Here is a 57,671-nt window from a genome sequence, read left to right as displayed (position 1 = left end):
GCCTGTGCATGGTGATCATGACCATGGCGCTGTTCCTGCGCCGCCTCGCGCCCACGGTGATCGCGGGTCTCGCGGTACCGCTATCGCTCGCGGGCGGCTTCGTGGTGATGTACGCGTTCGGCTATACGTTGAACAACCTCACCTTGCTGGCATTGGTGATCGCGATTGGCTTCGTGGTCGATGACGCGATCGTGGTGATCGAGAATGTGATCCGCCACATGGATGAAGGCATACCCCGGTTCGAGGCGGCCTTGTTGGGCGCGCGCGAGATCGGCTTCACGATTGTCTCGATCACCGGTTCGCTCATCGCGGTATTCATCCCGTTGCTGCTGGCGCCCGGCATCATCGGCATGTTCTTCAAGGAATTCACGGTTACGCTGATCGCCGCGATCGTCGTCTCGATGCTCGTGTCGCTCACGCTGACCCCCTCGCTCTGCGCGCATTTCCTCACCGCACATAAGTCGGATAAGCCCGAGTCGCGGCTGGGCCGCGCACTGGAGCGCGCCCAGGATCGCCTGCTCGCTTTCTACCGCGTGTGCCTGGACTGGACGCTGCGCCACGCGCTGCTGATGGCGTTGACGCCACTGGCCCTGATCGCCCTGACGATCATGCTGTTCGGCATGGTGAAGGGCGGATTCTTCCCGCCGCAGGACACGGGCCTGGTCGCTGCTCGCGCCACGGCCAGTTCCACCGTGTCGTTCGGTGAGATGAAGGTGCGCCAGGCGCGCCTCACGGAAATGCTTCTGGCGGACCCGGATGTGAAATCGGTGGGCTCGCGCCTCGGTACGAGCCGTACCGGTTCGACGGGCTCGTTCAATATCGAGCTGAAGACGGTCGCCGAGGGGCGGCAGGATACGACCTTCGATGCGGTCGATCGTCTTTCGGCCAAGGCCAACAAATACCCCGACCTCAACCTGCGCCTGCGCCCCATCCAGGATCTGCCTACGGGTGGCGGCGGTGGTTCGTCGCAAGGTGGTCAGTATTCGGTATCGCTGAAGGGCAACGATCTTGGCGAGCTGGAAGTATGGTTGCCCAAGCTGGTGGAGGCGCTGAAGAAGAGCCCGATCCTGAAGGATGTCGGCAGCGATATTGACGCCCAGGGCCTGCGCCAGAACATGGTAATCGACCGCGACACGGCAGCGCGCCTTGGCGTATCCATCGGTAATATCGACGGCGCCTTGTACAACGCCTTCGGCCAGCGCGCGGTGTCCACGATCTATTCGGATATCAATCAGTACCGCGTGATCGTCAACGCGATCCCGACCCTCGCGGCGACACCCGAAGCGCTGAACCAGATCTACGTGCGCGCGAACAGCGGCGCGATGGTGCCCATTTCGGCCGTGACGAAACAGGAGCCGGGCCTGGCGCCCAGCCAGATCGTGCACGAAGACCAGTACACGAGCATGGGCGTGAGCTTCAATCTCGCCCCGGGCGCGAGCATGGGTGAAGCCATGGTGGTCATCCAGAAGACCATCGATGGCATGCGCATGCCGGGCGATATCCGCCTGGATGAAGGCAGCGATTTCCGCCGATTCCAGCAGTCGCAGAGCGATATGCCGTTGCTGATCCTGGCGGCCATCATCGTGGTGTACCTGCTGATGGGCATGCTCTACGAGAGCCTGATCCACCCGGTGACGATTCTCTCCACGCTGCCTGCGGCAGGCGTGGGCGCGCTCGCGGCGCTCGTGATTACCGACACCGAACTCTCGGTGGTGGCGATGATCGCGCTGGTGCTGCTCATTGGTATCGTGAAGAAGAACGCGATCATGATGATCGACTTCGCGCTCGTGGCGCAGCGTGACCACGCGTCGAATCCGAAGGACGCGATCCGCGAGGCCTGCCTCGTGCGCTTCCGCCCGATCATGATGACCACCATGGTGGCGATCCTCGCCGCGTTGCCGCTGGCCATCGGCCTGGGCGAGGGCTCGGAGCTGCGCCGCCCGCTGGGTATCGCCATGATCGGCGGCCTGCTGATCTCGCAGAGCCTGACGTTGCTCTCCACCCCGGCGCTGTACGTGATCTTCGCGTGCCTCTCCGACCGCTGGAAGGCGCGCAAAGCCCGCCGCAAGGAGCGCAAGGCCCTCCGCGCCGCGCGCGCCTGACCCGGGCGGTGTTGCATCTGCAGCAAAGGTGTCATGCGGTGGGGTCGCTTGGCCCCGCCGCCTGATCCGGGCCACAATGGAAGGGTTTCCCGGTCGATACCGGACCCCCTCCAGGCAAAAGGCTCGCCCCATGTCCAACTCGCCCAAGATCATCTACACGCTTACCGACGAAGCGCCGTTCCTGGCCACCGCGTCGTTCCTCCCGATCGTCGAAGCTTTCGCCGGCGCCGCTGGCGTGGCTGTCGAGACCCGCGACATCTCGCTCGCCGGCCGCATCCTGGCCCAGTTCCCGGATCGCCTGACCGACGCCCAGCGCGTAGGCGACCACCTGACTGAACTCGGCGAGCTGGCTACCACGCCGGAAGCCAACATCATCAAGCTGCCGAACATCAGCGCCTCCGTGCCGCAGATGAAGGCCGCGATCAAGGAATTGCAGGCCCAGGGCTACGACCTGCCGGATTACGTCGATGCTCCGTCGACCGACGCCGACAAGGACACCAACGCTCGCTACGGCAAGGCCATGGGTAGCGCCGTGAATCCGGTGCTGCGCGAAGGCAACTCCGACCGCCGCGCTCCGCTCTCGGTGAAGAACTACGCCCGCAAGCACCCGCACCGCATGGGCAAGTGGTCGCCCGAATCGAAGTCGCATGTGTCGCACATGGATGGCGGCGATTTCTACGGCAGCGAGAAGTCGGCCACGATCGAAAAGGCCGGCAGCCTGCGCATCGAGTTCACCGGCAAGGATGGTGCGACGAAGGTGCTGAAGGAAAAGGTCGCCGTGAAGGCCGGCGAGATCGTCGATGCCGCCGTGATGAGCAAGAACAAGCTCGCCGCGTTCATTACCGCGCAGATTGAAGATGCGAAGGCAAAGGGCGTGCTGTTCTCGCTGCACCTCAAGGCCACCATGATGAAGGTCTCCGACCCCATCATGTTCGGTATCGCCGTGCGTGAGTTCTATAAGGACGTGTTGGCCAAGCACGCCGACGCGCTGAAGCAGGTGGGTTTCGATGCCAACAACGGCATCGGCGACCTGTATGCCCGCCTCGACAAGCTCGACGCCGCCACGCGTGCAGCGATCGAAGCCGACCTGAAGGCCGAGTACGGCCATCGCCCGGCGCTGGCCATGGTGAATTCCGACAAGGGCATCACCAACCTGCACGTGCCCAGCGACGTCATCATCGACGCGTCGATGCCGGCGATGATCCGCGACAGCGGCGGCATGTGGAACGCCGAAGGCAAGCTGCAGGATGCCAAGGCCGTGATCCCGGATCGCAGCTACGCTGGCGTCTACGCCGTGGTGATCGAGGATTGCATCGCGAACGGTGCGTTCGATCCGGCGACCATGGGCAGCGTGCCGAACGTGGGCCTCATGGCGCAGAAGGCCGAAGAGTACGGTTCGCACGACAAGACCTTCCAGATCCCGGCCGATGGCAGCGTGCGCGTCGTGGCCGAGGACGGCAGCGTCGTGTTCGAGCACGCGGTGGAGCAGGGCGATATCTGGCGCATGTGCCAGACCAAGGACGCGCCGATCCAGGATTGGGTGAAGTTGGCCGTGCAGCGTGCGCGCCTGTCGAACACGCCGGCGGTGTTCTGGCTCGACAAGCACCGTGCGCACGATGCGCAGGTGATTGCCAAGGTCGAGCGCTATCTCAAGGATCACGATACCTCGGGCCTCGACCTGCGCATCCTCGCACCGGAAGAAGCGACGAAGTTCTCGCTGGAGCGTATCCGCAAGGGCCAGGACACCATTTCGGTGACGGGCAACGTGCTGCGTGACTACCTCACCGACCTGTTCCCGATCATGGAGCTCGGCACCTCGGCCAAGATGCTTTCGATCGTGCCGCTCATGGCTGGCGGCGGCCTGTTCGAGACCGGCGCTGGCGGTTCGGCACCGAAGCACGTGCAGCAGTTCGTGGAAGAGGATTACCTGCGCTGGGATTCGCTGGGTGAATTCCTGGCCCTGGCGGCCTCGCTGGAGCACCTGGCCGAGCGCTACGACAACAAGCACGCTCGCGTGCTGGCGAAGACGCTGGATCAGGCCAACGGCCGCTTCCTCGACAGCAACAAGTCGCCTGCCCGCAAGGTCGGTGAGATCGACAACCGCGGCAGCCACTTCTACCTGGCGATGTACTGGGCCGAAGCCCTCGCCGCGCAGGATGACGATGCCGACCTGAAGGCGAAGTTTGCCCCGGTGGCGAAGGCGCTTTCGGAAGGCGAGGCGAAGATCGTGGGCGAGCTCAATGGCGCCCAGGGCAAGCACGTCGAGATCAAGGGCTACTACCACCCGGACATGTTGCTGGTCAGCGCGGCCATGCGCCCGAGCGCGTCGTTCAACGCCGTGATCGACGGCCTGCGTCGCTAACGCAGGCCGCGCCCATCGCGCGCAAGCGCGCTCCTACAAGAGCCAAAGCCCCTTGTAGGAGCGTGCTTGCACGCGATCCCCTCATCGCCCGATAGTCCGCACCCCCCAAGCCTCAGGCAGCTGCTCGAGTACGAAGCGGCCGACGATCTCATGGACCCGCGTCGTGGGATGCACAAGATCCCAGAACACGTTCCGGTGCTGGTCGCAGTCCTCGCGCATGGCGGGGAACGTGGCGTACGTCGAGAACGGGTTCGATCCAGGGATGAGCGCAAGGCAGCTGCGCGCCGCATCGATCATGCCATGTCGCTTCGGATCGTCCACGACTTCGTCGAAAAGCGAAGCTACATCCACCAGCGTGATATCCATGCTGGTCTCCTTCCTGGCGCGCTCGGCGAACGTGGGTAGCGCCTCGTTATAGAGTCGCGCTCTATCGCGCAGCAATACGGCCTTGTCGCCGGCATGATGGAAGTTCGGTGCCTTCGAGAGGTCCGGCATGTTGAGCATTACCAGCTTCTTCGCCCCGAACTCGCTCAGCTTCCTGAGCGCACGCCATTGCGTTTCCAGGGTCTCAAGAACGAAATCGGGATCGGTGCGTTCCGTTTCCATGAAGTCGTTCGCCCCGATCCACACCGTGAAAAGCGTGCGCGACGGGTCATAGTCGATGCCATCCATGTAGCGGATGAACGAGTCCACCTGATCGGAGAGCCCCTTCACGATTACGTTGGAGTGCTCGGTCTGGGCACCACCATTCGCCCATGTGGTGAGGTTCAGGCCAGTCGCGCTGGCGAGGTACTCGGTCCACACGCGGCCATTGCTGAAGCGGCCAAGAAGCCAGCCCCCATGGTTGGGGAACGTCCAGAGCGATTCGTTGTACGCGTTACCCGTGTCGCTCAGGCTGTCGCCAAAGGCAACGATGCGCTCGACGGCCTGGCCCCGCCGGCTGGCGATCTCGCCGCGATGCCAGAAGGCGTGGTTGTAGCTGTTGCCATCGTTCGCGGTCCAGCCAAGGACCTCGCCCACGTCGTCGAGCGTCGCCAACGTCTTCTCGCAGGCCTCCTGCAGTTCCTCGGGTTCAAGGCCGGTGTAGAAGAGGTTCTGGGTGGTTACGATGCCATTGTTGGCCCATGTGCCTTGTACGCCGAAGTCCTCGGCGTAAACGTGGCGGGTGGTCAGGTTCGGCACGTTCTCGCCCGCCACGCGATACCAGCAGCGGAGGTCCGCTTTGCGTAGGGGCGCATCGGCCAGTGCGGCCTGCTCCTGTGCGGGGGTATCCACTGACATGGGGAGCGTCAGCGCCACTACGCCGGCGAGGATCGTGCGGCGCAAGTATTCCTTGATCGTCATGTGATGTCCTTATCTTGCGTCATGTCATCGTGCTGGCTGGCAGGTGCCGTTGGATTCGTTCGGGCAACGGATCCCCCATGCCCGCGACGTGGCCTCCAGTGCCCAGCCGGCCATCAGCGCATGCATGCGCGTGGTCGGGTGTAGCGTGTCCCAGAACAGGTTGGTACTTGGATCGCAGGCGCTGCGAAGCGGATGCGCGGTCATGTAGTTTGTCGCGGTTTCGGCATCGATCTTCAGGCAGCTGTCGGTGACGTTGGTAAAGCCGAATTTGCGCGGCGTGGCGAGCACCTCGTTGAAACGCGCCGCGCCATCGAGCAGCTCGATCCTGGCCGGGGTTCCGCTGGCCAGGCGTTTCGCCATGCGGCCAAGTTCGTGGTTATAGATCGCGACACGCTTGAACACATCGCCCGCATCTTTACGGCCCATGCGGAAGGTGGGTGCGCTCGACAGGTCGGGTAGTGTCACAAGCAGGATGTGGCGCGCGCCCGCGTCGATCAGGCGGCGGATGGCAGCTTCTTCGGATCTGGCCACTTCTTCGCCGGTCTTGCCGTCGTTGACGAAATCGTTGCCGCCGATGAGGAAGGTGAACATCGTCTTCGACGGGTCGTAGTCACGGGCGTGCTTTGCATAGTCCAGGAAGGACTCCACCTGGCTGCCAATGCCGCGTAGCGCACCCAGATACACGTCCGTGGCCTGGGCACCGCCGACGGCCCAGGTGTTCAGCGGCAGGCCGGTGCGTGCGGCGAGGTATTCGACCCAGGTGGAACCGTTGGTGAAGTGGCCCGTGTGCCATGAACTGCCGGGCAGCTTCCACTGCGATTCATTGAACATGTTGCCGGTGTCGGTCAGGCTGTCGCCAAACGCCACGATGCGCTCGAGGGGCTGGCCGGAACGCGGCGGCTCGTTGAACCATATCTCGTGGTTGTAGCTGCGCTTACCGTCAGCCACGCGGATCATGGCCGGGCCGGCGGCGTCGGGTGCCTTTGCCACGGCGGCGGCGCATGCCGCCCGTACGTCGTTGGGCGACGCGTCGGTGTAGAACATGCTGCGCGAGGGCATGACGCTGCCACCGCCCCAGTAGCCCGGCAACTTATCGTCGGGCTGTACGTGGTTTGTTGCCGTCCCGGCGGGATCACTGGCCAGGCGGTAATAGCAGCGAAGCTGCGTGGTGGTTTCGGCAGCGAGCGAGGTGCCAGCTGCGGCCATGGCGGCCAGTGCCAAAGCGGTGCGGAGAAAGCGTTGCTTGTGCTTCACGAGAACAATCCATGTCGTGCCGGACATTCCGGCACGACATGATCGGGGGCACGCGCGGTGTGCTCTGTCGGCGTTAGCCGAGGCGTGATGTCGGCCAATGCCGACGGCGACCCAGGCATTGGCCGGGTGCACCGTCGGCACGTCACTGAGGCCTAGTCCGCGCTGGCCTGTGACAGGGAAGCAAGTTCCGCCGGTGTAAGCGCCAGGGCCGTGGACGCGGCGATATCGTTCAGCTGTTCAACCGTGGTCGCACTCGCAATGGCGGCGGCGATCGACGGCTGCGCCATGACCCACGCCAGCGACACCTGCGCCGGCGTGACGCCGTGCGCTTCGGCGACCTGATCGAGTGCCGCGAGCACGCGCATGCCGCGCTCATTGAGGTACGCCTTCACCTTCGGCGCCCGCGCCTTGCTCTTGGCCAGGTCGGCCTCGCTGCGGTACTTGCCGCTGAGGAAGCCGCTCGCGAGCGAGTAGTAGCTGATGACGCCGACGTTCTGTTCCACGCAGAGCGGCTGCAGGCCTTCTTCGAAGGCCTTGCGATCCATCAGGTTGTATTCCGGCTGCATGGATTCATAGCGGGCGAGGCCTTTGGCTTCGCTCGTCTTCAGCGCATCGGCGAAACGCGCAGCGCTGTAGTTCGACGCGCCAATGACACGTACCTTGCCGGCCTTCACCAGATCATCGAGCGCGCGCAGCGTCTCTTCCAGCGGAACCTTGGGGTCGTCCGCATGCGCCTGGTAGAGGTCGATGTAGTCCGTCTGCAGGCGGCGCAGCGAATCTTCCACGGCTTCGCGGATGTTGGTCGGCGAGAGGCCTGGGTAGCGCGGCCACTTGGCGACCTTGGTAGCGATCACTACCTTGTCGCGCTTGCCACTCTGTTGGAGCCAGCGGCCGATGATGGCCTCGGATTCGCCGCCTTCGTTGCCTTCGACCCACGCGGAGTACACGTCGGCCGTGTCGATCAGGTTGAAGCCGTGATCGACGAACGCGTCCAGCAACTCGAAGGAGCGCGCCTCGTCGGCGCTCCAGCCGAATACGTTGCCACCAAAGGCCAGGGGTGCGACCTGCAACGACGAGCGGCCGAGGTTACGTAGCTTCATGCGTGGGTCTCCAGAGGGCGAAAGTCCCATGATGACCCACGCAAGGTGGCAGGCACGTCAACCGCGACGATGAGCCTCAGCAGCAGGCAGCGTCAGGGTTGCAGCAGCCCACGGGGACCTTGAGGGATGAGGCCTCTGCCTGACGCTTCCGTGGCTTGGAGGTATCGCTCGCAAGCGCGCTCCTGGCAGGGCTTGCTACCCCGCGGTCGGCGTCGGGGCCGCCGAGTGCCAGGATCAGTTCCTTGTTCACGATGTGGCCGTGCATGAAAGCCAGGCCGGTAAAGATTGAAGCCATGACACCCCTCCTCGTCGGACCGCCCAGCCGCAGGTTGCTGCGACTTGTAGATGGCTAAAGGTTGGACTTCCCGCGCCCCGTGAAAAAGCGATATGTTTGCAACCCGGACTTGAGGGAAATTCACGTGTCCCGTCTTCCGCTCGGGCTTTTGCAGGGGTTCGTGCTCGTCGCCAGGACGGGCAAGCTGGCGCGCGCCGCCGAGCAGTTGAACCTGACCGTCAGCGCGCTCAGCCACCAGATCCGCAACCTGGAGGAGCGCCTCGGCCGCTCCCTGTTCGATCGCGGCCCGCGCGGCGTGACCCTGACCGCCGATGGCGCCAACCTGCTCGAGGCCATTGGCCACCACTTCGAGGGGATCGAGCATGCGCTCGGCCGTTTCCAGGGCCGGCATCAGGATTCGGTGACGCTCAGTACCTTGCCTTCGGTAGCGTCCAGCTGGCTGGTCCCGCGCCTGCCCAAGCTGGTGGCCGCCCATCCCGAGATCGAGCTGAGCCTGCATTCCCAGGTGGGCCTGGTCGATTTCGACCGCGAGCCGGCGATCGATGCCGCGTTCCGCTATGGCCTGGGTGCCTGGCCGCGCACGAAGGCCGAGCGCCTGTTCGGCGAATTCATCGTCCCCATCGCCAGCCCCTCGCTGGTCCGCAAGATGGGTGGCCTGCCCGATACCTCGTTGAAGGGCTGGCCGCTGCTGGGTGACCCCTCGGGCCGGTGGAACGACTGGGCCGAGCAATTTGGCATGCCGCTGCCCTCCCGCTATGTGGCTCGGTTCGATAACACCGAGCATCTCCAGCGCGCCGTGCTCGAGGGCCTGGGCGTGGCGCTGGGCCGCCTCGTCATGGCCCGCTCGTTGATCGAATGCGGCGCGCTGACGGTGTTGTGCAAGGAGCGGATGCGCGTGACCGAGGCCTATTACCTCGTCTATCCCAAGCGCTCCGAGTCGCATGGGGGCTTTGCCCGCCTGCGTGAATGGCTGCTGGCCGAGGCTTCCGAATACGAGGCCGGCATTGCCGAAAACTGGCCACTCCCGGCTTGACCCTTTTGCGCTGCGGCGCGACAATTAACCGGCTCCCCGGGCTGGTCTCGCCGGGCAGCACCCTCCTTAGCTTATCCAGGCATATGGACGTTTACCCTAGTACACGCGCCGGCTCCCGCACGCTTCGGGTTCCGGCGTTCGAAAACCACATCGCCCGCGGCGACCGTACCCGGTCGGCCGGCGCTTTCTCCTACTAGGGAAAGTCCGGCTCTCCTCGTCGGTAGCCGTGAGCTACCGTTATTCGAGGATTGAGCCATGAATCTCCAGCTCGACAAGACCACCCCGCGCATGTTCGGGCGCCGTCTCGCATTCGCACTCGCCCGCCGCCGCAACGCCGCTCAGCCGGCCAAGCGCACGATCACCGTGCCGCGTTCGCTCGACGTGGTTGAAAGCGTTCTGAAACCGCTGGACGGCAAACTGCCGCAATCATGAACAGCGACATAGACACTACGACGCCGCTCTCGCGGTCCATCGTCACATCCAACCAGAATCCCGTACGTCGGCCCCGAGCCGGCGCGCCTGCTTTCGGCTAACCGCGGCCGCAAGCCGCTCGCGCCCATCGGTCCCCTCTGCGGACAGGTAGCGAGCCATGAAGATCCACACCTCGCCGGCGAGTGTCGCCGCAAAAACCTTTACCAACGCGACTGCCGACGCTTTCCGTCCGGCGGATGAGCTGCTGCGCGCGCTGGATTCCCGCATCGATGGCCTCGACGAAGAAGCCATCGCCGAGCGCCTCGATCGCGATGGCGTGAACGAGGTAGGGCACGAGAAGCCGCCGCACTGGTCGATCCAGCTGCTGCATGCCTTCAAAAACCCGTTCATCATCGTGTTGCTGGTGCTCGCGGTGGTGCAGCTGTTCACCGACGATGATTTCACTGGCCCGACCATCATCGCAGTGATGGTCGGCATCAGCGTGCTGCTGTCGTTCACCCAGGAGTACCGTTCCTCGCAGGCGGCCGAAAAGCTGAAGGCGATGGTGCGCAATACCGCGTCCGTCACGCGGCGCGCCGAAGATGGCCACGCCGAGCGTATCGAAGTGCCGGTCGAAGAACTCGTGGTGGGCGACATCGTCCATCTCGGCGCCGGCGACATGATCCCGGCCGACCTTCGCCTGATCACGGCGAAGGATCTCTTCATCTCGCAGGCCATCCTCACCGGTGAATCCATCCCGGTGGAAAAGGCCGCGCCTCATGGGGCCTCCGCCAGCGAAAGCGGTGGTCCCCTCGACCTGCCCACCGTTTGCTACATGGGCACCAACGTGGTTTCGGGCACCGCCACCGCGGTGGTGCTTGCCACGGGCGCGCGTACCTACCTGGGTTCGCTGGCGCGCACGCTGTCCGGCGAGCGCGTGCAGACGAGCTTCGACAAGGGCATTTCCTCGGTTAGCTGGCTGCTGATCCGCTTCATGGCGGTGATGGTGCCGATCGTTTTCGTCATCAACGGCTTCGATAAGCACGATTGGCTCGAAGCCTTCATGTTCGGCCTCTCGGTCGCCGTGGGCCTCACGCCGGAGATGTTGCCGCTGATCGTTACCGCCAACCTGGGCAAGGGCGCCATCGCCATGTCCAAGCGCAAGGTGGTGGTGAAGCGCCTCAACGCCATCCAGAACTTCGGTGCTATGGACGTGCTGTGCACGGACAAGACCGGCACGCTCACCCTCGACAAGATCGTGCTCGAGCGCCACGTCGATCTCGACGGCGATGATTCCGACGAGGCCCTGGAATGGGGTTACCTCAACAGCCGCTTCCAGACGGGTCTGCGCAACCTCATGGACAAGGCGGTGCTCACCCACCGCGATCTGGAAACCATCGCGCACCGTTTCCGCATCGTCGATGAGATCCCGTTCGACTTCCAGCGCCGCCGCATGTCGGTGGTGGTCACCGATGGCGAGTACGAGCAGCTGGTGATCTGCAAGGGCGCCGTGGAAGAAATGCTCGCCATCTGCACCGAGGCGCGCATTGGCGGCGTTGTCGAGCCGATGACCGAAGAGAAGCGTGCCGAGATCCGCGCGATGACCCGCCGCCTCAACGAGGATGGCCTGCGCGTGTTGGTCGTGGCCGTGCGCCGCGACCCGATCGCCGAGCGCGCCTATGGCGTGGCCGACGAATCGGGCCTCACCGCCGTGGGCTGCCTGGCCTTCCTCGACCCGCCGAAGGATTCAGCCGCCACCGCCATCCGCGCGCTGAACCATCACGGTGTCGCGGTGAAGGTGATCACGGGCGATAACGAGGCCGTGACCAAGAAGATCTGCGCGGAAGTGGGCCTGGATATCGCGGGCACCGCGCTAGGCCGCGATATCGAACTGCTGGACGATGACGCGCTGGATGCCATGGTGGACACCACCACCATCTTCGCGAAGATGTCGCCGGTGCAGAAGGCGCGCGTGGTCAAGGCGTTGCAGCGCAAGGGCCATACCGTGGGCTTCCTCGGCGATGGCATCAACGACGCACCGGCACTCCGCGATGCGGACGTGGGCATCTCGGTGGATACCGCCACCGATATCGCCAAGGAATCGGCGGACATCATCCTGCTCGAAAAGAACCTCATGGTGCTGGAGGAGGGCGTCCTTGAAGGCCGCGTCACCTTCGGCAACATCATGAAGTACATCAAGATGACCGCCAGCTCGAACTTCGGCAACGTGTTCAGCGTGCTGGTGGCGAGTGCTTTCCTGCCGTTCCTGCCCATGCTGCCGCTGCAGATCCTGGTGCAGAACCTGCTGTACGACCTGTCGCAGCTGTCCATCCCGTTCGATCGCATGGACGAGGAATACCTGCGCACGCCGCGCAAGTGGGATGCCGGTGACATTGGCCGCTTCATGGTCTGGATCGGCCCGGTCAGCTCGGTGTTCGACATCACGACGTTCTGGCTGATGTGGCATGTGTTCGGTGCCCACGACGTGGCCCACCAGTCGCTGTTCCAGTCGGGCTGGTTCATCGAAGGCCTGCTCTCGCAGACCCTGGTGGTTCACATGATCCGTACCCGTCGCATCCCGTTCCTGCGCAGCGTGGCTTCCGCGCCGGTGCTGGCACTGACGGGCGTGATCATGGTCATCGGCATCCTCATCCCGTTCTCCGGGCTGGGCGCGCGCATCGGCATGGTGCCCCTGCCGGGTGCGTACTTCGGCTGGCTGGCGCTCACGCTGGTGTCGTACTGCGTACTCACCCAGCTGGTGAAGACGCTCTACATCCGCCGCTACAACCGCTGGCTCTAAGCCAGCGGGCCAGTTCCCAGCTCTTGTAGGAGCGCGCTTGCGCGCGATCGGTGCTCGCGGCAGCCCCCATCGCGGGCAAGCTCGCTCCTACAGAGAATCGCTCCAGATGGCTACGCGGATGTAGGCCTGGGCGGACATACGTATCGAAGCGAAATCGTTGAAATGGACCCTCCTCAACCAAGGAGCCACAACGATGCTTCGTACCACTCTCGCTGCACTGTTCCTCACCGCCTCGGCATCCGCTTTCGCCCAGGTCCCCTCCGTCGATCGCTTTGTCGACGCCACCGACTGGCCCGTTTCCGAAGCGGGCATGGATCGGTTCTTCGAAGCCGAGGCAAGGCTCAATGCCGGCTTCGATAATATTTGCGGCGATACCTTCTGCGAAGGTGACTTCGCCAACCTGCGCCCGATGCAGCTGCGCTGCTCGGTCGAAGCAGCCAAGGGCACGCTCAAGCAGTGCCTGTGGTCCTTCGCCGGCAGCCATGCCACGGTGAACCACCGCACGGGCGCTGTCCAGATCACCGCCAAGACGTTCAAGTGCAAGATCCTCCTGGCGAAGGACACCCCGGTGGAGTCGTTCTACGAACTCATCAAGGGTGAGGATCCGCTGCACGCCAATCTGCCGATGACCAACGTCTCCATCTACGACGGCCTCCCGGGCTGCCTCATCTAAACATGCATCCATCCCCGTGAAAGGTGGGGTGGATGTGTGGGGGCCCGGCCCGTTGGGAAACGCCCCGGCGCCTGGATCAAACGGCTCGCCGCCAGACCTCTGGCGGCGATGTCGCGTGAGTGGTCTTCTCGCTCCACCCCAAACGGAGCGACCCCATGAAATCCTTTCCCTTGATGGCCGCGCTGGCCCTTGTCTCTTCGCCGGCATTTGCCGCCGATGGTGCGAAGGCTGATATCGAGAAGGTGGTCAGCCAGTTCCAGGGTGCGTTGAAGACGCATGATGGCAAGGCGCTGGCTTCGCTGTTCACGCCCGAATGCTCGTGGGTCGAAGCGCTGGGCGCGGAAAGCCTGGTCAAGGTGAAGGCCAAGAAGCCCGACGCAGGCCCCTATCACACCAGCACCCCGGCCAAGTTCGTCGACTTCGTGGCCAACAGCAAGGATCCGCTCGAGGAGCGCTTCCATGATGTGCGCATCGAGACCGATGGCACCGTCGGTATCGTGTACTTCGATTTCGACTTCCTTTTGAATGGCAAGATCCAGAACCACGGTGCCGAAACCTGGCAGATGGTGCGCACCGATGATGGCTGGAAGATCGCCGCCATGCTTTACTCGTCGAACTTCTGACGAGCTGGCGGGGGAGCCATGCGTATCGACCGCAGCGTCACGCTATCGCCGGCCATGGCCTGGGTGGCGGGGCTCCCCATCCTTGGCTGCATGATGATCATGAGCCTGCCCGCGCTCTCGAATGAGCGCGTGCTGGTTTTCCGGCTCTTCTACGCGCTGGCCTATCTGTTCTGGATCGTGCCGCTGGGCTGGCTGCAACGCCGGCTCTGGCGGCGTGGCGCGGGCTGGTGGGCCATGGCGGGCGTGCTGTTGCCCGTGTCCTACGCCATGTCCGTCGCGAACGCGCTGTTCGCCCTGTATTTCCTCGCCAGCGAAACCATGCGCGCCCAGGCGGGCATGGCCTGGGTATTTGGCGGACTCGACGGATGCTGGCTGGCACTGATCGCCTTCTGCGGGTTCCAGGCGATCGTGCTGCACCGCGCCGCGCTCGAGCGCGAAGGCCAGCGTTTGCGCGAAGCCGCGCAGGCGGCGCGCGATGCTGAATTGCGCGCCTTGCGCTACCAGCTGCAGCCGCATTTCCTGTTCAATACGCTCAACGCCATCTCCGCGCTGGTGCAGGATGACCGCCGCCGCGATGCGACGCGGATGATCGCCCGTCTCGGCGACTTCCTGCGCACCACGCTCGAGGATGCCCCGGAGCATGAACACACGGTGGCAGACGAGATCGCCCTGACCGCGGCCTATCTCGATATCGAGAAGGCGCGGCTCGGCGAACGGCTGCGCGTAGAGACGTATACGGCGCCCGGCACGCTGGAGGCCCGGGTGCCCTACCTGCTGCTGCAACCGCTGGTGGAGAACGCCGTACGTCACGGCATCGCGCCGCGTTCCGCTCCTGGCACCATCGCCATGCGCTTCGAACGGGATGCGCGTGACCTCCGTGTCACCGTCGAGAATGATGTGCTCGGGCTGGCGGAGGGCGCGGGCAGGGTGGGCCTGGCGAATGTACGTGCGAGGCTGGAGGCTCTGTATCCGGATAACCACCAGCTCATCACGGGGCTGGAACAAGGCCGCTGGGTGGTACGGATCAGCGTGCCGTGGGTCGCCGCGGTGCCGGCGATGGAAGCCGTCGCATGATTCGCGTGGCGGTCATCGACGACGAGCCGCTGGCACGGAGTGGCGTGATCGCGCGCTTGCGTGGCGAAGCCGATATGCGTGTCGTCGAGGAGTGCGCGGATGGACACGGGCTGGCAGCGCTGCGTCGCGAGCATGTGGACGTGGCCATCCTCGACGTGCAGATGCCGGGACTCGGTGGGCTGGAGGGGCTGGCGGCGATTCCTCGTGACGAACGCCCGCTCGCGGTACTACTGACCGCGCACGACAGCTTCGCCGTGCGCGCGTTCGAACTCGAGGCGGTCGATTACCTCCTGAAGCCGCTCGACGATGAACGTTTCGGCGAAGCGATGGACCGTGTGCGGCGAAAGCTGGGTGGCGAGCAGCGCCAAGCCATGGCGGAGCGCTTCGCGATCCGCGTGGGCACGCGTCTCTCGTTCGTGGACGTGAACGCCGTGACCTGGATCGAAGCCGATGGCGACTACGCGGCGTTGCACGCGGAGGGCCAGCGCCACCTGCTGCGTGAATCCCTGCACGAACTCTCGCGGAAACTCGACCCGCAACGATTCCTGCGCGTGCATCGCTCGGCCATCGTCCGCGTCGACCAGGTCGTGGAGATGCAGCCACGGCCCAACCGCGACGCGGTCCTTCGCCTGCGCGACGGCACGACGCTGCGTGCCAGCCGCACCTACATCGACGCGCTCATGGCTGCGCTGCACCGCGTGGCGTAGCCTCGGCCATCGGCAGGTCGGTATCCGACCAGCCGCCGCCCACGGCGCGGATGAGGCTCGCACTTGCGAGCAGGCGGTCGCGGCGGACCTGTAGGGCCGATTGCGCGTTCGAAAGCGCCGTCGCCTGGGCGGTCACTACCGTCGTGTAATCCACCGTGCCGGCCTGGTACTCGTTGCGGGCCACCGTTTCGGCCTGGCGGGCGAGGCGCAGCGCCTCGTCCTGGGCCACGGCCTGGTCGCCGAGCACGCGTAACGTGGAGAGTTCATCCTCGACATCCTGAAATGCCGCCAGCACGGTCTGCCGGTAGTTCGCCACGCTCTGGTCATAACCTGCACGCGCCGCCGCGACATCTGCCGAGCGTGCGCCGCCATCGATGAGCGTCTCACTGGCCGACGCGGCCAGAGACCAGATCGCATTGCTGGCGCTGAACAGCTTGCCCAGCCCGGAGTAACCGGCTTCGCCCGTCAGGGTGAGGCTTGGATACCACGCCGCCTGGGCCACGCCGATCAGGGCGTTTTGCTGCTGCATCGTGCGCTCGGCTTCGGCGATATCCGGACGCCGCTGCAACAACGTCGACGGCAGTACGCCAGGCACCTCAGGCAGCGAGATATCCAGCGGCTGCACCGCGATCGTGAGTTCCGACGGGGGCTTGCCGATGAGCAGCGCGATGGCGTGCTCGTACTGCGCACGCAACTGGCCCGTGGCGATGGCAGAGGCACGGGCGGTGGCCAGCTGGGTCTGCGCGGTGATCACGTCCGCGCGCGACACGGTGCCAGCCGTGTACTGGTTCTGGGTAATCGTGAGGCTACGCTCGTACGCCTTGGTCGTTTCATCGAGTAGCTGGGCGAGCGAATCCTGGTAGCGCAGGTCCAGGTAATCCGTCACCAGCTCAGCCTGCGCAGAGAGCGTCAGGTCGGCCAGTTCGGCGGCGCTCGCTTGCGCCGCGGCCTTGTCGCTCTCGACCTGGCGGCGCACCTTGCCCCACAGATCCGGCTCCCACGTGCCGCTGAGTTCCACGGCACGGGTCGAACGTGTCGTTGTGGCGCCGGTCGTGCTGCTTCCCGTGCGCTGGCGTGTCGCCGACGGCGCGAGCGATACCGTGGGCGAATAGCCCGAACGGGCCTCGGCGACCACGGCCGTCGCCTGCCGATACGCGGCCTCGTAGGCCTTCAGGTTCTGGTTGTTCACGGCCACCTGGGCCACGAGATCATCGAGCGTCTTGTCGCCGTAGACCTCCCACCAGGCGCCACGTGGCACGCCATCGCCCGGCTGGGCCGCCTGCCAGCCCTGCGGCGCCTCCTTGAACGAAGCGGCCACGGGCGCGGAAGGGCGCACGTAATCGGGGCCAGCGGCGCAGGCGGTGAGGGCGGCGGCGAGCGCGCCGAGTGAGAGGGAGCGGATCAGCGTGTTCATGCGGTGGTTTCCGGTAGGGCGGTGCCGGGGAACACCCGGTGCCAGAAGCCCTTCGAGCGGTGGCGGGCGCGGTCGATGTACAGGTAGACGACAGGCGTGGTGTAAAGCGTCAGCAGCTGGCTGAGCACCAGGCCGCCGATGATGGAAATGCCCAGTGGCCGGCGCAGCTCCGCCCCCATGCCATGGTCGAGCACGAGCGGGAGTGCGCCCAGCAGCGCCGCGCAGGTGGTCATGAGGATCGGGCGGAAGCGCAGAAGGCACGCGCGCTCAATGGCTTCGAAGGGTGAAAGCCCGTCGCGGCGCTCGGCCTCCAGCGCGAAATCCACCATCATGATCGCGTTCTTCTTCACGATACCGATCAGCAGGAACACGCCAATAAGGGCGATGACGCTGAACTCCGTGTTTGTCAGCAGGAGGGCGAGCACGGCACCCACGCCGGCCGATGGCAGGGTGGAGAGAATCGTGAGCGGATGCACGTAGCTCTCGTACAGCACGCCGAGCACGGCATACACCGCGAGGAGCGCCGCGCAGATCAGCAACGGCATGGTGGCGATGATCGATTGCGAGCGGCCCGCCGTACCGCTGAACGAACCGCGGATCGACACCGGCATATGGATCGCCTGCGTGGCCTGGTCGATCGCCGCCGTTGCGTCTTCGAGCTTCGCGCCAGGGGCGAGGTTGAACGAGATCGTGGTGGCCACGGCCTGGCCCTGATGGGCGACCTGCACCGGCGTGTGTGCCGACGTGAGCTTGGCGAAGGCGGTGAGCGGCACCATGGTGCTCGCATCCGTGCTCACGGCGGCGCCGCTCGACGTCCCGCCGCTGGTGGAAATGCTGTTGGTGGCAGCGTTGGTCACCGAGGCGCTGGTGGTCGACGACGTGGCGGACGAAACGGTATTCGACGTGGCGTTGGTCGATGCCGTGCCATTGGCCTTCTCGCCCGAGGCACTCACGTAGATACCCCGCACGGACGAAGGGTCTTGCAGGTACTGCGGAGCCAGCTCCATCACCACGTGGTACTGGTTCTGCGCCTTGTAGATCGTCGACACGGTGCGTTCGCCGAAGGCATCGTAGAGCGTGGCATCGATGATGTCCGGGCTGAGCCCAAGCCGCGCGATGGTCGGGCGGTCGAGTTCGAGTTTGGTCTCCAGGCCACCGGTCTGCTGGTCTGAGTTCACATCAGCCAGCACCTTGCTCTTCTTCAGCTCATCCAGCAGCTTCGCGGACCAGCTGCGTAGCAGCGTGCTGTCGTCCGATTGCAGGGTGTACTGGAACTGCGCGAAGCTCTGCCGGCCACCGATGGACAGATCCTGCATCGGGAACATCATCAGCTGCGCGCCGGGGATCTTCGCCAGCTTCGGACGCAGCCGTGCCATCACGTCGAAGGCAGAGACGTTGCGCTCATCGAGCGGCTTCAGCGTGACATGGACCATTGCCGTGTTGGTGCCACGGCCACCGGTGAAGCCGAGCACGCTTTCCACCGCAGGGTCGGCTTGCACGATGGACTGTGCCTGGGTCAGCTTCTTCTTCATGGCCTGGAACGAGGTGCTCTCGTCCGCGTTGATGCCCCCCATCATCACGCCCGTATCCTGCTGCGGGAACAGGGTCTTCGGCACCACGATGAAGAGCGCCACGGTGGCGGCGATGGTGAGCAGGAACGTCATCAGGACCGGGAAGGGGTTCGCAAGCGCGCGGTGAAGGGTGCGTGCGTAGAGGTTGTACACGCCATCGATGGCGCCGCCCACGAAGCGCGACACGCGGCCGGGTTCCTTGTGTGGCCGGTCGCGCAAAAGCAACGAGCAAAGCATCGGGGTTGTGGTCAAGGCCAGCACCAGCGACAGCCCGATCGATACGGTAAGCACCATGGCGAATTCGCGAAACAGCCGGCCCACGACGTCACCCAGCATGACGATGGGCAGGAACACGGCCACCAGCGACAGGCTCATCGAGAGCACGGTGAAACCGACCTCGCTGGCGCCCTGCAGGGCGGCCTTCACGCGGGGCACCCCGGCCTCGCGGTGCCGGGTGATGTTTTCCAGCACTACGATCGCGTCGTCGACCACAAATCCCGTGGCGATCGTCAGCGCCATCAGCGAGAGGTTATCCAGCGTGTACCCGCACAGGCGCATGATCCCGAACGTGCCGAGGATCGACACGGGCACGGCGACCGCGGGGATGAGCGTGGAGCGCCAGTCGCGCAGGAAGGCGAGTACCACGAGCACCACGAGCACGACCGCGACGATCAGGGTCAGCTCGGTATGGCCAAGCGACGCGCGAATGGTGCTGCTGCGGTCGGTGGAGATCGCGAGCTTCGTGCCTTGCGGCAGTGCGGCTTCAAGCTGCGGCAGCACGGCGCGGATGTGGTCCACGGTATCGACGATGTTGCCGCCCGGCTGCTTGTAGATGAAGACCAGGATGCCGTGCTGGCCGTTGACCAGGCCCTCGTTGCGCAGGCTTTCCACCGAGTCGTCCACCTCGGCGACATCGGACAGGTGCACGGGCCGGCCGTTACGCCAGGCCACTACGAGGTCGCGGTAGTCGCTGGCTTCCGTCGCCTGGTCGTTGGCATAGAGCTGGTAGCGGACGCTGCCGTCGTTGACGACGCCCTTGGCGCTGTCCGCGTTGGCGGCGGAAAGTGCGGCGCGCACGTCTTCCAGGCCGAGCCCGTACTTGAAGACCTTGCCGGGGTTCAGCTCCACGCGCACCGCGGGCAACGAGCCGCCGTTGAGGTCCACGTTGCCGACGCCCTGCACCTGCAACAGGCGCTGCTCCAGGATGTTCGACGCCTTGTCGTAGAGCTGCCCCGGCGTGAGCTGGCTCGAGGTCATCGACAGGATCATGATCGGCGCATCGGCCGGGTTGAACTTGCGGTAGGTGGGATTCGAACGCAGGGAGGCTGGCAGGTCGGCGCGCGCGCCATTGATCGCGGCCTCGACGTCGCGCGCCGCGCCTTCGATATCGCGATCGAGCCCGAACTGCATGATGATGCTGGAGGTGCCCGTGCTGCTCGTCGAGGTCATCTCCGTGACGTCGGCGATCTGGCCCAGGCGGCGCTCCAGCGGCGCGGCGACGGTCGCGGCCATGGTTTCCGCGCTCGCACCGGCCATCTGCGCCTGCACGCGGATGGTCGGGAAATCCACGTTGGGCAGCGGCGCCACGGGCAGGAAACGGAATGCGATGGCACCCGCCACGGCGATGGCCGCGGTGAGCAGCAGCGTACCGACCGGGCGGCGGATGAAGAGCGCGCTCAGGTTCATGCGCCGCCCTCAGCCGGATCGAGCACGTACCCGCGCTCGCGCAGCTTGCGCGCGCCCATGTCGAGCACCAGGTACACCGCCGGCGTCGTGAACAGCGTCAGCAGCTGGCTGACCAACAGGCCGCCGATCATCGCGACGCCCAGCGGGTGACGCAGTTCCGAGCCGCTGCCGTGGCCGAGGGCGAGCGGCACGGCGGAGATCAGTGCCGCCATGGTGGTCATGAGGATCGGCCGCAGGCGCAACAGGCACGCCTTGTGGATCGCCTCGCGCGGGCTCAGTCCTTCTTCGCGCTCGGCACCCAGGGCAAAATCGATCATCATGATCGCGTTCTTCTTCACGATGCCGATCAGCAGCACCAGGCCGATGATGCCGATGATGTCGAGCCCGGACCCCGTGATTTCCATGGCCAGCAGGGCGCCGATACCCGCGGAAGGCAACGTGGAAAGGATGGTGAGCGGGTGGATGAAGCTCTCATAGAGCACGCCGAGCACCACGTACATCACCAGCACCGCGGCCAGCACCAGCCACAGCTCGTTCGACAGCGAGGACTGGAACGCATCCAGTTCGCCCTGGAAATTCACGCCGAAGCTCTCGGGCAGCGCGATCGCCTTCTGCGCGGCGTGCACGGCATCGACCGCACTGCCGAGCGAGGCGCCCGGCGCGAGGTTGAACGAGATCGTCGTGGCCGGGAACTGGGCGAGGTGACCGATCTGGATGGGCTTATGGTCCACCACCACTTTCGCGATTGCGGACAAGGGCACCTGGCCACTATCGGCGGTCGAAGACGGCAGATAGATCGAATCCAGCGTACTCAGGCCGCGGTTGCCCGCCGGGTCCATCTCCAGGATCACCCGCATCTGGCTCGACTGGGTAAACACGGTGCTGACGATGCGCTGGCCGAAGTTGTCGTACAGCGCGTTATCGATCGTTGCGAGCGTGATGCCGAAGCGCGCGGCACTGGCACGGTCGACCTGGATGGTGGCGGCGAGGCCGTTATCCTTCAGATCGCTGGTGACGTCCGTCAGCACATCGGACTTACGCAGCTCGGTCAGCAGCTTCGGCGTCCATGTGGAAAGCTCCGACTGGGTCGGGTTGGACAGGATGAACTGGTACTGCGTGGCACTCACCTGGGTATCCACGGTGAGATCCTGCACCGGCTGCATGTACAGCGTGATGCCGGTGACGTCGTGCGTCTCGTCCTGCAGGCGGCGGATCACGTCGGCGATCGGCGTGCTGCGCTCGCCCTTCGGCTTCAGGTTGATCTGGAAACGGCCGGAGTTCAGCGTGGCGTTGGTGCCATCCACGCCGATGAACGACGACAGGCTCACCACGTCCGGATCCTTGAGCACGGCCTCGGCCAGCGCCACCTGGCGCTTGCGCATGTCGGCGTACGAGATCGACTGGCTGGCCTGGGTGATGCCCTGGATCACCGCCGTATCCTGGCTGGGGAAGAAGCCCTTCGGCACCACGACGTAAAGCAGGGCGGTGAACAGGATCGAACCCAGTGCCACGCCCAGGGTGATCCACTTGTGATCGAGCGCGACCGTTAGCAGGCGGTCGTAGACGCCGGTGATGCGATCGAACCAGCTGGCCTTGCGCGGCGGAGCCTCGATGGCGGCCTGCGGTACCGGATGGTGGCGCAGCAGGCGGGCGCACAGCATGGGCACGAGGGTGAGCGAGACCACCGCGGAAATCACGATGGTGACGGCCAAGGTCACGGCGAACTCGAAGAACAGGCGGCCGATCACGTCGCTCATGAAGAACAGCGGGATGAGCACGGCCAGCAGCGACACGGTCAGCGAGATGATGGTGAAACCGATCTCGCCCGAGCCCTTCAGCGCGGCGTCCAGGGGCCGCATGCCCTGTTCGATGTAGCGGCTGATGTTTTCAATGACCACGATCGCGTCGTCGACCACGAAGCCGGTGGCGATGGTCAGCGCCATCAGCGAGAGGTTATCGAGGCTGAAACCCCACAGGTACATCGCGGCGAACGTGCCCACGAGCGAGAGCGGCACGGAAAGGCTCGGGATGATCGTGGCGCGCACATTGCGCAGGAACAGGAAGATCACCAGCACGACCAGGCCCACGGCCAGGGCCAGCTCGAACTCCACGTCCTCCACCGAGGCGCGGATGGTATTGGTGCGGTCGGTCAGCACCGCGACGTGCACCGACGACGGCAGGTTCGCTTCCCACTGTGGTAGCGACGCCTTGATCGCATCGACCACCTTGATCACGTTGGCGCCCGACTGGCGCTGCACGTTCAGGATGATCGCGGGCGTGGTGTTCATCCAGGCGCCGAGTTCTTCGTTCTCCGCACCCTGGACCACCGTAGCGACGTCGCGCAGGTGCACGGGGCGGCCGTTCTTGTACGCGATGACGGTGTCGAGGTAGTCGGTCGGGTCCTGGATCTGGTCGTTCGCATCGATCGTATAGGCGCGCGCGGGCCCATCCACCGTGCCCTTGGGCGTATTGACGTTGATATTGTCCAGCGTCGTACGAAGGTCATCGATGTTCAGCCCATACGCGGACATCGCACGGATGTTCGCGCGGACGCGGATCGCCGGCTTGTTGCCGCCGCTCAGCGTCACCAGGCCCACGCCTGCCATCTGCGAGATCTTCTGCGCGATGCGCTGGTCGGCCAGCGTTTGGACCTGGGTGAGGGGCAGGGTGGGCGAGGTGATCGCCAGGGTCATGATCGGCGCGTCGGCCGGATTGACCTTGGCATAAACCGGTGGCGCGGGCAGGTCGGACGGGAGCAGGTTGCTCGCGGCATTGATCGCCGCTTGCACTTCCTGTTCCGCGAGATCCAGCGACACATCCATGTCGAACTGCAGCGTGACCACCGAGGCGCCGGACGATGAGTTCGACGACATCTGTTTCAGGCCGGCCATGGTGCCGAGCTGTTCTTCGAGCGGCGCGGTGACGGCGGAGGTCATCACATCCGGGCTCGCACCCGGGTAGAACGTCTGCACCTGGATGGTGGCGTATTCCACCGACGGCAGCGCGGAAAGCGGCAGGAAGCGCCATGCGACGATGCCGACGACCAGCAGGGCCGCCATCAGCAGCGTGGTCGCTACCGGGCGGAGGATGAAGAGGCGCGACGGATTCATGGGGCCGCCGATGCCGTGGCCTTCGCGTGGCCCCGGTGCTTACCGGCGGCATGGTCTGCTCCGCCCGCGTCGGTTGCGGTGGCGGCACCCGGCACGGTCACCTTGGCGCCATCACTGAGATGGTCGGCACCGTCCACCACCACCACATCCCCAGCGGCCAGCCCGGCCGTTACAGCCACACGGCCACCGGCAGAAGGACCGAGCGTGACCTTGCGCAGCGCGACGGTGTGGTCGCTGTTGAGCTGGTACACGAAGGTACCCGGCGAACCGGTCTGCACGGCGGTGCTCGGGATGGTGACCGCGCCATGCAGCGTGCGCACGAGCAGCGTGGCGTTGACGAACTGGTTCGGGAACAGCGTGCCCTTGGGGTTATCGAACAGCGCACGCAGCTTCACGGTACCGGTGGAGGTATCCACCTGGTTGTCGATGGTGTCGAGCGTGCCGCTGGAGAGCTGCGTGGTGAACGTGCGATCCCATGCGCCGACGCTGCGTGGCTTTCCGTCGTCGCTGGGTACGAGCACCTGTTCGAGGTCGTCTTCGGGGAGGGTGAAGACCACGGAGATCGGGTCGGTCTGGGTCACCACCGCGACGCCGTCGGTATCGGAGGCCGTGACGTAGTTGCCCACGTCGACCTGGCGCAGGCCGACGCGGCCATCGATCGGCGAGACGATGCGCGCATAGGTGAGGTTGAGCTTTTCGCTATCGACCTGGGCCTGGTCGGTGCGCACCGTGCCTTCGTACTGGTGGACGGTGGCCAGCGCGGTATCGACCGTCTGCTTCGAGGTGGAATCCTGTGCGGCCAGCTGCTGGTAGCGCTTGTAGTCGAGCCGCGCGTTCTCGAGCAGGGCCTGGTCGCGCTGCAACTGGCCCTGGTACTGCGCCAACGCCACTTCGTACGGGCGCGGATCGACCTGGGCGAGCACGTCACCCTTCTTCACCACCTGGCCTTCCTTGAAAGGGATGGCGGTGAGGTAGCCACTGATCTGTGACTTCACCGTGGCGGTGGCGAGGGAGGTCACCGTGCCCAGCGCGTTGAGCGTGACCGGGATATCGCCCGTGGTCGCGGTGGCCACGCCGACCGACGTGCTGGCCTGTCGGCCGCCGTTCTTCTGAGCCGTGTTGCTCCAGGGGGCGCGCCAGATGAGCAGGGCGCCAAGGGCGGCGACCACCAGCAACAGCCAGGGCCAGATGCGGCGTGGGTGGCGGGCAGGTGCGGGGGAGGGGGAGGCTTGCGTGGGCATGGGGGGCGACATAACCGGGGACGATGTCGGCAAGGTGCGCCACGCGTGCGGGAGCGTCAATGTAAGTTGTTGATATTGATGCTAAAGGACACACTGTGTCAGTTTCGACACGAAGCTCCGTAGCGGTGGCCCAATGCACCGTGATATCGCAGAATGACGCGAACCTTCGTTGGAAACCCCGTGAATTCCGCCCACCTTCTCCTCGTGGAAGACGACCCCGAGATCCGCGACACGCTTGCCACGTTCCTGCGCGGCAAGGGTTACAGCGTGGATGAGGCGGCGAGCGGCGAGGCGGCGATGGCGCTGCTCGATAACCCGGCGCTCGAACTCGTGCTGCTCGACGTGATGCTGCCGGGGATCGATGGGCTGGAAGTGTGCCGGCGTATCCGCGCACGCGGTGGCCCGCGGATCATCATGCTCACCGCGCTGGGTGAAGCCACCGACAAGGTGGTGGGCCTGGAAATGGGCGCGGACGATTACATCACCAAGCCGTTCGACCTGCGTGAGTTGCTGGCGCGCGTACGCGCGATGCTTCGCCGCACGGCGACGGATGGGCCAGGCGCCGTCGTTGCGCCGGCCGCGGATGCGGGCGACATTGTGCTTCGCTTCGCCGGGTTCTCGTTTCTTCCCTATAAGCGCTTCGTGCGTTCCGCCTCGGGCGTACGCATCCTGCTGACCGGTACCGAGACGGACCTGCTGCTCGCGTTGTGCAAGCACCCGCGCCAGGTGTTGTCGCGCGACGAGTTGATCGCGTTGACACGAGGCGAGGCGTTTCCGATTTCCGCGCGCTCGGTCGATCTGCTGGTGAGTCGCCTGCGCCGCAAGCTCGCGACCGACGATCCGCTGGATAACCCGATCCGCACCGTGCGCGCCGATGGCTACGTGCTGCACGCCGACGTGGCCCGCGCCTGATGCGCCGCTTCTTCTCCACCACCATCGGCCAGATCCTCGCGATCGTCGCCAGCGCATCGGCGGCGACGTTCTGCCTGTTCCTGCTGCTGCTCATGCTGCTTTACCCGCATGTGCCGCCGGCGCCGCCGTGGCCCTGGCAAGCGGCATACCGGGTGGAGGCGCTGGTCGATACCTTGCGCGACGTGCCCGAGCGCGACCACGCGGCATTGCTGGCCGCACCGCATGAACCGATCACGGATGCACGCCTACTGGCGGCGCCGCCGGTGTGCGATGAACTTACCGGGGAAACCCGTGAACTCGAGTCGGTGCTCAACCAGGGCTTGCCTGCGGGTACAGGGCCGGCCACCGTGCGCGTCTGTAGTGACGCTCCGACGCAAACGGCGACGCAGGTACTGGTTCGCATGGGGGCGCAAACACTGGCATTGCGCACCCATCGTGTGCAACGGCCGCCGCCGCATCTCACGTTCCCCTTCGTCGGCGCGATGCTGTTCCTGTGCGTCGGCGTGGCAGCGATGTCCACCTGGGCGATCTGGCGCGTGATCCGTCCGCTGCGCCGGCTTTCCGATAGCGCGGATGCATTCGGACGCGACATGGCGGTCGAGCCGCTGGCGGAAGAGGGGCCGCTGGAGATCCAGCGAGCGGCTTCTGCCTTCAACCGCATGCAGCGCCGTGTGACGCGCGTGCTCAACGACCGCACGCGCATGCTGGCCGCGGTGAGCCATGATCTGCGCACGCCGTTGACGCGCATGCAGCTTGCTTTGCAGACGGCCGAGCCGGATGGGATGAGCCAGCGGCTGCTTCGTGATGTCGGCCACATGCGTGTGATGGTTGATTCCGCGCTGGCGTATCTCAGCGAGGCTCATGAGGTCGAGCCGCGGGAAGCCGTGGATGTGGCCGCCCTGTTGCAATCCCTGTGCGACGACTACGCCGATGGCGGTGCGGACGTTGCCTATGAAGGCGAGGATGAAGCGGTCGCGACCTGCCGGCCGAACGCGTTGCAGCGTGCGATGGCTAACCTGCTCGATAACGCCGTGCAGTACGGCACGGCAGTGCGAGCGTCCGCCGCAACGCAGGGTGCGTTCGTACGTATCGCCATCAGCAACGAAGGCCCTTCGATTCCGCCCGACCGGCTGGATGACATCACCGAACCCTTCGTACGCCTGGATCCCGCCCGCAACGACCGCCCCGGCAGCGTCGGCCTGGGTCTCTCCATCGTCCGCGACATCGTCGCCGACCACGGCGGCACCCTCGAAATCGCCAACCGCCCCGACCACCAGGGCGTCACCGTGACGGTGCACCTACCGTTGTAGGAGCCCACCCTGTGGGCGACATCTTTCGCCATACCGCCGCAGGCCCTGTGGCTTTTCGCCCCCAGAAGAGCGGCCGTCAGCGCGCCTGCACCACCCGGTCACGCCCCCCGGCCTTAGCGGCGTACATCGCTTCATCCGCTTTCATCAGCAGCCGATCAAGGTCGTAGCCGAAGAGCGTAGTCGAAGCGACACCGAAGCTGGCCGTCGCACGAGCGATCGTGCGGTGTTCCTCGGATGGGGCGCCGATGGCGGCGCGCATACGCTCGGCGCATTCCATGGCCTGGGTGGCCGTGGTAGCGCGTAGCAACACCGCGAACTCTTCACCGCCCAGGCGACCGAAGACATCGGTGTCGCGTAGATGGTCGCGACATTCCGCGGCCACGCGTAGCAGCACCCAATCGCCTTCGGCATGGCCGTGGGTATCGTTGATCTGCTTGAAATGATCGAGGTCGAAAAGCACCAGCGCGATGGGCTCGGCGCTGCGGGATCCCTCGACAAGGGCCGCCGTGCACTGGTCGACGAAGTGCTGGCGGTTGCTGATGCCGGTAAGGCTATCGTGCCGCGCCATGCGCATGAAGCGTTGCTGCGAGCGCCGCGTGCGGATGAGCCACAGCACGATCGCTGCGGTCACTGTGAGCGACAGCAGCAGGTACAGGCGGTTGGTCTGCGCCTCGTGCTGGTCAGCTTCGCGCTGGAGGTGCAGGATCTGGTTCTGCTTATCCAGCGTATCGGTTTCATTGCGGCTGGCGGCTAGCTGTTGTTTCACGATCTGGTAGGCAAGCGCCCGTGCGCTCACGTCGTCCAGGTGGCCTTTGTCGGCCTCTGCGTGGCGTTCGAGCCAGCCCGTCGCGGCTCGCCAGTCGCCGCGTTTCCGCGCGACGAGATAGGCCGTCTCCGTCGCCGATACCAGCGGCTCGGAGAATTCCCCGGCGACCGAGGTACGGATCGCGGCCAGCGCGTAGCGTTCCGCAAGCACCACGTCACCGGCCTCCCAGTGGGCGCGCGCGAGCAATGCATCGTACTGTGCGGTCTGCATGGGCTGAGCATCGCGCAGGACGGAGCCGTAGTAGTGCTCCAGCAAGGAAATGGCGTCGAGAGCGTGGCCGTTGCGAATCGCAAAGTCCGCGATATCCGCACGCAATTCATTGGCCGCGAGCACTTCGCCGGCTTTCTGGCATTCCGCCACCCACTGCACGACGCGCTCGTCGTTCGGATCGAGCTTGCCGGCCTTATAGAGCGCATGCAGGCCGACGACGTGGCTTTTGCAGGTGGTGGTGGGCGTATCGGCTACCGCCACGGCGCGGTCGGCGTAATCCGCGGCAAGGTCGTACTGCCCCGCGGCCGTCATCAGTTGCGAGGCTTCGGCGAGCGCCTGGAACCGCGCACGCGGATCTTCGACCGCAGGCAGCGCGGCGATCAGGTCATCGAGCCGGACAAAGGCTTCTTCATAGTGACGCCCTGCGCCCAGCAGGTTCACCAGGGTGGCGGTGGCGCGAAGGCGGAGTACGCGGTCGGTCGACTGGTCGATGATCTGCCGGAGCATCGGCGTGGCTTTCGCATGGTCCCCGGAGTAGGCGGTTTGCCAGGCATCGAGGTAGTCGAGGTGCAGGCGCGCCGCGGGTGACATCTGTTCGCGGGCCCGGTCGAGGCGAGCCAGCATGGTGACGAAAGCCGGGTGGTCTGAGGTCCGTATGGCATCGGTGGTCGCAAGGACCGCCTCGGCGTCCTCCCCGGGACGAAGCTGTGCGCGCCCGTCGCCGGCATGCAAGGCCAGCGTTAAAAAGGCGAGCGCCGAAAGAAAACGGCGCGAAAGACGCAGCAACACGTCCGTGCCTTGCCGCGCGCGCTTAAGGGCGCGCGCCGGCGGGCACGGACGGCATGAACCTGATTGGCATGACATCCCCACTTGAGTGCCGGCAAGCCCCCCGGTCTGCCTGACACTCCCCATCATAGCGGCATGCGACCGGCCCGGCGTGATGATCTACCGGACTGGCGCGCCGCCTCCAAAACGCCATGAACCCGCCCGAAGGCAGCCGCATGCGTTCCCCACGCTTGCACGACCACGCCATGGATAAGCCCCGATGACTCGCCTGCCCGGACTGGACACCTTGCGCGCCATCGCCATCGCGTGGGTCATGCTGTTTCACAGTTATCTTATCGGCGGCCTGGGCGAAAACTTTGGTGTGTTCGAGCACGCCGGGTGGATGGGCGTGGATCTGTTCTTCGTGTTGAGTGGCTTCCTGATCGGCTCGCAGGTATTCGCATCGCTACGCGACGCGGGAAAACTGGACTTTGCCGCGTTCTACACGCGCCGCGCATTCCGCATTCTTCCCGCGTATTTTGTGGTGTTGGGGCTTTATGTGGCGTGGCCCGCGTGGCGCGAGACGCCGTTGATGCAGCCGCTGTGGCAGTTCCTCACCTTTACCTTCAACCTGCTCTACACCGATGGCGACCGCTACGCGTTCTCGCACGTGTGGTCGCTATGCGTGGAGGAACACTTCTACCTGGTGTTCCCGTTGCTCGCCGTGCTGCTGGTGCGCAGGTCCACGCCGGGACGCTTCGTCGGCTGGTGCGCGGTCGTGGTGTTCGGTGGCATGGCGCTGCGCGCGTGGCTGTGGGTCGCGTTCTACCAGCCGGCGATCGGCACGGCGGAGCCGGCTTATCTTCGCTACCTCTACTACCCCACGTATGCCCGGCTCGATGGGCTGGTCGCTGGCGTTGGCCTGGCCGCGTGCGCGGTGTTCCGCCCGGCGTGGCTGGTGCGGGTTCGCGAACGGAACGCCGTCGTGCTGCCTGCGGCGGCGGCACTCCTCCTGGCGTGCGTCTTCCTCTTCGATGGCCACCGGGCCGACTTCTGGCCCATCGTCATCGGCTACCCCCTCGTGGCCCTGGCCATGCTGGGTTTCGTTGGCATGGCGGGCGGCGGTACGTGGCTGGCCACGTTGCGGATACCCGGCGCTGGCTGGCTCGCACGGGCTTCGTACAGCCTTTACCTGAGCCACAAGGGCGCTTTCATGCTGACCGAGGCGGCACTGGATGGCCGTCTGGACAGCCATCCCTGGCTGCGCTTTCTCGCCCACGCGATGGTGGTCCTGGCCGTGGGGGCCACCCTCCATTACAGCGTCGAACGCCCGTTCCTGCGCTGGCGCGAGCGCCGTTCCGCTACACTACGCGCACCCAGGGTGATCCAAGGCGCCAGCGCCGCGGATTGAAACGGGAATCCGGTGACCCGCAGGCGCTCAACGCCTGTGCCATTCCGGAGCTGCCCCCGCAACGGTAGGCGAGTTGATGGGGCTGGCGAATGCCACTGTGCCGCGTGCGGCATGGGAAGGCGCCAGTCCTTGCAGGTAACCCCTGCGCTCGCGAGCCCGGAGACCGGCCCATGAGGTATCACCGGACAGGCGGAGGGCCCTGGTCGCGGGTGGCCCGACTCCGTTCGCCGTCGCTTGCTCCTTGCCTACGTCCTGCCCTCGCATTCAATGCCGCGCGGGTAGGCGCGGTCTGCAGGGAACTACAACGTGTCGCTCCATTCGTCCCGCCTCGCTTTCGCCATCGCGCTCGCGATGCTCGCCCCCGTCGCCGCCCACGCCGATGACGCGCCCTCCACCGACCTGGACAAGGTGGTGGTCACCGCCAGCCGCACCGAGCAGACGCTCAACCAGGTGCTCGCCGCGTCCACCGTGATCGACCGCGCCGATATCGAACGCCTGCAGCCGAGTTCGCTGGCCGATCTGTTGCGCGCTACGCCGGGTGTCTCCATCGCCAACAACGGCGGCCCGGGCAAGTCCACGTCGGTGTTCATGCGCGGCACCGAATCCGACCACGTGCTGGTGCTGGTCGATGGCGTGAAGATCGGTTCGGCCACGTCGGGCACCGCCGCCTTCCAGGACATCCCGGTCGACCAGATCGAGCGGATCGAAATCGTCCGCGGCCCGTACTCGAGCCTCTACGGCTCGGACGCGCTGGGCGGTGTCATCCAGATCTTCACCCGCCATCCGCAGGGCGGCTTCGTGCCGAACTTCTCGGTGGGCGTCGGTAGCTGGTCCACCCTGCGCGGCTCGGCGGGCTTTGCCGGCCGCGGCACCAACGGCTGGTATTCGGTGGAAGCCAGCCACGACCAGACCCATGGCATCAACGCCTGCCGTGGCAAGCCCAGCCCGGGCGGCGGCGGTTGCTTTACCTACGAGCCGGATGCCGATGGTTACCGCAACAACTCACTGTCGCTGAAGGGCGGCTGGCGTTTCGACGAGCAGTGGGACGCGGATGCCAGCGCCACGCGCAGCGAAGGCCACAACTACTACGACGGCACCAGCAGCAACTCGGCTGAGTCCGCCACGCAGACCGTCGGTGGCCGCGTGCGTTACCGTCCGTCGCAGGACGCGCTGGTGACCTTCAACGTCGGTCGTAGCCTCGACCTGTCGACGGATTACGAGAACGGCGTTTACGCCGATACGTTCAACACCCATCGTGATCTCGCATCGGTGCAGGCCGACCTGGGCAAGGTCGGTGGTGTGTACGGCCTCGCCACCGTCGGCTTCGACTGGCAGCGCGATCGCGTGGTCGGCAGCACGGATTACTTCGTGGATGCACGCCGCAACCATGCCCTGTTCGCCCAGTGGCAGCAGGAGTTCGGTGACAGCTCGATCCAGGGCAGCCTGCGCCGCGACGAAAACAGCCAGTTTGGTGGCAAGACGACCGGTAGCCTGCAATACGGCTATGCGCTGACGAAGGTGCTGCGCGTCACCGGCAGCTTCGGCACCGCGTTCAAGGCGCCGACCTTCAACGACCTCTACTACCCCGATTACGGCAACCCGGACCTGAAGCCGGAAACCTCGCGTAACTGGGAGCTGGGCCTGCGCGGCACGCCGGGCTGGGGCAACTGGTCGCTCAATGCGTTCCAGAACCATATCGATCACCTGATCGTGTTCGATTCGAGCCTGACCGGTCCGCTGTTCCCGTTTGGCGGTGCCAACAACATCGATCGCTCGCGCATCCGTGGCGTGGAACTCGCCGCTGACACGACCCTCGGTGACTGGCGCCTCGCGGGTAACGCCACGTGGCTTCAGCCGGAAGACGTCAGCGATGACACCTCGCACGGCAACCTGTTGCCGCGCCGCGCACGCCGCACCGCCAATGTCGATGTGGACCGCTCGTTCGGTGCCTTCAGCGTGGGTGCCAGCGTGTACGGCTCGGGTTACCGCTACGACGACAGCACGAACCTGCATCGCCTCGGCGGCTACGCCCTGACCGACCTGCGCATGGCTTACGCCTTCGACCCGGCATGGAACGTCGAGCTGTCGGCGAAGAACATCTTCGATCGCCACTACGAAACCGCACGCTACTTCAACCAGCCCGGCCGCAACTGGATGCTGACGCTGCGTTACCAGCCGCGTTCCTGATCCGCCCTACGGAGGAAACCCCGATGAAACCGCTTTCCCGTCCCGCGTTTGCTGCTATCGCCGCCTTGTTCGCGGTGATCATGATCGGTACCCGCTTCCACCACTTCGGCGACATGCTGCATCTGCCTGATGCATCCATGGCGTTGTTCTTCCTGGGTGGCATCTACCTGCGCAAGCACCTGGCCTTCATCGGCTTCGTGGTCTTGTCCGTGTTGATCGACTGGTACTCGGTGAGCTATGCGGGCGTGAGCGCTTTCTGCATCACGGTCGCGTACTCCTTCATGCCCCTCGCGTACGCCGTGCTCTGGTACGGCGGCCGCCTGCTGGCGCCGCGTTTCGATGGCTCGCTGCGTTCGCATGGCCTGGTGTTCCTCGGCATCGTGGTGTGCGCCACGCTGAGCTATGCCGTGTCGAACGGCGCTTTCTACTGGCTGGGCGGCCGTTACACGAACCCGCACATGTCGGAATACGTCGCCCGGTTCATGCAGTGGGCTCCGCTGTTCGTGCGTGCCGCGGCGGCGTACGTGCTGGCGGCGCAGGTGGTGCATGCCGTGGTCGCCCGCTTCGTGCCGCGTGAAGGCGGCCGCGGGGCAGCACACGTATGACCGACAAGCCCGAATGGCGCGACATGGATGAGGCGTCGCGCTATCGGGACCGCGCCCAGCGGAAGAAGGAACTGGTGGATCGGCGGATCGCCCGCGCCACGATCGATCGTGGCGTGCTGGTGGTGAATACCGGCAACGGCAAGGGCAAGAGCTCGTCGGGTTTCGGCATGCTGGCGCGCTCGCTGGGCCACGGCTTCCGCTGCGGTGTCGTACAGTTCATCAAAGGTAGCTTCTCCACGGGGGAGGAGGCCTTCTTCCGCCGGTTCGAGGGCGATGAGCTGGATTACCACGTGATGGGCGAGGGCTTCACCTGGGAAACCCAGGACCGTGAGCGGGATATCGCCGCGGCCATGGCTGCCTGGGGCGTCGCCGAGCGCATGCTTGGTGATGCCACTTACGATTACGTCTTGCTTGATGAGCTGAATATCGCGCTGGTAAAGGGTTATATCCCTTTGGATCGCGTGCTGGCGGTACTGCTCGCCCGGCCCGAACGCCAGCATGTAGCGATCACTGGCCGTGGCGCGCCGGATGAACTGGTTGCGATTGCCGATACGGTGACCGAGATGCGCGTGGTGAAACACGCGTTCCAGGCGGGTATCAAAGCCCAGAAGGGCATCGAACTGTGATCCGCGCGTGCCCCGCGCTGCTGGTGTCCGCGCCTGCATCGGGGCAGGGCAAGACCAGTGTGACAGCGGCGCTGGCACGTGCACACGCACGCCTGGGCCGACGGGTGCGGGTGTTCAAGACGGGGCCGGATTTCCTCGACCCGATGATCCTGGCCCGTGCCAGCGGTGCGCCGGTCTACCAGCTCGATGCGTGGATGGGCGGCGAGGATGACGTCCGTGCGCGCCTCTACGAGGCGGCTGGCGAAGCGGACCTGATCCTCGTGGAAGGCGTGATGGGGCTCTTCGATGGCTCGCCATCCAGCGCCGATCTGGCCGCACGGTTCGGGCTCCCCGTTCTCGCGGTCATCGACGGCTCGGCCATGGCCCAGACCTTCGGTGCACTCGCCCACGGCCTGGCCACGTACCGGCATGACGTCACCGTCCACGGCGTCCTCGCCAACCGCGTAGGCAGCGACTACCACGCAAAGCTGCTGCGCGAGAGCCTCCCCCCAAACCTCACATGGCACGGCCACCTCCGTAGGAGCGCGCTTGCGCGCGATCCGTCCGGAGCAAAACCTTTCACCCTCCCCGAACGCCACCTCGGCCTCGTCTCCGCCGACGAACTCGCCGACCTCGACGATCGCCTGGACGCCCTGGCCGATGCTCTGGCGGAACACAGCGACCTGGCGTTGCCGCCACCGGTTCCCTTCGCACCCGTCACGCATGCTTCCGCGGGTGCCTCGCTCAACGGCAAGCGCATCGCCGTCGCACGCGACGCTGCCTTCGCCTTCATCTATCCCGCGAACGTCGATGTCCTGCGCCAGGCGGGTGCAGAGGTCGTCTATTTCTCTCCGCTCGCGGGCGACGCGCTGCCGGCCTGTGACGCCGTCTGGCTACCCGGTGGGTACCCGGAACTCCATCTCGATACGCTCGCCGCCCGTACGGACCTGCGCGCGGCGCTCCACGCACACGTGGATACGGGCCGCCCGCTGCTCGCCGAATGCGGCGGTTTGCTCTACGCCCTGGACGCCCTCTCCGATCGCGAGGGCCATGGTGCTGCCATGGCTGGCCTGCTGCGTGGAACGGCGGCGATGCAGACGCGTATGGCCGCACTCGGTATGCAAGGCGTAGCGCTGCCGGAGGGCGAGCTGCGTGGGCACTCGTTCCACTATGCGCGCGCAGCCATCGATGCTGAGCCGCTTGCGATGGCAACGAATCCGAATGGTGGCCCCACCTCCGAGGCGGTATATCGCCGCCAGCGGATGACAGCGAGCTTTGTTCATTTCTATTTCCCGTCGAACCCCGACGCCGCGGCACGCCTGTTCCTGCCGTGAGCACCGCGCTGGCCATGCTGCTCGCTGTCGTGCTCGACGCGCTACTCGGCGAACCCAAACGGTTCCACCCCCTCGTCGCCTTCGGCCGCTACGCGTCCGCGATAGAGCGCCGCCTCAATCCCACCGAAGCCACACCCTCCACGGATACCGCGCCCCCCTGTAGGAGCGTGCTTGCACGCGATCCCCGCCGCCGCATCACCGGCATCGCAGCATGGTCCCTGGCGGTCCTGCTCCCCCTGGCCGTGCTGCTCGCCCTACGTTCCATACTTCCTCCATGGACAGCGTTCTGCATCGACACCCTCGTGCTCTACGCCGCGATCGGCCGCCGCAGCCTTGGCGAGCACGCTCGCCCCATTGCCGAGGCCCTGGATGCAAACGATCTCGATGCGGCACGCGTCGCCGTGGGCTGGATGGTGAGCCGCGATACGGGCGTCCTGAACGCATCGCAGGTGGCAGGCGCGGCAACGGAGTCCGTACTGGAGAATGGCCACGACGCGGTCTTCGGCGCGCTGTTCTGGTTTGCACTGCTCGGCGGTCCAGGCGCCATGCTGTTCCGCCTGGCCAACACCCTCGATGCCATGTGGGGTTACCGCACACCGCGCTACCTCCACTTCGGCTGGGCCGCCGCACGTATCGATGATGTGCTCGGCTATGTCCCGGCACGGCTCACGGCACTGAGTTATGCGCTGGCCGGCCGATTCGATATCGCCCTGCGTTGCTGGCGCGAGCAGGCACCGCGTTGGAAGAGCCCAAACGCCGGCCCGGTGATGGCCGCTGGGGCAGGGGCTTTGCATGTCGAGCTAGGTGGCCCCGCGCCGTATCACGGCGAGTGGCAGGACCGGCCTGTATTGGGTCAAGGCGATACGCCGGACGCGTCCAGCATTCGCACCGCGTTGCGCCTTGTCGATCGCGGCGTCATCGGCTGGCTCGTGGCGGCACTGCTGATGGGAGTGGCTGCACATGCTTGAACACGGCGGCCGCCTGGCCCGTGCCGTTGCGGAATACGGCATTCCACGCGAGGCGTGGCTCGATCTCTCCACGGGCCTGAGCCCGCACCCGTGGCCGGTGCCGCCGATCCCTGCGGAAGCGTGGCACCGCCTTCCGGAGGATGAAGATGGCCTGCTCGAAGCCGCACGCGCGTACTACGGCTGCGAACACCTGTTACCCGTTGCCGGTACGCAAGCGGCGATCCAGGCCCTGCCACGCCTCCGCCCTCGCTCGCGCGTGGCCGTGCAGTCCCCCGGCTACGCCGAACACGCCCACGCATGGCGGGAAGCAGGCCACGACGTCACGCTGCTTCCGATGGAAGAGCTGCTTGCCCGAGCCGCCGAATTCGACGTCGCGGTATTCATCTCGCCCAACAATCCAACGGCCGAACGCATCCCGACCGCGAACCACGCGATCGCCGCCCCCCTTGTAGGAGCGCGCTCGGGCGCGACATCTTTTCGCGACAACGCCACAGGTTCTGCGGCTCTTGGCTCTGGCCCATCGCCCGCAAGCGCGCTCCCACAAGAGCCGAGCGCGCGACAGCGCGGGGAAGGAGGGGCGGAGCCGTGGATCATCGTCGACGAGGCATTCGGCGATACGCGGCCGGAGCTCTTCCTTCGGCCGCGCGAAGGACTCATCCTGCTTCGTTCCATTGGTAAATTCTTCGGGCTTGCGGGTGCGCGCGCTGGATTCGTTGCTGCGTGGCCGGCCCTGCTCGAGGCCCTGCGCGAGCAGCTCGGCCCATGGTCGCTCAGCGGTCCCACGCGCTTTGCCGTGACCCAGGCACTGAGTGATACCGCGTGGCATGCCGCCATGCGTGACCGGCTGCCCAACGAAAGCGAGGCGCTCGCCGCTACGCTGGCGGAAGCAGGCCTGCCACCCAGCGGAGGAACGGATTTGTTCCAGTACTGCCGACACGCCGATGCCGCGGATATCCACCGTGGACTCGCCGCGCGCGGGATCCTCGTGCGTCTTTTCACGGAGCCCAGCGGTCTTCGCTTCGGCCTTCCGCCGGATGCCATCGCGCGTGCGCGCCTGGCCGAGGCGCTGCGCGAGGTGCTCGCATGACCGCGCGCGTGCTCATGGTTCAAGGCTGCACATCAGATGCCGGTAAAAGCACGGTCGTGGCCGCGCTATGCCGCTGGCTCGCACGTCGTGGTGTGCGTGTCGCGCCGTTCAAGCCGCAGAACATGGCCTTGAACGCCGCGGTCACCATCGATGGCGGCGAGATCGGCCGCGCGCAGGCGGTGCAGGCGCAGGCCGCCGGCGTGCCGCCGCACACCGACTTCAATCCCGTGCTGCTGAAACCGAACAGCGACACCGGCGCACAAGTGATCGTGCACGGCCATCCCGTGGGCAATATGGATGCAGTGGGCTACCACGCGTACAAGCGCGTGGCGATGGAGGCGGTGCTCGCTTCGCATGCGCGTCTGTCGGCCGCCTACGACGCCATCGTGGTCGAGGGTGCGGGTAGTCCGGCGGAGGTGAACCTGCGTGATCGCGACATCGCGAACATGGGTTACGCCGAGGCGGTCGATTGTCCGGTGATCCTCGTTGCCGATATCGACCGCGGTGGCGTCTTCGCGCATCTGGTCGGAACGCTTGCGGTCCTCTCGCCGAGTGAGCGGGAACGCATCGTGGGTTTCGTCATCAACCGGTTCCGCGGCGATATCGCATTACTGCAGCCAGGACTGGATTGGCTGGAGCGCGAAACCGGCAAGCCGGTGTTAGGCGTCCTGCCTTACCTGCACGGCCTGATTTTGGAAGCCGAAGATGCGCTTCCCCGCACGTACGCCAAGCGCGACGATGCCCGCCTGCGTGTCGCGGTACCGGCCTTCCCGCGCATCAGCAACCACAACGACTTTGATGCGCTGCGTGCCCACCCCGATGTCGAGTGCTTCTTTGTCGGTCCGGGAGACGCGTTCCCGCCTTGCGACCTGATCGTCCTCCCCGGATCCAAGTCGACCCGCGCTGACCTGGCGTGGCTGCGCGAACGCGGCTGGGATAAGGCGATCCAGCGCCACGTGCGCTACGGGGGGCATGTCATCGGTATCTGCGGTGGCTTCCAGATGCTAGGCCGGGCCGTCCACGATCCAGACGGCATCGAAGGCCCGGCCGGTTCCACCGATGGCCTCGGCCTGCTCGACATAGAAACTGTGATGACGCCGGAGAAACAGCTCCGCCGCGTCACCGGCACACTGCACGGAGAAGCCGCAACCGTCACCGGCTACGAAATCCACTGCGGCCTATCCACCGGTCCCGCCCTGAAAAACCCGCTAACGACCGTTGTAGGAGCCCACCCTGTGGGCGACGCCGTTCGCGATGACGCCAAGGGCTCTGTAGGGCTTTCGCGAAAAGATGTCGCCCACAGGGTGGGCTCCTACAGCGATGGTGCTGTTTCGGGGGATGGGCTTGTGATGGGTACCTATCTCCACGGGATATTTGATCATCCCGAGGCGCTTGCCGCGCTGCTGCAAAGGGTGGGTGTGACTGATGCCGTGCCCCTCGATATCGACGCCCTGCGCGATGCCTCGATCGATCGCCTTGCCGACACGATCGACGCGCACATGGACACCGCCCGCCTCCACGCGTGGTTTGGAATCAACGCATGAAAACCCTGATCCTCGGTGGCGCACGTTCGGGCAAGAGCGCGCTTGCGGAAAAGCTGGCTCGTGAGTCCGGCAAGGACGTCGTCTACATCGCCACGGCACAGGCACTCGATGGTGAAATGGCCGAGCGCATCGCGCACCATCGCGAACGCAGGCCTGTCGAATGGCTTTCCGTCGAAGAACCACTCGCCTTGGCCAACGCGTTGCGTACCCACGCCGCATCGGATCGGCTCGTGCTCATCGACTGCCTCACGCTGTGGCTCTCAAACGCACTGGGCATCGATGATGGCCTACATTTCGCAAGCGAGCACGCCGCGCTACTCGATGCGGTCAACGCCATGCAGCACGACCTCGTTATGGTCAGCAACGAAGTCGGCCTCGGCATCACCCCGATGGGCGCGCTCACGCGCCGTTTTGTCGACGAAGCCGGCCGTCTCCACCAATCCCTCGCGGTGGCCTGCGAACGTGTCGTGTTCGTGGCCGCCGGGCTCCCCCTCGTGATGAAAGGAACGTTGCCATGAAACGCTGGATGACGGTGCCCTGCCGTATCCCCGATAGCGCCGCCGCGGCGGCCGCGGCCGAGCGCCAGGACACACTGACGAAGCCCCCGGGCTCGCTGGGCAGGCTCGAAGCGCTGGCGATCCAGCTGGCGTCGCTGCAGTCGCGCAAGCGCCCGCGTGTCGACAAGGTGCACATCGCCGTGTTCGCGGGTGACCATGGCGTGGCCGCCGAAGGCATCTCGGCATTCCCGCAGGCCGTGACCGGCGAAATGCTGCGTAACTTTGCAGGGGGTGGCGCGGCCATCGCCGTGTTGGCGCGCGAGCTTGGCGCCACGCTCGATGTGGTGAACCTCGGTACGGTGAACGATCCGGGCGAGATCGAAGGCGTACGCCGTGAAGTGATTGCATCGTCCACGGCGAACCTGCGCCACGTGCCTGCGATGACCGACGACGAACTGGATGCGGCGCTCGATGCGGGCGTGCGCAGCGTTGCGCGCGCTTCGGCGGATGGCGCTGAGCTCTTTATTGGCGGCGACATGGGCATCGGCAACACGACGGCAGCGAGTGCGCTGGCGTGTGCGTTGCTCGGCGAGAAGCCTGAGACGCTGGCCGGCCCGGGCACCGGCCTGGATAAGCAAGGCGTAGCACACAAGGCCATCGTGATCGGCGATGCACTGCGCACGCACGCCGGCGCCGACTCCGCGCGCGAGAAACTGCGTTGCCTGGGTGGCTTTGAGATCGCCGCGCTCGCGGGTGCTTACGTGGCCGCCGCGCAGTGCGGTATGCCTGTACTGATCGATGGATTCATCACGAGCACCGCCGCGCTCGCGGCCGTGGCACTGCGCCCGGACGCACGGCCCTGGATGATCTTCGCCCATCGTTCCCACGAACGTGGCCACGGCCGCGTGCTCGACGCCCTGCAGGCCGAACCGCTGCTCGACCTGCACATGCGCCTTGGCGAAGCGAGCGGTGCTGCTGTCGCCGTGCCCCTGCTGCGCATGGCCTGCACGCTACACGGTTCCATGGCGACATTCGCGGAAGCCGGAGTCTCGGAGGCATGAGCATCGATCTGCTTCGCCACGGCGACACCGGGCAACGCAGCTATCGCGGCCAATTGGACGATCCGCTGACGGAGCTCGGTTGGATGCAGTTGCGCGCCGCGGTGGAAGGGCAGACGTGGGACCGCATCGTGTCCTCGTCGATGGCGCGCTGTGCGCGCTTCGCAGAAGAACTGGCTAGCGCACGCGGGTTGCCGCTGCGCCTCGATGCGCGTCTCGCCGAATATCACTTCGGTGACTGGCAGGGCGTGCCCATCGAGACGCTCGCGGAAGAGCAGGGCGATGCACTCGGCCGCTTCTGGGCCGATCCAGTGGCGAATCCGCCGCCGGGTGCCGAAACGTTCGAGACGTTCCGCGCGCGTCTCGCCGCGGGCATGGACGAGGTGGCGATCGAGGCGCGTGATGCGCGCGTCCTCGTCGTCACCCACGGTGGCGCCATCCGCCTGCTACGCTGCGCGGCGGAACACCGTCCCTTCGGCGACATGGCAGGCATCGACGTGCCGCACGCCTCACTGCACGCCATCACCTGGAACACGTAATGCGCGGTCTGGCCATCGCCTTCGGCTTTCTCACCCGGCTACCCATGCCGAAGGTCGCGTGGGACGTGCGCGCGCAGGCCGCCTCGCTGAAGTGGTACCCGTTCGTGGGCCTCGTACTGGGCGCCCTCTTCGTACTCGCGGCCTGGTGCCTGCGGCACATGCCGTCGCTACCCGCCGCCGCGGTAATGGTCACCCTATGGGTCATCATCACCGGCGCGCTCCACCTCGACGGCCTGGCCGACAGCGCCGACGCCTGGATCGGCGGCATGGGCGACCGCGAACGCACCCTTCAAATCATGAAGGACCCACGCTGCGGCCCCGCCGGCGTGATGTCCCTGATCCTGGTCACCCTCCTCAAGTTCACGACGCTATCGGCTCTTGTAGGAGCGAGCTTGCTCGCGATCAACCGAAGCGCCGACTTCCCCTGGCCCCTAATCCTCCCACCCCTGCTAGCGAGAGGCTCCCTCGTAGCCCTCTTCCTGACCACCCCCTACGTCCGCGAAAACGGCCTCGGCGCCCCCTTACGCGGCGCTCCCGCCCTCGGCTGCCGCATCGCCCTGATCCTGACGATCGCCGCACCCCTAGCCTTCGGCACCACCGGCCTCAAAGCACTAGTCGCCGCCTTCATCACCGGCTACCTCTGGCGCTGCGCCACGCTAAAACGCATCCACGGCTTCACCGGCGACACCGCCGGCGCCCTGGTAGAAATGACCGAAGCCGCCACCCTGCTAGCCCTGCTGCTGTAGGAGCGCGCTTGCGCTCGATGGGGGTTCGCGACAATTGCCTCTCGCACGCCGCATTTGTTGCGGGGATTGTCGTCAGGTGACGGGAAGCAAAGCGAGGCCTACCGGATGCTGGCACTGCGATTGTCCCAAGAAGTGGAATACATTGTTGTCGACTTCCGCTACTAAGGCTTATTGATAGCAGCTGATCATCTGAGCGCAACGCTGTGGTCCGGGTGCGTGCGTCCAATCGCCAGGACTCGAAGCGAACGCAGCGCATACTTGATTCAACCCCGCTGGGGTAAGGAATCCTTGTTCATGCCCCAATTTTACTGCCATACAATCGGCGGCGGCTTCGTTGAGTCCCACAAATTGGTGCGCGCATTCGTGGGCGTATATGAATAGTTGAACCACGGGTGGTAGCTGGAACATGTTGGGCCGGAAATATAGCGCGGGTGGCATCCCCGGCATGGCAGGAAACGACTTCGCAATGTCGTCAGGGATCAGAGCGACAAATGCCACGACCCCGCTACACATTACGCGGGCACCGCCAATGATTGGGTTGGTGCCAAGCACCTGCGTAACGGGGTAGGCCTGCGCATGGCTTGTCAATGGCAGACAAAGTAGCGCCGACGTGAGATATGCAATCCATCGCTTTGTGAATACGTTTCGAGATGTTGTGAGGGCCATGACGTTGTGCCTGTCGACAATGGATCAGATGACCTGGAGCGATTCGGGAATCGAGCAGGACGTTCCGGTACCGAGTTGGCCAATGGAAGACCTCAATAGACCTAGCAGTGCGGATCGCTGCATTTGAGAGACCTGATTGCTACTTACGAAGGCCGCAGCGCGTCTTCCCACTGCATTAGCTTCGTCGCATCGATTTGCCATCATTGCGAAAAAGGTCCAATCGAGCGCAATCATTGCGCGATTACCATCTGTCCCTGCTGACTTGTCATCCTGAATTAAGGTCAGGGCCTTTTCGAAGGCGGCCGCGCCACCGATAAAATCGTCTGTTAGAAAGAGAACACGGCCCTTGTAACGGTAAGCTTCTGAGAGGACAGTGGGCGGCTGATCTGTCTTGGATGTGGCGGCGTCTATCATTTGCATCGCACTTTTCCAGTCATGAAGATTGATTGCTTCATTGGTGAGGATCACGAGCTGGGCGACGCCCGCGTGGTCGCCTATTCGCTTGAGGAGCGACGACGCATACTGGATGTCAGCGATGATCTGAGGCGTTACCATTTGGGTCGCGATCTGCGCTGATTGCGGATCTTTGGCGGTTTGAAACGCGCTAACGATTGATTGCCTCAACGAGGCGACCTCGTTGGAAGTCTTGTTGAATTCAACGATGTCGCGCTCAAGCTCTTGGTGCGGTTGCGACCACAACTGGTTCCCAAGTGAAAGAACGCTAAGGACGATACCTATCAGCAGGGCTAGGAAGCTCGCGTTATCTTTTATCTTCTCGATGGTGGTCTTGATTTTCGGCTCTTCGAGCTTCTTGAGTCGACCTTCGATATTCTCTATGACCACGCCTAGATAAGCGCTTGGTCGTTCGTCATCGTCAAGATGGCTATTGGCATCGTCAGACACGGTTATCCTCCGGCCGGAGAGGTGTCTCCGGTGGTGACTGCGTCGAATGAATTTGCTCTGCCAGAGGAAAGGATTTACGCCTCGAATATCAAGGGGACAATATCTCTTTCGGCTATCGAAGAGGCACAGTAGGAATTCTTATGCCTTGCGGCGTCGATTGCCGAGCTATAAGGGACACGAACCGTCGAGCGAGCCTCGGTCAGCGGGCCTTGCTTTGTTCGCAACGGGTGCGGGGACGTTTGTCGGTGACGGCAGTGCAGGATATCGCTTGAATGCGACTTGATTGGCTTAAGGGAATGATGCGAGGGCGCTTCGATCGACGAATAGGTCCGTGACGGACCGCTTGTTCCAGCCTGAAATTTGAGTGATTGCAGTCGTGTCACGGAAGCTAGTCGTAAGCTTGGTTATGCCGCTCATCTGGCGCGTCGACTATCATCTATCCGCTGATTTTGAGGTTATCGAGCGGGCGACTTGGCGCTATTTTTGGTACGGAGACGACTTCAAGTGGCTTCTAAATTACGTCAGTTCCATCGACGGTGAACGTTGGGTTGAAACTCTTTTTCTCAGTACGTCGCGAATTCCTTTGCGACGATAAAAGGTGAAACGACACGCCGATCTGAGTCATCGAATATGGCCGACAGAATGACGACGACAGGGATGCCCTCTTTCAGTGCGCCAGGATTCGGATGTACGTCGAATCGCGCATCAGAGCGTCGAGAACTCATCTGCGAAGGAACCGTGTTCCCGCACGAAGACGGTCGACTCTTCAGTGGCGCGCTGAAGCTCGTGGCGGTTCCGTTCGAGGATGCTCTTCTTTTCGGCCACGAAGGCCGCAAACGGGGCTTCGACGTGGGCCGAGAGATTCGACGTCAGCTCGCGCGCCTGCACGACCAGATCGACGTTGATCGACTGGGTCAAGGCGCGCTTCGGGGCGGACCGGTCGTAAACAGCGATTGCCATGGGAGGCTCCGGGGATGGGGCGGCTACACAGTCTATGCGCATGCATCCGCGCATAGAACTAGGAGCTTCCGCGTACCAGCTTGTGCTCCACGAAACGAAACGTGTGGACTCGGGGGCGGTCAGGGCCTTGGGGCCGACATGAGCGGAGGGCCGCCTGGCGTGGCGCGTTTCGCGAGAGGGGTGCCTACGGCCCGGTCCGAAGGTCCGCGACTGGCGGCCCCAAGGCCCTGACCGCTCCCGACCCCGACAGACACCCAGCCTAAGGCGGCGCGAGCCGCTCAACACATGCATTCGCGCTAGCGAATGAACCGATCAAACAAGCGAGACGCAGCGGACGCACCCGACAAATAGCGACCACAAAAAAGGGCGCCGTCGGGCGCCCTTTTTCTTCACTACGCGATGGAATCAGTAACGCGGCACAGTCGGATCGACTTCGCGCGCCCATGCATCCATGCCGCCTTCCACGTTGAACAGGTTCGTGAAGCCGTGGGCCGCGAAGCGGTCGGCGGCAGCGCGGCTGGAGATGCCGTGGTGGCAGATGAACGCGATGGCGGTGTCCTTCGGCAGCGAAGCGAGCGCCTCGTAGCCTTCATCCTCAAGGATACGGGCACCGGCCAGCGGCGCAGCCATGGCGCGGCCGTGGGCCGGGCGCACGTCAACGAGCAGGATGTCGCCAGCGGCCAGGCGATCCTTCAGCTGGTGCACGCTGATCGAGGTGATCTCCACCGCGCCCGGGAACTTCAGGCTGAGGCCTTCGCCCTGCATGGTGGTCACCCAATCGATCACGATGCCCTTTGCGCGCTGGGCGCTGCCCGGGTCGAAATGCACTTCGATACCGTTGGCAACGGTGATGATGTCGTGGTCGCCCCCCGGGGCCAGCTGGAAGCCAGCGCTGTGGTCCGGGCCGATCTCCAGGTGCAGGGCCATGCCCTGGGCATTCGCCATGCCACCGCGGATGGCCTCGGCCGCCTTGTCGGTGATGGTGATTTCCGGCGGGGTGCGGTCCGGCGCAGTGCCGCCGAACAGGGTGTAGAGCTCACCGCTGGTGTACATCTGGCGGATGATGTCGGAACCGCCGACCAGCTCGCCCTTCACGTACAGCTGCGGGATGGTGGGCCACTGGCCGAATTCCTTGATGCCTTCGCGGATCTCCGGATCTTCCAGCACGTTCACGGTGTGGTACTGGTCGACCACATCGTTCAGGGTGTTGGTGGCCGCGGCGGAGAAGCCGCACATCGGCTGCTGGCGCGTACCCTTCATGAACAGCACGACCTCGTGCTGGGCGAGAAGGGCTTCGATGCGCTCGCGGGTGGGGGTATCAAGAGCCATGGAGGGGATCACCGCAAAGGGAAAGGGGCCATTTTACCGGCATCCCTCGCACATGGGCGCTATCAAAGTGAAATCAACCCACCAGGGTCGGTTCCATCGAGGTCAGGTGGGCCAGATCGGCCCGGCAATCGGCCAGCGGGGCGAAGCTGAGCACGGCTTCCGGCGACGGCAGCACCGTCTCACGGCTGGCGCGACCGAGCGGCGTGTAGCGCTCGGTCCAGTGGACCAGCTCCATGGCGCCGCTGAAGTCCTCGACCAGCGCCGTGCAGTGTTCCACCCAGTCGCCGTCGTTCAGGTAGAGGATGCCGTTGATCGGGCGCATGTGGCCGAAGTGGATGTGCCCGCAGATGTGCCCATCCAGGCCGCGTTCGGCGGCATCGGCCGCCACCCGCTGTTCGTAGCCGCGGATGTAGGCCATGGCCATCCCCACGTGCGACTTGATGATGATCGATAGCGGCACATAGGGCAGCTCCATCCGCCGGCGCACCGCGTGCATGCGCCGGTTGGCCCAGCAGATCATCCGGTGCATGGCATCGCCGAGCACGGTGAGCCAGCGCTTGCCGATGTGCTCGGGATCGAATTCGTCACCGTGGCTGACCCGGTAGCGGCGGCCGTCCGCACCTTCGTGCAGGGCATCCAGCTCCACGCGGATGCCGGCGATGGTCGAGCCTGCCAGGCCGCGCATCTGGTAGTCGTGGTTGCCGGGGATGTAGATCACCTCGATGCCGCGAGCGGCCATGGCGATCAGTTCCGCGATGACGGCGCTGTGGTCGGGGTGCCACCAGTGGCGCTTGGCGAGGGCTTCCAGGTCGACGATGTCGCCGACGAGGTAGAGCCGCTCGCAATCGACGCTGCGTAGGAAGTCGAGGAGGTAGGCTGCCTTGCAGTCAGGCGTGCCGAGGTGGACATCCGAGATGAAGGCGCTGCGACAGGTGAGCTTGGCCATGACGGCGATTTCCGGGCTTTTCCCGGGTCATCAGTATCGGGCCACGCTGTAACCGTCGGATGGCGCTCGTGTTTCAGGAAGGTTGCGACAGGGCGTCGACAGCTTCGGGGAAGATGGCGTCGGTCCAGCGGGCGTATTGCGCGGCCGAAGGGTGCAGGCCGTCGTCGACGAGCATGTCGTCGGCATCGCCTGCATCGCGGGAGATGCCGGTGATATCCACCCATGCCGAGCCTGCCCGTTCGACTTCCTCACGGGCGATGGCATTGAACGTATCGATCTCGCTGGCGATGGCCTTGCGGTCACGGCCTTCGGCGAAGCGCGTCACGCCCCAGTCGGGGATGGAAACGACAACAACGCGTGCGGCATCGCCGGCCAGAGTCACCGCGCGGTCGAGCAACGCGGCGAACTGCTCGCGATACTCATCCTGCGCACGGCCGCGGTACTGGTTGTTCACTCCAATCAGCAACGTCACGAAGCCATAGCCCGCATCGAGCGAGGCTTCATCCATCGCCGCCGAAAGCTCATCGGTGGTCCACCCGGTGGTGGCGATCATGCGCGGCGCCTGCACGTCGACATCGGCCGCCTGCAGCCGCGTGGCGAGCTGCACAGGCCAGCGGCCTTCCTCCGGCACGCCCTCGCCGATCGTGTACGAATCGCCGAGGGCGAGGAAGGACGGTGAAGGCATCAGGCCACCGCGCTCGTGGCCGGACGGTCTTCGGCGGCCATGCGGGCGAGCACGCGATCCATGCGCGTGAACACCTCGGCCAGCTGCGCCGGCTCGGGCAGCAGGGTGAGGCGCAGGTGTCGGCTGGCGTGCAGGTTGAAGCTGGTGCCCGGCACCACGAGCACTTCCTCTTCTTCGAGCAGGCGCAGCGCGAAGGCCGTGTCGTCGAAGTGGGGAATGGCGTCCGCGCGAATCCACGGGAACGCGTAGATCGCGCCGCCCGGTGCCACCACGTCGAGGTACGGGCTGGCGGCCACGTTCTCGAGGATGATCCGGCGTGCTTCGTGCAGGCGGCCGCCTGGCGCGGTGAGTTCGCCGATGGTGGGCTTGTCGAGCAGGGCGGGGCGTACGGCCCACTGCGCGGTGACATTGGCGCACAGGCGCAGGGCGGCCAGCAGCTGCAGCGCATCGCGATACTCGGCGATGCGTGCCTTGCTGCCCGAAAGGCTCATCCAGCCCACGCGGTAGCCGCAGGCGCGATGCACTTTCGACAGGCCGCCAAAGCTCACGCAGGGGTGATCGCCGGCCACGGCGGCAAGCGGCTGGAACGGTGTGCCGTCGTAGAGGATCTCGTCGTAGATCTCGTCGCACAGGAGCAACAGGTTGTGCTTGCGGGCGACCTCGACGATGCGCTCCAGCAGTGCCTTCGGATAGACGGCGCCGGTGGGATTGTTCGGGTTGATCAGCACCAGGGCGCGCGTGCGCGGGCCGACCAGGGCATCGATCTCTTCCGGATCGGGCAGGTGGCCGTTCTCCGCCAGGCAGCGGTAATAGCGCGGGCTGCCATCGTTGAGGATGGTGGCGGCGCTCCACAGCGGGTAATCGGGACTTGGCAGCAGCACTTCGTCGCCGGGCTGGAGCAGGGCACGTAGCGAGATATCGATGAGCTCGCTCACGCCGTTACCGATGAACACATGCTCCACATCCACGCCGCGGGCGCCGCGCGCCAGCTGTTGCGCGACGATGGCCTCGCGGGCTTCTTCCAGGCCCTGCTCGTGGCCATAGGCCTCGCTCTCACCGAGGTGGCCGGCGATGGCCTCGCGCAGGTGCGCGGGCGTGGTGAAGCCATAGCGGCCCGGGTTACCGATGTTGAGCTTGATGATCGGCTTGCCGGCGGCTTCCAGTTCGCGCGCACGCCGGGTGAGGGCGCCACGGATTTCGTAGCGCACTTCCGCCAGGTGCGCGCTGGGCTTGATCGAGGACACGTTCTGCGACTTCCAATGCGGCCCGCCAGGCCCTTTCCCGGCGGTCGTCACCCGATCCTAACAGCGTCGTGATGGCCCCGCGAGGCTGAAATCGGGCGTAGAGCGGGCATAATCGCGGGCATGACCGATCCCGAAGGCCTGGCGCGCTTGCGTCACATTGGCTGGCGCGACGACGCGCTGCCCGACGATCCACGCCGCCTGGCGCGCGTGGTGGCGCAGCATCGTGCCGGTTACGAGGTGCACGACGGCACCGAAGCGTTCAATGCCCAGCCGGCCGGCCAGTTCCTCAAACGCGGCCTGGACCCGGCCCAGCGTCCCGCCGTGGGCGACTTCGTGCTGCTCAGCCGTGCCACCCACCCGGTGATCGAGGAGATCCTCCCGCGCCGTTCCACGCTGACCCGCGCGGCGGCTGGCGAGCGCTACGAGCGCCAGGTGATCGCGGCCAACATCGATTTCGTGATGGTGCTGACGGGTCTGGATGGCGACTTCAATCCCTCGCGTATCGAGCGCTACCTCACCCTGGTGGAAGGCTCCGGCGCCCGCGCCGTGGTGCTGCTCAGCAAGGCCGATACGGGCGTGGACGTGGAAGCGGCGGTTTCGGGCTTGCTGGCCCGGCTTCCGGCCGATTCGGCGGTGCATGCGATCAACGGCAAGGATCCGGCGACGGTCGACCTGCTGGCGCCCTACCTCGGGCCAGGCATGAGTGCCGTGCTGGTGGGCTCCTCCGGTGCGGGCAAGTCCACGCTAACGAACACACTGCTGGGCGAAGAACGCATGGCGACGAGTGCCGTGCGTTCCCACGATAGCCGTGGCCGCCATACCACCACCCACCGCGCACTGCTCAGCCTGCCCACGGGTGGCTGCCTCATCGATACGCCGGGGATGCGCGAGCTCAAGCTCACCGGCGAAGAAAACCTCGATCTGTTCGCCGATATCGAAACCCTGGTCGCGCAGTGCCGCTTCACCAACTGCACCCATGGCAAGGAGCCGGGTTGTGCGGTGCAGGCCGCGCTGGCCTCGGGCGAGCTTTCGCCGCAGCGCTGGCGCAACTTCCTCAAGCTGCATGAGGAACGCGAAGAGCAGGCGGCGACCATGGAAGCGCGACTGCGCCGCAAGGCTGGCCCGAAACACAGTGGCGGCAAGCCGCGCCGCGGCGGCTGGTCGCACGACGAGGATTGAGCCCGCGGTCAGTACGTGACCGTGACCGTGATGATGTCGCTATACGAGCCTGCGACGGCGGCGGCCTGCGTGGGCACGCGCCCGTAGACCGTCAGGGTTTGTTCGGAGCCCGTGCCTGAACTGGTCAACGTGTCCGTGTTCAGCGTATTCCCCCATCGCGAGGTGCGGGCCGAATCGCGGTAGAGCTCGTAGGTGACGAGGTTACTCCCCGAGGCCATGCGTCTTATCGAGCCGGAGCCCGCGTTCTTGCCGTTATCCAGGCCAATCTGGAACGCTGCGCGATTGGTGCAGGTGGCGCGGATGAGCGAGGTCTGGTCGGTGTTGGTTTTCAGCAGGCCCGACACCGAACCGAAATTGAGATCGGTGGCGGTGCCCACGGTGCACTTGGCGGCCACGGATGCCGTCGCGTTGGTCGAAGGGCCCGCGACCGTCGCTGCCGCAGCGGTGCCACCCGCGGTGCAGCTGGCGGGAAACGTGCCGAGCGAAAGCAGCACTTCGTTGTAACTGTAAGTCAGCGATGTGCCCGTGGTGCCCCCCGCGATCGTGCCTGTGTACGAACCCGGCGACAACGATGATTGGCCCGCTGTCACGCGGCCATACGCGGTAATCGTTCCCGAGACGGAGCCGCTGCCGCTGAGGATCGGTACCTGCACGGTGATGAAGAAGGGTGCGTACGTGACATTGTTCACGACACCCCAGATGGCGGTATAGGTCTGGTCCTTGTACACGTTGTACTGCATGCGATCGCCAAGTGGATCGACCATGGTGCGCGGCGCCAGGTTGCCCAGCACATCCTGGCCGAGGCTGATGCACATATTGATGTTGCTGGAGAACAGGCCGCTCAGAAGGCCGGAGTAGGTGCAGGTGTAACCGATGGTGGCGTTGGTGTTGACGACGCCGGCGGTCGGGTCCACCGCTCCGAACGCGAAGTTGGTGACGCTCGTGATGCTGCACACGGTGGTAGCTTCGGTGTGCGGCGCCGCGAACAGCGCCGCGCATGCGAGCAGGAAGAGAGCGAGCCATTTCATGGCGAAGGCCTGCAGGTGAGGGGCCCCAGCTCGGGCAGGTCGCGCGCGTGCTCAGGGTAGGTGAGCGCGGCCGTGCAGCGGGTACCGTCGGGTAGGGTGACCATGAGGTTCGTGCTGCCCTTGAGGTTATCGAGGTAAGCCTGGCCGTCGTAGCCAACGATCGCGGGTTCACCGCTGCCGGTCTCGACGGTGGAGCCCAGCGGGATCGGGGTGCCATCGACATTGACCAGGATGGCGAGCGCCGCGCGTACCCGTTTCACCGGGAAACGCACCAGTACGCCGGAGCGGTCGGCGGGTGCGACCACGCTATCGACGCGCTGCACGCGTTCGTCCGCGGGCAGGTCGATCGGATCGATGGCGAGGCGGTTGTCCTGCCATGCGTTGAGCCGCGAAACCAGGAGCAAGCCGTTGCTATCGGTGACACCCGTGCGGCGGTTCTCCAGTAGCACCGGGATATCAGGCGCACCCTCGGTGGACACGAGGGCGAATGCGTCATCGATGCGACGTGCAGTGAACACATGGCCGCCCATGAGCACCAATGCACCGTTGGCATCCGCGTAGGAATACGACGAAGGCCCGATCGTGCTGACGCCCATGGTGAGCTGGCCATGGTTGCCGAGCCAGCCCACTTCACCGAGGCCACCAGCGGCATCGCCACTGCGGCCCTGCACGTGCCAGCCAAAGCCACCATCACCGTCGATGGGATGGTTCGCATCGATCGTACCAAACGTCTCGGTGCGGTCGCGCTGCGCGGAGGTCGTGTAGGTCGTGCGCTCGTCGAGTGCCCACGTGACGCCCACGAAGAAGCTGCGATCCGCGTGCTCATCGAGGTTCTGGTTCATGCTCGCATTCACCGAGATGCCGCGCGTGAGGTTGCGCAGCACGAACAGGCCCACGTAGCGCGTGGTCGGCTGGCCGCCGTAACGCAGGCGGACGTAATTCGCGCCGAAGCTTGATTCGCGGACGTTGAAACCGATCAGGGCGCGATCGCTCGCACGGGGCGGCGGCGAACCGTAGCTCGAGGCCACGTCGCGGTAGCTCGCATTGCTGCGCAGCGTATCCACGGAGAAGTTCATGTAACGGCCGCTCCAGGAGATACCGGCGCCGTATTGCGCGCCGCCTCCGTGCGATGCGGCGTACGACGCGTTCACCACGCTCGCGCCGAAGGCATTCCATACCGCACCCATGCCCGCCACGCCACGTCCGGCGCCTGCTTCCGCGTGCGATTCCAGCGTGAGCTGGTCGGTCATGCCGCGTCGCCACGTGGCGCTGCCTACCGGATCGTCGCCGTATTCGAAGGAGTTGATGCCGTAAGCCTCGCGCACCGTGCCGAGTTCGAACGACCAGTCGTCCAGGCCGGTGCGCAGGAGTTGCCGCGCGGCGTAGAACGGAAAAGTGACGGTGCTCGTTCGGCCCAGTGCATCCGTGAGCACGACCTGCGCCTGGCCTGACTGATCGACACCTGGGACGGCGGTGAGCTGGAACGGGCCCGATGGGACCTTGCCGCTGTACTGGCGGATGCCATCGACATAGAGCTCGACGGACGATGGCGCCGTGGCTTCGCCGAAGAATTGGGGAAGCGGCGTCGTCACACGGTACGGCTGGAGCGCGAAGTCCGTACCCAGCGCAATACCGCCAATGCGCGTCGCGCGGCTCCACGAGGTGTAGCCCGTGAACGTATCACCCACGGTCAGGACCATCGATTTATCCGGGAACGAAAGCCGCCATTGCGTATCCAGACGGACGGTATCGCCACGCCAGCCGCCGCCGGTTTCCTGGTAGCGGCGGGTGAGCGAGGTGTTGCTTAGCACGCCCATGTTCTCGCTGAAGGCGCGTAGTTCGGCCAGGCCGCTGACGTTGCCGAGGCCATCGCCGTGGGCGGCATAGATGTCGTAATTGAGCAGCAGGCCGGTGCCGCTGGTGGCCTTGGTCGCGGCCCGCTCGGGCTGGTTCAGTACGCGGCGCGGCAGGTCGAGCTTGCCGTTGGGTACATCGATGGTGACGCGTTGCTGGCCTGCGTCGTAGCTATAGCGCAAGCCCTGGATATCGAGCAGGCAGCGCATCTCATCACCGGGCGGCAGGACGAAACCCAGGCCGCGCAGGTCGGCAGCCTTCGCGCAAAGGGCCTCGCCGCGGCGGATGAAATGCATCAGGCGTTCGGTCGCGGTGCCGTTGAGCACCACTTCAAGGTAGAGGTCTTCGCCATCGACACCCATCCGCGGATCCATGGTGGGCGGTGGGATGGCATCGGTGGCGTGATCCAACGCGTGCACGGCGGCGGCCTTGAGCGCGAGAACGCTAGCGGCTGCCCGCGTCCACGACCAGAGTCGACTCGCTCGCCTCACCATTGATCCTCGCGCGTAATGCGCCGGTGGGGCGCGCTTCCGATGGCAGGGGCCAGCTCATGGTGCTGCCGGGCAAGGCATAGCCCACGAGGCCGGGAAGGAGGTCGATGTTCTTGCCGCCACCATCGCGCTGGGTGACATCCGCTACCTGCGCGTGGCCGGAACCGGTATTGCGTACGCGGAGGCGGTTGCCATCCGGTGTGGTTTCCACGGTGGCCTCGAGCGCGGCATGGACGGTGGGGTCGCCAGCAGGTGCGAGGAAGACAGGCACCGAATAGCGGAGGACGAACTTGAGGCCGGTTTTGTCGGCGCCGCCAACGGGCAGTTCATCGACGACGACGCGATAGGCGGTTTCATTACCGTCGGTCGGCGGTGCGACCTGGCGGATGACGCGCACGAGCTGGCGATCGCCGGGAGCGATCGTCACCATCGGCGGGCTTACGACCAAATCTTTCGATGCTTCGAGCACATCCTTGCCATCGGCCTGGGTCCACCGAAAGACGCGCACCTGCGCATGCAGGGTCTCGGTGCCGGTATTGGTAAGCCACATGGCCTGGGCCTGCTCGGATGCAGCGAGGTGCAAGCCGATGGGCGATACCTGAAGGCCGCTGGCGAACGCCGGCACTACGCCGCCCATCGCCAGCGCTGCGATGAGAAGGGTAGTGCGTAACGTCCGTGCGAGCACCGTGGCGTCTTTAGTACGTAATGGTGGCGGTGATCACGTCGGCATAGCTGCCGGCCGGGAAGTTCGTGGACGGCACGCGGCCGAACACCGGCAGCGTCTGCACCGTACCGCTGCCGGTACCGGCGAGGACGTTGCCGCTGCCACCGGTGGTGCTGCCCCACACATCGGCGGCGGTGCGCGTGGCGGCGCGATACAGCTGGTACGGGACGAGCGAGGTGCCGTTACTCATCTTCCGTGAATTGACGTCGGTGCCGTTCTGCCCGTTATCCAGCGCTATCGTGTACGGCGCGCTGGGCGTGCAGTTCACGTTGAGCGCGCCCTGGTTATCCACGTTGGTGGCGGTGGAAGGCTGCGAGCCGAAGTTAACGTCGGTCGGTGCCGTGGTGCTGATATCGCACGCGGCGGTAATGGTGATGCGGACGTTGAACGTCGTGGTCGCCGTGGCGGCGTGAGCGCTGCCCGCAACGAAAGCGAAGGTGGCGGCGGCGGCAAAAACAACACTGCGGATCGTGGTCATGTGAGCTCTCCAGGCGTCCACCGCGAAAGGGTGTGTCGGCGCGACGTACTTCCGTCACGTGCAAGGTTCGGGACTACGCGTTGGCTGGGAAGTGAATTTCACGGTCTGTTGCCGGAATGGCCTACAGGTGCCGAAACCGCGCACGAAACTGTCAAGGGTGTTTGACTTTCGAATCATCGAAATCGGCAAAAAAGCCTGACACGACATACATCTAGCGCTGTGTGATGCGGTGCGGGATGACGCGCCGCGTCGGCTTCCGCCGGGCCGCGTCGAAAACCCGTCATTGAGTGACGTGTGTCACAAAAACCGGGTGTCAAGCTTCCTTGACAAGGGCGCCGGGCCAGCGCAGGATGATGTCAAGCGTGCTTGACACGCTCCACGTCAACGGAAGGAGTCTGACCATGTCGTATCGCCTTGCCCTGCGCGCCGCCGCCCTCCTGATGGCCGCTGCCGTCGCCTCCACCCTTCACGCAGCCCCCTCGGCCACCTCGCCCGCAGGCGCTTCCGCGCAGGCCGTGCAGGTGGGCACCCTCAAGGTTGAGCGCCACGGCAAGGCCGGGCGCCCGGTCATCCTTATCCCGGGGCTGGCAGGCGGTCCCTGGGTGTGGAAGGAGACCATCGCCGAGCTGGAGAAGAGCCACGTGGTCTACGCCGTTACCCTGGCGGGCTTCGACGGCACGCCGGCGCCGTCGGCTGACGGCAACTGGATGGATCGCGCCGACGCCTCGCTCGCCCAGTTCATCACGCAAAACCACCTCGAGAAGCCCGTGCTCGTGGGCCACAGCCTCGGCGGTACGCTGGCGCTGCGTTTTGCCGGGCGGCATCCCGACCTGACCGGTGCCGTCGTCGCGGTGGATGGCCTGCCGATCTTCCCGGGCATGGAGCGGGTGACGGCCGAACAGCGTGCGGCCATCGCGGGCCAGCTCAAGGCGAAGACCGAATCAGCCACCCCGGAAGAGTTCAAGGCGCAGCAACTGGCCTACATGCAAACCGTCGGGACGCTGGACCCGGCGACCGCGCAGCGCGTGGCGCCGCTCAACGCACGCAGTGACCAGAAGGCGGTGGCACGCTACATGGCCGAGGACGCTGGCGCCGACTACCGCCCGGAACTGAAGGCCGCGAAGGCGCCGATCCTGGAGATCACCGCGTTCGCCGACCAGGATGCGCAGATGGGGCCGGTGAAGATCACCGAGGCGCAAAAGGTGGCGTACTACACGTCGCTTCTTGCGGACGCGCCGCAGGCCAGGGTGATCGCGCTCGCACCGTCGCGGCACTATGTCATGCTCGATCAGCCGGCCGCGTTCGGCAAGGCACTCAACGATTTCATCGGGGCCCACTGACATGGCGATGCGTGCCGTCCACAAGCGTTACCTGCGGGAATTCTTTCCCGCGATGGCGGGGTACATGGTGTGTCTGTTCGTCTCCGTCGCCTGGCTGAAAAGCCTGGACGGCCTGCTTGCCCGGACCCTTGTGACGCTCCTGCCCGCTCTTCCCATCGCGTTCGTCATCCGCGCCATGGTCAGGGTGATTCGCGATCAGGATGAGCTCGAGCGGCGCATCGATCTCGAAGCCATTGCCATCGGTGGCGGCATTGGCGGCTTCGGCTTCTTTACCTACGGTTTGCTGCTTAGCGCCGGGCTGATCACGCCGCCGACGGCCGCCTCCGTCGCCATCTGGGTGTTCCCGGTCCTGATGGGCCTGTTCGGCATCGCCAAGTGCGGCATGCGTCTGTATTACCGCTCGCATGAATAACCGCGTCCGCGAACTGCGCACGGGCCTGGGCTGGTCACAGGCTGACCTGGGCGAACGCCTCGACGTATCGCGGCAGACCGTGAACGCCATCGAGACCGGCAAGTACGATCCCAGCCTGCCGCTGGCGTTCAAGATCGCGAAGCTGTTCTCGCTATCCATCGAATCCATCTTCACGCCGGAGGCATGAAGGCATGAAACGCGCTCCACGCATCGCCATCGTTGTTGCCATCGTCGCCGCTGCGTTCGTCAGCCGGCAGGCCATGCGGCACGGGAACGAAGAGGCCGCCGCGGCGCCTCCCGTCGCCGACACCACGCCTGCCACACCGCGTACATGGCAGTTGGGTTCGCTCACCCTGCATCCCTGCGAACTGCCCCAGCCACACTCGGGTCTGTCGGTGGCGGCATGGTGTGCACCGTTCCAGGTGCCCGAAGATCGCGAGCACCCCGAGGGGCGCAAGCTCGATATGCATCTCGCGGTGATCCGCAGCAGCGCGCAGGTGCCTGCGGAAGATCCGGTGGTATTCCTCGCTGGTGGCCCCGGCCAGGCGGCGACGGAGACCTATGCCAGCATCGCGCCGGCCATGGCGCTGGTGCTGGCGCATCGTAACGTCGTGTTGCTCGACCAGCGCGGCACCGGCTCGTCGCATCCGCTGAGCTGCCGTGAAGGCAGCGATGATGGCGTACCGGGTGGCTCGGAAGAGAGCAGCGGCATCGACGAAGCAGCCGTGAAGAAGGAAACGAAGCACTGCCTGGATAGCCTCTCGGCACAGGCCGACGTGCGCTTCTACACGACCACCGACGCCGTGGCCGATCTTGAAGCCATGCGCCAGGCGCTGGGTTCGCCGAAGCTCAACGTGCTGGGTGTCTCGTACGGCACGCGTGTCGCCCAGCAGTACGCCATGCGCCATCCGGATGCCGTGCGCACGCTCACCCTCGATGGGGTGGCGCCCAACGCGCTGGTGCTTGGCGAAGACTTCGCGGTGAACCTCGATGCGGCGCTGAAGGCTCAGTTTGCCCGCTGCGCGAACGACGAAGCCTGCCGCGCGCGCTTCGCCGATCCCTACCAGACGCTCTACCAGTTGCGCGATGCGCTGCGTGCGAACCCGCACAAGGTCAGTTTCCGCGACCCGCAGACGTATGCCAGCACGCAGCGCGTGCTGAGCGAATACATCCTGGCGACCGTGGTGCGCATGTTCGCCTACTCGCCGGAAACGGCGGCCCTGTTGCCGCTCTCGATCGATGCCGCCGCGCGGGGTGACGTAGGCCCGCTGTTGGGGCAGGCGCGCCTGCTCACGGGTGACCTGGGTGACACGATGGACGGCGGCATGCAGTACTCGGTGATCTGCTCCGAGGACGCGGACCTGCTGACCTCGCGCCCCCAGGACAAGGACACGATCCTCGGTGACAACATGATCGAGGCCTTCAAGGCGGCCTGTGCGGTATGGCCGCACGGCAAGCGCCCGGCCGATTTCCACCAGCCGCTGCAAAGTGCCGTGCCGTCCCTGCTCATGTCCGGTGAATACGATCCGGTGACCCCGCCGCGTTACGGCGAGGAGGTGCTCAAGGGTCTGCCGAACGGCCGCCACTTCGTGCTGAAGGGGCAGGGCCATAACGTGATCGCGCGTGGTTGCATGCCGCGCCTGCTCGACCAGTTCATCGACAAGGCCGATGCGAAGACGCTGGATGGCAAATGCCTCGAACGGCTTTCGCCCGCCCCCGTGTTCGTCGGTTTCAATGGAGCCACGCCATGATCGAAGTCAAGGACCTGCGCAAGGCGTTCGGCGACGTGAAGGCCGTCGACGGCGTGAGCTTCACCGCTCGCGATGGCGAGATCACCGGATTGCTGGGGCCGAACGGCGCCGGCAAGACCACGACGCTGCGCATGCTTTACACGCTGATGAAGCCCGATGCGGGCCAGGTGCTGGTCGATGGTATCGACCCCGCCGCGGACGCCGTGGCCGTGCGCCGTCGGCTCGGTGTGCTGCCCGATGCCCGGGGCCTCTACAAGCGGCTTACCGCCGAAGAAAA

Annotated in this window: 47 protein-coding genes, 1 pseudogene and 1 riboswitch (2 of these 49 cut by a window edge); of the genes and pseudogenes, 29 read left to right on the top strand and 19 right to left on the bottom strand. The window is 65.4% G+C overall.

Annotation, left to right across the window (positions count from 1 at the left end; all coding sequences use genetic code 11):
- A protein-coding gene (locus L2Y96_RS20915; protein ID WP_247330126.1) for an efflux RND transporter permease subunit crosses the window boundary here: on the top strand, positions 1–2,102 show its 3' portion. It extends 1,021 nt beyond the left edge of the window; only the last 2,102 of its 3,123 coding nucleotides appear in the window; its start codon lies beyond the left edge, outside the window; it ends in the stop codon at positions 2,100–2,102.
- A gap of 130 nt (positions 2,103–2,232) precedes the next feature.
- Positions 2,233–4,464: an NADP-dependent isocitrate dehydrogenase gene (locus L2Y96_RS20910; protein ID WP_247330125.1), complete on the top strand. Its 2,232-nt coding sequence runs from the start codon at positions 2,233–2,235 to the stop codon at positions 4,462–4,464.
- An 81-nt stretch (positions 4,465–4,545) separates the two neighbouring features.
- Here the strand turns inward: L2Y96_RS20910 and L2Y96_RS20905 are convergent, their stop codons facing one another.
- The 4 genes from L2Y96_RS20905 to L2Y96_RS20890 form a co-directional block, all read right to left on the bottom strand.
- Entirely contained in the window at positions 4,546–5,808 is a 1,263-nt protein-coding gene (locus tag L2Y96_RS20905; protein WP_247330124.1) for an SGNH/GDSL hydrolase family protein, read from the bottom strand.
- Positions 5,809–5,832: 24 nt separating this feature from the next.
- The gene (locus tag L2Y96_RS20900) at positions 5,833–7,062 is read right to left on the bottom strand and encodes an SGNH/GDSL hydrolase family protein (protein ID WP_247330122.1); all 1,230 of its coding nucleotides are present in this window, start codon (positions 7,060–7,062) and stop codon (positions 5,833–5,835) included.
- A 152-nt stretch (positions 7,063–7,214) separates the two neighbouring features.
- Entirely contained in the window at positions 7,215–8,162 is a 948-nt protein-coding gene (locus L2Y96_RS20895) for an aldo/keto reductase (RefSeq protein WP_247330121.1), read from the bottom strand.
- 76 nt (positions 8,163–8,238) lie between these two features.
- Positions 8,239–8,457, bottom strand: a complete 219-nt coding sequence (locus L2Y96_RS20890) for a hypothetical protein (RefSeq protein ID WP_247330119.1) — start codon at positions 8,455–8,457, stop codon at positions 8,239–8,241.
- A gap of 124 nt (positions 8,458–8,581) precedes the next feature.
- Here L2Y96_RS20890 and L2Y96_RS20885 point away from each other — a divergent pair, with 124 nt between their 5' ends.
- The 7 genes from L2Y96_RS20885 to L2Y96_RS20855 all read left to right on the top strand — a co-directional run bounded on the left by L2Y96_RS20885 (position 8,582) and on the right by L2Y96_RS20855 (position 15,778).
- Positions 8,582–9,490 carry a LysR substrate-binding domain-containing protein gene (locus tag L2Y96_RS20885; RefSeq protein ID WP_247330117.1) on the top strand — a complete coding sequence of 303 codons (909 nt, stop codon included), beginning with the start codon at positions 8,582–8,584 and terminating at the stop codon, positions 9,488–9,490.
- 255 nt (positions 9,491–9,745) lie between these two features.
- A complete protein-coding gene (locus tag L2Y96_RS20880; protein WP_247330115.1) occupies positions 9,746–9,922 on the top strand; it encodes a hypothetical protein in 177 nt (58 codons plus the stop codon).
- A 157-nt stretch (positions 9,923–10,079) separates the two neighbouring features.
- Positions 10,080–12,701: a magnesium-translocating P-type ATPase gene (mgtA, locus tag L2Y96_RS20875; RefSeq protein WP_247330113.1), complete on the top strand. Its 2,622-nt coding sequence runs from the start codon at positions 10,080–10,082 to the stop codon at positions 12,699–12,701.
- A gap of 193 nt (positions 12,702–12,894) precedes the next feature.
- On the top strand, positions 12,895–13,374 hold the full coding sequence (locus L2Y96_RS20870; RefSeq protein ID WP_247330111.1) for a hypothetical protein: 480 nt from the start codon (positions 12,895–12,897) through the stop codon (positions 13,372–13,374).
- Between the two features lie 155 nt (positions 13,375–13,529).
- Positions 13,530–13,997 carry a YybH family protein gene (locus L2Y96_RS20865; RefSeq protein WP_247330110.1) on the top strand — a complete coding sequence of 156 codons (468 nt, stop codon included), beginning with the start codon at positions 13,530–13,532 and terminating at the stop codon, positions 13,995–13,997.
- 18 nt (positions 13,998–14,015) lie between these two features.
- Entirely contained in the window at positions 14,016–15,071 is a 1,056-nt protein-coding gene (locus tag L2Y96_RS20860) for a sensor histidine kinase (protein ID WP_247330108.1), read from the top strand.
- Positions 15,068–15,778 carry a LytR/AlgR family response regulator transcription factor gene (locus tag L2Y96_RS20855; RefSeq protein ID WP_247330106.1) on the top strand — a complete coding sequence of 237 codons (711 nt, stop codon included), beginning with the start codon at positions 15,068–15,070 and terminating at the stop codon, positions 15,776–15,778. The genes L2Y96_RS20860 and L2Y96_RS20855 overlap by 4 nt, the downstream gene beginning before the upstream one ends.
- On the opposite strand, the gene L2Y96_RS20850 is transcribed toward L2Y96_RS20855, so the two are convergent.
- Genes L2Y96_RS20850 through L2Y96_RS20835 form a run of 4 tightly spaced genes read right to left on the bottom strand, consistent with a single transcriptional unit; the run spans position 15,750 to position 24,800 of the window.
- Positions 15,750–17,192 carry an efflux transporter outer membrane subunit gene (locus L2Y96_RS20850; RefSeq protein ID WP_247330104.1) on the bottom strand — a complete coding sequence of 481 codons (1,443 nt, stop codon included), beginning with the start codon at positions 17,190–17,192 and terminating at the stop codon, positions 15,750–15,752. The two genes, L2Y96_RS20855 and L2Y96_RS20850, sit on opposite strands and share 29 nt — an antisense overlap.
- Positions 17,189–20,449 (bottom strand): efflux RND transporter permease subunit, encoded by a 3,261-nt coding sequence (locus L2Y96_RS20845; protein WP_247330102.1) that lies wholly within the window; start codon positions 20,447–20,449, stop codon positions 17,189–17,191. Before L2Y96_RS20845 ends, L2Y96_RS20850 begins: the two co-directional genes overlap by 4 nt.
- Positions 20,446–23,559 (bottom strand): multidrug efflux RND transporter permease subunit, encoded by a 3,114-nt coding sequence (locus L2Y96_RS20840; RefSeq protein ID WP_247330100.1) that lies wholly within the window; start codon positions 23,557–23,559, stop codon positions 20,446–20,448. Before L2Y96_RS20840 ends, L2Y96_RS20845 begins: the two co-directional genes overlap by 4 nt.
- Positions 23,556–24,800 (bottom strand): MdtA/MuxA family multidrug efflux RND transporter periplasmic adaptor subunit, encoded by a 1,245-nt coding sequence (locus L2Y96_RS20835; protein WP_247330099.1) that lies wholly within the window; start codon positions 24,798–24,800, stop codon positions 23,556–23,558. The genes L2Y96_RS20840 and L2Y96_RS20835 overlap by 4 nt, the downstream gene beginning before the upstream one ends.
- A gap of 180 nt (positions 24,801–24,980) precedes the next feature.
- On the opposite strand from L2Y96_RS20835, the gene L2Y96_RS20830 reads away from it, so the two are divergent.
- Together L2Y96_RS20830 and L2Y96_RS20825 are read left to right on the top strand one after the other, a co-directional pair.
- Positions 24,981–25,712: a response regulator transcription factor gene (locus L2Y96_RS20830; protein ID WP_247330097.1), complete on the top strand. Its 732-nt coding sequence runs from the start codon at positions 24,981–24,983 to the stop codon at positions 25,710–25,712.
- Positions 25,712–27,022, top strand: coding sequence for an ATP-binding protein (locus tag L2Y96_RS20825; RefSeq protein ID WP_247330095.1), 1,311 nt, complete (start codon positions 25,712–25,714; stop codon positions 27,020–27,022). Before L2Y96_RS20830 ends, L2Y96_RS20825 begins: the two co-directional genes overlap by 1 nt.
- Positions 27,023–27,098: 76 nt before the next feature.
- Here the strand turns inward: L2Y96_RS20825 and L2Y96_RS20820 are convergent, their stop codons facing one another.
- Positions 27,099–28,682 carry a GGDEF domain-containing protein gene (locus L2Y96_RS20820; protein WP_247330093.1) on the bottom strand — a complete coding sequence of 528 codons (1,584 nt, stop codon included), beginning with the start codon at positions 28,680–28,682 and terminating at the stop codon, positions 27,099–27,101.
- Between the two features lie 421 nt (positions 28,683–29,103).
- On the opposite strand from L2Y96_RS20820, the pseudogene L2Y96_RS20815 reads away from it, so the two are divergent.
- From L2Y96_RS20815 to L2Y96_RS20760, 12 genes and pseudogenes are all read left to right on the top strand, one after another.
- Positions 29,104–30,072, top strand: a pseudogene (locus L2Y96_RS20815) (acyltransferase family protein); the annotation flags it as partial.
- Positions 30,073–30,185: 113 nt separating this feature from the next.
- Positions 30,186–30,420: riboswitch (cobalamin riboswitch) on the top strand.
- Between the two features lie 165 nt (positions 30,421–30,585).
- Positions 30,586–32,421: a TonB-dependent vitamin B12 receptor gene (btuB, locus tag L2Y96_RS20810; RefSeq protein ID WP_247337170.1), complete on the top strand. Its 1,836-nt coding sequence runs from the start codon at positions 30,586–30,588 to the stop codon at positions 32,419–32,421.
- A 23-nt stretch (positions 32,422–32,444) separates the two neighbouring features.
- The gene (locus L2Y96_RS20805; RefSeq protein ID WP_247330092.1) at positions 32,445–33,026 is read left to right on the top strand and encodes a hypothetical protein; all 582 of its coding nucleotides are present in this window, start codon (positions 32,445–32,447) and stop codon (positions 33,024–33,026) included.
- Positions 33,023–33,652 (top strand): cob(I)yrinic acid a,c-diamide adenosyltransferase, encoded by a 630-nt coding sequence (gene cobO, locus L2Y96_RS20800; RefSeq protein WP_425492464.1) that lies wholly within the window; start codon positions 33,023–33,025, stop codon positions 33,650–33,652. Before L2Y96_RS20805 ends, cobO begins: the two co-directional genes overlap by 4 nt.
- A complete protein-coding gene (locus tag L2Y96_RS20795; protein WP_247330089.1) occupies positions 33,649–34,965 on the top strand; it encodes a cobyrinic acid a,c-diamide synthase CobB in 1,317 nt (438 codons plus the stop codon). The genes cobO and L2Y96_RS20795 overlap by 4 nt, the downstream gene beginning before the upstream one ends.
- A gap of 14 nt (positions 34,966–34,979) precedes the next feature.
- The gene (gene cbiB / locus L2Y96_RS20790; RefSeq protein ID WP_247337164.1) at positions 34,980–35,933 is read left to right on the top strand and encodes an adenosylcobinamide-phosphate synthase CbiB; all 954 of its coding nucleotides are present in this window, start codon (positions 34,980–34,982) and stop codon (positions 35,931–35,933) included.
- A complete protein-coding gene (locus L2Y96_RS20785; RefSeq protein WP_247330087.1) occupies positions 35,926–37,020 on the top strand; it encodes a threonine-phosphate decarboxylase in 1,095 nt (364 codons plus the stop codon). The genes cbiB and L2Y96_RS20785 overlap by 8 nt, the downstream gene beginning before the upstream one ends.
- A complete protein-coding gene (locus tag L2Y96_RS20780) occupies positions 37,017–38,564 on the top strand; it encodes a cobyric acid synthase (RefSeq protein ID WP_247330085.1) in 1,548 nt (515 codons plus the stop codon). Before L2Y96_RS20785 ends, L2Y96_RS20780 begins: the two co-directional genes overlap by 4 nt.
- Positions 38,561–39,082, top strand: coding sequence for a bifunctional adenosylcobinamide kinase/adenosylcobinamide-phosphate guanylyltransferase (cobU, locus tag L2Y96_RS20775; protein WP_247330083.1), 522 nt, complete (start codon positions 38,561–38,563; stop codon positions 39,080–39,082). The genes L2Y96_RS20780 and cobU overlap by 4 nt, the downstream gene beginning before the upstream one ends.
- Positions 39,079–40,122 (top strand): nicotinate-nucleotide--dimethylbenzimidazole phosphoribosyltransferase, encoded by a 1,044-nt coding sequence (gene cobT / locus L2Y96_RS20770; RefSeq protein ID WP_247330081.1) that lies wholly within the window; start codon positions 39,079–39,081, stop codon positions 40,120–40,122. The genes cobU and cobT overlap by 4 nt, the downstream gene beginning before the upstream one ends.
- On the top strand, positions 40,119–40,658 hold the full coding sequence (locus tag L2Y96_RS20765) for a histidine phosphatase family protein (protein ID WP_247330079.1): 540 nt from the start codon (positions 40,119–40,121) through the stop codon (positions 40,656–40,658). The genes cobT and L2Y96_RS20765 overlap by 4 nt, the downstream gene beginning before the upstream one ends.
- On the top strand, positions 40,658–41,404 hold the full coding sequence (locus tag L2Y96_RS20760) for an adenosylcobinamide-GDP ribazoletransferase (RefSeq protein WP_247330078.1): 747 nt from the start codon (positions 40,658–40,660) through the stop codon (positions 41,402–41,404). Before L2Y96_RS20765 ends, L2Y96_RS20760 begins: the two co-directional genes overlap by 1 nt.
- 690 nt (positions 41,405–42,094) lie before the next feature.
- Here the strand turns inward: L2Y96_RS20760 and L2Y96_RS20755 are convergent.
- The 6 genes from L2Y96_RS20755 to L2Y96_RS20730 form a co-directional block, all read right to left on the bottom strand.
- Positions 42,095–42,973, bottom strand: a complete 879-nt coding sequence (locus tag L2Y96_RS20755; RefSeq protein WP_247330076.1) for a hypothetical protein — start codon at positions 42,971–42,973, stop codon at positions 42,095–42,097.
- A gap of 705 nt (positions 42,974–43,678) precedes the next feature.
- Positions 43,679–43,933, bottom strand: a complete 255-nt coding sequence (locus tag L2Y96_RS20750) for a type II toxin-antitoxin system CcdA family antitoxin (protein WP_247330074.1) — start codon at positions 43,931–43,933, stop codon at positions 43,679–43,681.
- 405 nt (positions 43,934–44,338) lie between these two features.
- Positions 44,339–45,262 carry a Grx4 family monothiol glutaredoxin gene (gene grxD / locus L2Y96_RS20745; RefSeq protein ID WP_247330072.1) on the bottom strand — a complete coding sequence of 308 codons (924 nt, stop codon included), beginning with the start codon at positions 45,260–45,262 and terminating at the stop codon, positions 44,339–44,341.
- A gap of 73 nt (positions 45,263–45,335) precedes the next feature.
- Positions 45,336–46,208, bottom strand: coding sequence for a UDP-2,3-diacylglucosamine diphosphatase (locus L2Y96_RS20740; protein WP_247330069.1), 873 nt, complete (start codon positions 46,206–46,208; stop codon positions 45,336–45,338).
- Positions 46,209–46,281: 73 nt separating this feature from the next.
- Positions 46,282–46,893, bottom strand: a complete 612-nt coding sequence (locus tag L2Y96_RS20735) for an SGNH/GDSL hydrolase family protein (RefSeq protein WP_247330066.1) — start codon at positions 46,891–46,893, stop codon at positions 46,282–46,284.
- A complete protein-coding gene (locus tag L2Y96_RS20730) occupies positions 46,893–48,137 on the bottom strand; it encodes an aminotransferase class I/II-fold pyridoxal phosphate-dependent enzyme (RefSeq protein ID WP_247330063.1) in 1,245 nt (414 codons plus the stop codon). Before L2Y96_RS20730 ends, L2Y96_RS20735 begins: the two co-directional genes overlap by 1 nt.
- 120 nt (positions 48,138–48,257) lie before the next feature.
- Here L2Y96_RS20730 and rsgA point away from each other — a divergent pair, with 120 nt between their 5' ends.
- Entirely contained in the window at positions 48,258–49,316 is a 1,059-nt protein-coding gene (gene rsgA, locus L2Y96_RS20725) for a ribosome small subunit-dependent GTPase A (RefSeq protein ID WP_247330061.1), read from the top strand.
- An 8-nt stretch (positions 49,317–49,324) separates the two neighbouring features.
- Here the strand turns inward: rsgA and L2Y96_RS20720 are convergent, their stop codons facing one another.
- Genes L2Y96_RS20720 through L2Y96_RS20705 form a run of 4 tightly spaced genes read right to left on the bottom strand, consistent with a single transcriptional unit; the run spans position 49,325 to position 53,891 of the window.
- The gene (locus L2Y96_RS20720; protein ID WP_247330059.1) at positions 49,325–50,344 is read right to left on the bottom strand and encodes a Csu type fimbrial protein; all 1,020 of its coding nucleotides are present in this window, start codon (positions 50,342–50,344) and stop codon (positions 49,325–49,327) included.
- Entirely contained in the window at positions 50,341–52,617 is a 2,277-nt protein-coding gene (locus L2Y96_RS20715) for a fimbria/pilus outer membrane usher protein (protein ID WP_247330057.1), read from the bottom strand. The genes L2Y96_RS20720 and L2Y96_RS20715 overlap by 4 nt, the downstream gene beginning before the upstream one ends.
- A 25-nt stretch (positions 52,618–52,642) precedes the next feature.
- Positions 52,643–53,374 carry a fimbrial biogenesis chaperone gene (locus L2Y96_RS20710; RefSeq protein ID WP_247330055.1) on the bottom strand — a complete coding sequence of 244 codons (732 nt, stop codon included), beginning with the start codon at positions 53,372–53,374 and terminating at the stop codon, positions 52,643–52,645.
- Positions 53,375–53,384: 10 nt separating this feature from the next.
- Positions 53,385–53,891 (bottom strand): Csu type fimbrial protein, encoded by a 507-nt coding sequence (locus L2Y96_RS20705; protein ID WP_247330053.1) that lies wholly within the window; start codon positions 53,889–53,891, stop codon positions 53,385–53,387.
- A gap of 401 nt (positions 53,892–54,292) precedes the next feature.
- Here L2Y96_RS20705 and L2Y96_RS20700 point away from each other — a divergent pair, with 401 nt between their 5' ends.
- The 5 genes in view from L2Y96_RS20700 to L2Y96_RS20680 are tightly spaced (at most 4 nt apart) and all read left to right on the top strand, a layout consistent with a single transcriptional unit that may run on beyond the window.
- Positions 54,293–55,231, top strand: a complete 939-nt coding sequence (locus L2Y96_RS20700) for an alpha/beta fold hydrolase (RefSeq protein WP_247330051.1) — start codon at positions 54,293–54,295, stop codon at positions 55,229–55,231.
- A 1-nt stretch (position 55,232) separates the two neighbouring features.
- Complete coding sequence (locus L2Y96_RS20695) at positions 55,233–55,643, top strand: hypothetical protein (protein ID WP_247330049.1); 411 nt, start codon at positions 55,233–55,235, stop codon at positions 55,641–55,643.
- Positions 55,636–55,830, top strand: coding sequence for a helix-turn-helix transcriptional regulator (locus L2Y96_RS20690; protein ID WP_247330047.1), 195 nt, complete (start codon positions 55,636–55,638; stop codon positions 55,828–55,830). Before L2Y96_RS20695 ends, L2Y96_RS20690 begins: the two co-directional genes overlap by 8 nt.
- Positions 55,831–55,834: 4 nt before the next feature.
- Positions 55,835–57,394, top strand: coding sequence for an alpha/beta hydrolase (locus L2Y96_RS20685; RefSeq protein ID WP_247330045.1), 1,560 nt, complete (start codon positions 55,835–55,837; stop codon positions 57,392–57,394).
- On the top strand, positions 57,391–57,671 hold the beginning of the coding sequence (locus L2Y96_RS20680) for an ABC transporter ATP-binding protein (protein WP_247330044.1). The gene runs 454 nt beyond the window's last position; the window shows 281 of its 735 coding nt (coding positions 1–281); it begins with the start codon at positions 57,391–57,393; its stop codon lies off the right edge, out of view. The genes L2Y96_RS20685 and L2Y96_RS20680 overlap by 4 nt, the downstream gene beginning before the upstream one ends.

The organism is Luteibacter aegosomaticola (assembly GCF_023078475.1).
Classification (GTDB): domain Bacteria; phylum Pseudomonadota; class Gammaproteobacteria; order Xanthomonadales; family Rhodanobacteraceae; genus Luteibacter; species Luteibacter aegosomaticola.
This window is presented reverse-complemented; position numbering and strand designations above follow the sequence as displayed.

Bases quoted from the DNA above. Each gene is read 5' to 3' on its own strand.
- L2Y96_RS20690 (WP_247330047.1), top strand. From the start codon at position 55,636: ATGAATAACCGCGTCCGCGAACTGCGCACGGGCCTGGGCTGGTCACAG.
- L2Y96_RS20870 (WP_247330111.1), top strand. From the start codon at position 12,895: ATGCTTCGTACCACTCTCGCTGCACTGTTCCTCACCGCCTCGGCATCC.
- L2Y96_RS20700 (WP_247330051.1), top strand. From the start codon at position 54,293: ATGTCGTATCGCCTTGCCCTGCGCGCCGCCGCCCTCCTGATGGCCGCT.
- L2Y96_RS20840 (WP_247330100.1), bottom strand. From the start codon at position 23,559: ATGAATCCGTCGCGCCTCTTCATCCTCCGCCCGGTAGCGACCACGCTG.
- L2Y96_RS20685 (WP_247330045.1), top strand. From the start codon at position 55,835: ATGAAACGCGCTCCACGCATCGCCATCGTTGTTGCCATCGTCGCCGCT.
- L2Y96_RS20750 (WP_247330074.1), bottom strand. From the start codon at position 43,933: ATGGCAATCGCTGTTTACGACCGGTCCGCCCCGAAGCGCGCCTTGACC.
- L2Y96_RS20895 (WP_247330121.1), bottom strand. From the start codon at position 8,162: ATGAAGCTACGTAACCTCGGCCGCTCGTCGTTGCAGGTCGCACCCCTG.
- L2Y96_RS20865 (WP_247330110.1), top strand. From the start codon at position 13,530: ATGAAATCCTTTCCCTTGATGGCCGCGCTGGCCCTTGTCTCTTCGCCG.
- L2Y96_RS20720 (WP_247330059.1), bottom strand. From the start codon at position 50,344: ATGAAATGGCTCGCTCTCTTCCTGCTCGCATGCGCGGCGCTGTTCGCG.
- L2Y96_RS20825 (WP_247330095.1), top strand. From the start codon at position 25,712: ATGCGCCGCTTCTTCTCCACCACCATCGGCCAGATCCTCGCGATCGTC.
- L2Y96_RS20780 (WP_247330085.1), top strand. From the start codon at position 37,017: ATGACCGCGCGCGTGCTCATGGTTCAAGGCTGCACATCAGATGCCGGT.
- L2Y96_RS20705 (WP_247330053.1), bottom strand. From the start codon at position 53,891: ATGACCACGATCCGCAGTGTTGTTTTTGCCGCCGCCGCCACCTTCGCT.
- L2Y96_RS20760 (WP_247330078.1), top strand. From the start codon at position 40,658: ATGCGCGGTCTGGCCATCGCCTTCGGCTTTCTCACCCGGCTACCCATG.
- L2Y96_RS20855 (WP_247330106.1), top strand. From the start codon at position 15,068: ATGATTCGCGTGGCGGTCATCGACGACGAGCCGCTGGCACGGAGTGGC.
- L2Y96_RS20740 (WP_247330069.1), bottom strand. From the start codon at position 46,208: ATGGCCAAGCTCACCTGTCGCAGCGCCTTCATCTCGGATGTCCACCTC.
- mgtA (WP_247330113.1), top strand. From the start codon at position 10,080: ATGAAGATCCACACCTCGCCGGCGAGTGTCGCCGCAAAAACCTTTACC.
- L2Y96_RS20735 (WP_247330066.1), bottom strand. From the start codon at position 46,893: ATGCCTTCACCGTCCTTCCTCGCCCTCGGCGATTCGTACACGATCGGC.
- cbiB (WP_247337164.1), top strand. From the start codon at position 34,980: ATGCTGCTCGCTGTCGTGCTCGACGCGCTACTCGGCGAACCCAAACGG.
- cobO (WP_425492464.1), top strand. From the start codon at position 33,023: ATGACCGACAAGCCCGAATGGCGCGACATGGATGAGGCGTCGCGCTAT.
- L2Y96_RS20860 (WP_247330108.1), top strand. From the start codon at position 14,016: ATGCGTATCGACCGCAGCGTCACGCTATCGCCGGCCATGGCCTGGGTG.
- L2Y96_RS20850 (WP_247330104.1), bottom strand. From the start codon at position 17,192: ATGAACACGCTGATCCGCTCCCTCTCACTCGGCGCGCTCGCCGCCGCC.
- L2Y96_RS20890 (WP_247330119.1), bottom strand. From the start codon at position 8,457: ATGGCTTCAATCTTTACCGGCCTGGCTTTCATGCACGGCCACATCGTG.
- cobU (WP_247330083.1), top strand. From the start codon at position 38,561: ATGAAAACCCTGATCCTCGGTGGCGCACGTTCGGGCAAGAGCGCGCTT.
- L2Y96_RS20835 (WP_247330099.1), bottom strand. From the start codon at position 24,800: ATGCCCACGCAAGCCTCCCCCTCCCCCGCACCTGCCCGCCACCCACGC.
- btuB (WP_247337170.1), top strand. From the start codon at position 30,586: ATGCTCGCCCCCGTCGCCGCCCACGCCGATGACGCGCCCTCCACCGAC.
- L2Y96_RS20845 (WP_247330102.1), bottom strand. From the start codon at position 20,449: ATGAACCTGAGCGCGCTCTTCATCCGCCGCCCGGTCGGTACGCTGCTG.
- L2Y96_RS20765 (WP_247330079.1), top strand. From the start codon at position 40,119: ATGAGCATCGATCTGCTTCGCCACGGCGACACCGGGCAACGCAGCTAT.
- grxD (WP_247330072.1), bottom strand. From the start codon at position 45,262: ATGGCTCTTGATACCCCCACCCGCGAGCGCATCGAAGCCCTTCTCGCC.
- L2Y96_RS20820 (WP_247330093.1), bottom strand. From the start codon at position 28,682: ATGCTGGCTCGCCTCGACCGGGCCCGCGAACAGATGTCACCCGCGGCG.
- L2Y96_RS20805 (WP_247330092.1), top strand. From the start codon at position 32,445: ATGAAACCGCTTTCCCGTCCCGCGTTTGCTGCTATCGCCGCCTTGTTC.
- L2Y96_RS20785 (WP_247330087.1), top strand. From the start codon at position 35,926: ATGCTTGAACACGGCGGCCGCCTGGCCCGTGCCGTTGCGGAATACGGC.
- rsgA (WP_247330061.1), top strand. From the start codon at position 48,258: ATGACCGATCCCGAAGGCCTGGCGCGCTTGCGTCACATTGGCTGGCGC.
- L2Y96_RS20905 (WP_247330124.1), bottom strand. From the start codon at position 5,808: ATGACGATCAAGGAATACTTGCGCCGCACGATCCTCGCCGGCGTAGTG.
- L2Y96_RS20910 (WP_247330125.1), top strand. From the start codon at position 2,233: ATGTCCAACTCGCCCAAGATCATCTACACGCTTACCGACGAAGCGCCG.
- L2Y96_RS20695 (WP_247330049.1), top strand. From the start codon at position 55,233: ATGGCGATGCGTGCCGTCCACAAGCGTTACCTGCGGGAATTCTTTCCC.
- L2Y96_RS20880 (WP_247330115.1), top strand. From the start codon at position 9,746: ATGAATCTCCAGCTCGACAAGACCACCCCGCGCATGTTCGGGCGCCGT.
- cobT (WP_247330081.1), top strand. From the start codon at position 39,079: ATGAAACGCTGGATGACGGTGCCCTGCCGTATCCCCGATAGCGCCGCC.